The following is a 46,294-nucleotide window of genomic DNA, read 5'->3' as shown; positions in this document are numbered from 1 at the left end:
CTGTGGCTCCTCGGCATCGAGCTATCAACCTTGGAGGCCGATCTGGAGGCCGGTACGTTCTGACCTCAGATCAACCCCGGATGACGAAGAACCCAAATATGTCGAGGATCTTCCCTTCCCGCACGTCGGTGCAGACGAGCCTCGGATGGCCTAGAAGCCTTGTGTCGTCCAAACCTAGAACTTCAGGCAAATCAAACTGAAACCCTTCCAACATTGCCGCGCTGTACTCATGGAAAATGGTCCGCACCATTTTCTCATGGACACCGTAACGGGCTGCAACTTTTTGGAACGGGTCTTCAGTGGAGGCTATGGCCAGATCACGATGAAGCCGCCGCGTCATCTCGTGCTCCTCACGGATGTCGGGCATGGCTTCAGACCAGACCTTCCCGCAGGTGCGGCACCTGAAGCGTTGGCGGTCGATTAGAAGCGATGTCGGTGCGTTCGCTATACGCCTATCGCTTGCGGTGAAGTCTCCGTGCCCGTGGCGAATGATGTTCGGTTCGCCCTTAATGCAAAAGTGGTCCTCGAAGCCGGTGTCGGGGTCGATGCTCGCACAAGGAACTGTGACGCTCTTCACCGGCCAAGATGGCGGTATTCTGAAAAACTTGCGCTGGCGTTCTTGGATCCTCGTACACGCCGGCATCTCATATAGCCGGTCTATATCGTCCTCAATTATCGGGCGACCGGTCGCATAGAGATGTTCCAACCCCAGCCAGTCGTACATCGCTCAGCCAATCTGCGCCCGCATTAGGCGACGTGAGCGATGGTGCGATGGCACTCCTTGCGGGCTGGTTACAAAGCCGTGGTCTCAGCCACGAACCGGGGGTCTAGAAGGGGCCAACCACCAGATTTGTCGGTACGCCCAGTGGTTAAGCTAGAGCAGCTTTCCCTGCGGCTGAGGCGAGGGCACCGACGCACTGCCGGCCTCGCCCATCTCTGGGGTCCTGCGTTCGACCCGAACCTCGATACCCCTAGCCGCGAGAACGAGGTTCAGGCCTTCGACGATCAAGGCCGCCATGCTCGCGTTCTCGTCGACCCCCAGCTCATCCAGGACAGCCCAGCTCTTTCGGTCGATGTCAGCGTGGACGGTCTTCAGGTCCCATAGGATGGCCTTCTTCGGCTTCTTGATTTTCGACCGATCCACCTTGGGCTTGGGCATGGTGGCGCTCCTACCGCTGCGGGCAGGCAAACTGTCGGAGGAGCGCCCCTAACGTTGACTTAAGCGTGCCGCCCGGCCGACATGGGCGGTCACGGCCATGCTCGCCCCGGCGAGTCGTGAGCCGGCCATTCAGGAGAGCAATCGCCGCGAGATAGACCCTGAAAAGCCAACAGCCCCTTCCCGGCAAGGAAGAGGCTGCTGAAAACCCAAGGCGCTGTGAGGCGCGAGTCACTTCCCCTCACAAGCCATAGCTCCCCCCCGGGAGTCAAGACGGAACCTGTTTCCGTCAACGGGAAGGCTTTGCCCAGATCCTAGCCGCGGCCCATGAGGGTCCGTGAACGATGTTCCATGCCACCATGTCGGCCGCGATCGGCGGCGCGACGACGCTTGCCCAGATGGACGCCCTGTCCCGTCAGGTCTGGCAGGCGCATGCCTCCGGGATCGTCGGTGACGACGAAGCCCAAGGCTTAGCTGAGGCGCTGCATAGCCGCAGGAATGCGATTAGAGAGGCACTGGCGCCCGTTGGCATTCCGCTCGGCCGAGTGACGCTGTTTCCGCCGAAGCGTCTCCAGAGGGCTCCTGAGCGATCTGTGGCCATTGAGCGCCGCCGCCGGCTGGCCTGCTCCGGTCCGATGCCGCCCGCTTTGGCCTCAAGGTTCACGGCAGGGCAACTCGCCGTCCTTCGGATCGTGGGGGACGAGGTCGCCCGGCATGGAGCCTGCGGGCTGCCCGTGGACGCCATCGCGGCGCGGGCCGGTGTCTGCCGCCGGCTGGCTCAGGCTGCGATCCGGTTGGCCGAAGGCGATGGCCTGCTGACCATCCAGGAGCGGCGCCATCAGGGCAGGAAGAGCGACCCGAACGTGCTGCGGATCATCAGCCGGGAGTGGCTGCAATGGCTCCGCAGGGGAGGGCGATCCGCGGCCCCGGCGCTGTTGGGCAGCATAGGGTGCAAAAACCTGCACCCCACGGATAAGGGAGATCCACAAAGCCGGGTTGTGGATGCGGAACCGAAGAAGGGCTGCCGAGGGGCAGCGGTCGACTTCGGCCGAAGCGATCCTGTGAGAATTCTCGCGGGCGGTAGGACGGGCCGAGCCATGCGGTGAGGGTCTACGCGCGGTCGATATGCCGAACGAAACTCGTGAGGATTGACGGGTTCGGAGATGCAGCTTGCCCCTGCAACCGGCCGCGCTTATAGTAGTTTCACTATAGGAATGCGCCATGCCCGATCAGCCCGAGCCGTCGCGCCAAGTCATCTTCGTGGCCTCCGCGCGGCGGGATATCCAAGCGATGCCCGCCGAGGTCCGACGCGAATTCGGTCAGGCTCTCTTTGAGGCTGAGTGCGGCGGGAAGCATCCGCACGCCAAGCCGTTGAAGGGCATCGAAGCTGTTGAAGTCGTGACGGATTTTGATGGTGACACGTTCCGGGCGGTCTACACGGTGAAGCTGGAAGGCTTCATTTTCGTGCTGGATGCCTTCCAGAAGAAATCGACCGTCAAGCGGAAGACGGCCGTGGTGGACCTAGACCGGATCAGGAAGCGGCTCGCCGCCGCAAAGGAGATGCACAAAGCCCTGTTGAAACTTCGGGACGCCGGTTAGTCGGCCGGCGGCATTCGGCCCGCGTGGAGCCCCCTCCTCTCGCGAGGCTATGACCCTCATACTCACGGAACCGCCCCCATGCCCGCCTCCTTCGCCAGAACCGCAAAGCCCACAGGTCGTACTGTAGCCCCCCAAGCGCCTCTACGAGCGCCGGCTCGGGATACTCGCCCCGTCAAGGCGAAGCTTCCTAAAGAAGCCGAAGCCCCGTCCGTGCAGGTGGAAGATGAGCCGATCACATTCGAGGTCAGCAGCGGCAATGTCTTCGCGGACCTCGACGTGCCAGAGGCCGCAGACGAGGCGATCAAGGCGCGCCTCGTCATGCGCCTGCGCGCCGAGATGGATCGTAGAGGGCTCAGCCAAACCGAGTTCGCTAAGGTGCTCGGGGTGAAGCAGCCCGACGTGTCCAACTTGCTGCGCGGGCGCGTGCTCGGCTTCTCGCTTGAACGGATGTTCGAGTTCACGCGTGAACTCGGTGACGACGTGGAAATCACGCTCAGACCGTCGAAGGCCGAGCGGCGCGGGCGCATGTCTCTAAAGGTGGCCTGACGTAGAACCTGAGGCAGCCATCAGAGAACGATGAGCGGGCACCCCAAAGATGCGGTCGGCGACGACATCCCACCAACGCTGCTGGGATTGATGTGCTGTAGGAGGAAGAGCGATCTCAAGAAACTCGCTCAACGGACGGTAATCGCCCGAGACGAACCGGCTAATATCATTTTGGCGGCTCTCTCGGGCGGACTTCCGTGGCTTCATCAACGACACCATCGCAATTTCACGCCAGAACATCTGGAGTGGGGCGAAAAAGATTTTGCGGCAATAAGGGAGAGCAAGCCGGGCAAAGCCTCGCCTCCCGCGCAGAAGGCGATGAACAAGACTATGTCTATGTTCAACGAACGCCGTCTGCTGAACGGGCATTTGTTCTATACGCCAGATCTATCTAACTGGCATCTCATATATTTCGATCAGAGGGACTATTCAGACCGGGATAATCATTGGACGCAGGGAAGCCATCTGCACTTTATCAATTATCTTTGGCCGCAACGCGATGCCCAATCAACATGGGACGAGTTCCGCAGTGGTAATCCGATGATGCGCGGATCACTCCATGTCGCGTGGAGAAAGAATGAACCCCTGCGAGCCCAGCCCCAGCCGGCTTCGGTCGCTGAGCGGGAGAGCCCCTAATCCCACCTGCCGAGGAGCTTGAGCCGCTGCGCGACTATAGGCCCGTGGAGCCTCCGCACGAGTGGGTTGCCGACAGACCCAATCCTAGCGTCAGGTCCGGCCATGATCCGGTCCGAACTCGTCACCCGCATCGCGGCGCAGAACCCGCACCTCTACACGAGGAACGTCGAGGCAGTGGTGGACGCCATCCTTGACCGCATCGCCGGGGCGCTAGTGACTGGCGACCGCGTCGAGCTGCGCGATTTCGGCACGTTCTGCGTCCGGGACCGCGAGGCCCGCGCCGGCCGGAACCCACGCACTGGCAAGCGGGTGGTCGTCCCGGCCAGAGCGCACGTTCATTTCAAGCCGGGTAAGGGGATGCAGGCGCGGCTCAACCGCCGGCAGGCCGATCCTGAACCTGAGGGCGAGGTGCTGCGCCTGCTTCAAGCGTCCTAGGAGACCCTTTTCAGTCCCGGAGCAGCCTGTCCCAAGGTACGGTAACGGGTAGATCCCAATGCTGGCCCCACGCATTGGACATATCCAGAAGGAACGATGACAGCACAGCGCCGAAATCTGCCGGCCCGGCAACCTCAAGACGGGGCAGTATTACGGCTCCTGACTGATCATTCTGGCCAAAGGACGAGCTTTCACGGTCGCCATACAGGAATAAAAACGATCCATCAATGCTTCGAATTTCAAGCTCTAGGGCATACGAGATTACCTCTTGCCCTGCCCGTCTCCGCAGCCGGTCAATTTGACATAATACGCCAGTGACTAGCTGAGCGACCCAATCGAAATACACATGCGTGCCGAACAGAGCGCGCTGGCTATTGTACCTCGCATGAGTGAGAGAAAACTCTACTAAGCCGTCGCCCCGAAGGGTGCGGTAAAGACGCTGATTGGCATCATGGTCAGGCAGCATCTCGAAGGCCCGCAGGCGCGGCCGCGGGTAGCCATTGAACATCCGAGAAGGATAGTCTGAAGCCAGATCCTTGTTGCCAATGGTGGTGTGGAATGCTCCCCCGTTCCACCAAAGATCACGCCTCTTCGTGAGGTCAGGTATCTGTGTATGGACGGAGGGAATTGCGGTTACCCTTATCAGGAAGGGGCCTCGGTTCCCTTGAACGGATTGGCTTTCTGCTATCTGCCACCTGCCGTCGGCTAAGTGTTGCCTCTCGGCGAATGCGGCCTCCAGTTTGTCGCCAGTCCTGGCGAGGTCCAGCGTCAGATCCTTGATTTCCCGAACATCCATCTTTGCGGCCCGCTCGCCTCGCCGAATGTAGAACTCCCGAGTGCCCTGCAGGCGATGAGGACCGCGGATCGATTTGCCAACTCGCAGCACGATGAACCCGGATCCCTTGGCGTCCTCTGGGATAGCCTGGCCGGCTAAGCTGACCAAGCGGGGTTCAATCGTATCCTCTGCGGCATCGAGCAGGCGCTTCAGGAGGGCTTCGCAGCGAGGCAGTGCCTGAAGGCGGTCAGCCACACGAGGTTCGTCGTTGGTCCCCGCCTCATGCAGTCCCAAGACGAGGGTTCCACCGTCTGCATTCGCAAAGGCGATCAACTCGGCAAGGATCTCGTCTCGCGCCAGGTTGCCGACCCCGTCGCCCTTCTCAATCCAGCGATCCGCCTTCTCGGGCTGGTTCTTGATCGGCTTGAAGGGAAGGTCCCCCTTGAACTCCAGTTCGTTCGTCTCCCGGGCACGAGCGTCCACCAAAGCATCAAGGTCGGCTTTCGTGATCGTGCCTATGGACTTGCTGAGAATGGACACACAGCGCTCCAGAAATCCTGGGGTCGGCATGCTAACTGCCGTGCCAACAGCCGTCATTACCGCGCCGTCAGGCGCTCTCGATAGCGCAACAGGCGCTTGGGCGACCGCGCGCTGATGACCCGGGCTGTGTAGAGGTCCTCACCCTGCAGGCGGCAATTCCCGACCCAGAGGTTGTCATTCTCGTTCAGCCATGCCCGCATGAGCTGCATGTAGCGGCGGATAGCCGGACGCTTCGCACCTGGTGGCGGGAAGAGCTTGTTGTCTTCGACCCGCCAGCGCGACAGGACGGCAGACAGGAAGTCGGGAACACGAATGAGGTCATCCACGAGCGCGGCTAGGTTCGCATCGGTGCTGGCGTGGTTCTTCATGCCGATCTCCGGCATCAGCTGTCCGCGGCGGTTGGTCTGCCAAAGCCAATTGAAGTTCAGCGTCGTGAAGGCATAGAAAGCTCCATCGCAATAATTGGTCATGTCGTCATCGTCCGGAAACCAAGAAAATATCCGGATAGGTGTGTTAGCGGCGAGCTTCCACGTGACATATGCGTTAAATAGGCTTAGAATTAGGACGCGTTCGAGAAGGTAGATGCTAAAGTTCTTTTTGCGGGCTTCGTTGTAGAACTTACGCACGTGCCGGACGTATCGTTCCGGTGTGCCGGTTCCAGCTATGCTGGCAAGCGTCTTCTCAAATAGGTCCCACACCGCAATCAAGTCGGCTTGGCGGTCATCGCTGCGTAAGAAGTGGGAGTCCCGCGAGACCAGAAACACGAAGCAGAAGCACGTCTCGGTCTCAAAGAACCGTTTCTGCTCCGAGGTTAGCCGCCCCGTGTGCTTGAAATCGCGGGGGAAGCACTGGCTTAGGGCGGCCCGAACCGGGTCAAGCCCTTGGTGCGAAATCGGGTAGAGTGCGAAGGAGTAGACATCGTGCCCGGTTCCTCGCGTCGCGGTGTTGAAATCGCTGGCGATGATCCACCTGTCTGCCGTCAGGTGCCGACCTATGAAAGCGCGCAGAGCGTGCGCCCCGCCGTGCTGGAAACTGCTATCCAGGTTGTAGACGAAGCGGCCCAAATCAAAGGTCATGGATCGCCTCTAGGCGTCCGCATCCCCCTCGACAACCTGAGGGGGCAATGCCACCTGTGCAGTATGCGCTACGCCCTCGCCGCCGTTGCCTTCATTGCCGCCACAGGTCAGGGAATGGCCCAAGGCAGCGCTGATGCCAGCTTCGGGTTCCGCGAAATCCCCTGCCGGTACTACGCCAATCCAAAGTCCGATCCGACCGGCGACATCGTCGATCTGATGCCGCAGATCTGGGAGGGCGTGGCTACCTACGTGAAGGCGCGCGGGCCACTCACCAGCTACCCGTCAGAATGCGCCATCAACGCCTTGGTCGAGGCTGAGTGCCGCCTGACGCCGAAAGCCTCGCTCGGCACAGCCATCAACGATCTCTATGCCAAGGTGAAGGCTGGGCGCACGCTCCCAAGCCCTCATGCCTGTGGGGCCTAAGACCCGGCAAGGCTACGCTTTTCCATAGTCTGCCGCAGCGGCGAACGCCTTCCCGCCCTTCGAGGCCTGCTTCAGCTCGGCCATGATGGACGATTGCGTGCCGTTCGCGGGGTAGACGTTGACGTTGTGCAGGTGCGTCTCGTCGTACCGCCGGTTGTCCTGAGCGCTGCGATTGTCGTTGCTGGTACGGCTCACCACTGCAGCGTTGGCTGCGTTCGCCTGCGCCACCGATGCCGCAGCGCCAGCTCGGCGAGCCGCATCGAATGCGGCTTCGGGCTTAGGCGGGGCATCGGGCATGGGGGCCTGCTTTGCGGCCTTCGCCGCCGCGGCTGCTGCCACGAGCCGATCTTCCATGCCCTGCTGATGCGCCCGACGCACCCACTCAGGGGCGTTGGCCGTCGAGCCGCCGGCCCCCCAGGCGGCAGGAGAGCCGCCGCCGACGTGGATGCCGTGAGCACCCATGTAGTTCGGGGCAGCACCGACACCGTTGGCGCCAGCCTTCACGCTCTCGCGGATGAACTTCTCCATCACCACGCGGTCGGCCTCGTTGGTCATGTCGAGGTAGCGCTTCTGCCCATTCGGACCCGTCGTGTAGAGCTTCAGATCGGCAGCATTGCCGTGGTTGTGGCGAGTGCTGCCGTACTGATGCGCTGGGTCCTGGCCGCCCGAAAAGACCTCGGCGTTGACACCGGCCGCTGCGGCTGCCGCCGAGATCTGCCGACCCAGAACATCAGAGATCCCCTGCGTTCGATGCTGCGCGTTGCCCTGCCGCTGATCCACTCCACCAGCGCCATTGACCGCCGGGATATCCTTCCTGTCCTGAGAGGGAGTGTATCCGCTCTCACCCCAGCTAGGATCAGCATCGCGAGGGCCTTTGTAGCCGTACCACTGGCTGAGCACGCCGGGGCCACGCTTTTTGATCAATTCCGCAACCCATCGTGTTTGGGCTGGAATTGTTTTTGGGTCGTGTAGATCTAGCCCGGTTTCCTTCTCGAACTCTGCACCAAGACCGCCACGACGGTTCAACTGGAATGGACCGTAGCTGTCTTCTTTGGAGTCCGATTTCACATCATAAGAATTGCTGTGTAGGGACTCGCCCGCACGTATGCCGTGAAGGATGCGTGGGTCAATCCCGGCTCGCTTCGCCTCAGCCTCGTAGAGGGCTGTCAGGCTGCCGGCAGTCCCGGTAGCGGCGCCTGCCTCACTGCTTGCGCCCCCGCCGATACCGAGCTTCCGCTTCAGCCACCGGCCGCCGCGCCGGAAGACACCACCCATGCCCGCACCGCCCGCTGCGCCACTGGCCTCATCGTCCCAGTGGTTGCTGACGCCCGGCTTCGCGGCGTTCGGGACCGCCGCATCTGCGCCGATCGCCGTGCCCACGGCCGCGCCAACCGCCGCCGTGCCGCCGATGCCCAACGCCCCCAAGAGGGAACCGAAGATCCCTGGCGTGGCTGAACCCGTGATCGCGAGCCGGATGAGGCCTAGAACCCGCAGGAGGGCGAACAGCTTCGTGAACAGCCACGCGCCCAACAGGCCTTCGAATACGACCTTCCAGCCGCCGACCGCCTTGGCCGCATCGTTGGCCCCAGTCGCAAAATCCTTGATCGCCTGCCCGATGCCGTTCCAGTCGATGCTGCGCAGGTAGTCCGCGAGCTGCTTGACCTTCTCGGCGATCTGCGACCGCAGCCACTCGCCGTTGGCCTCGTACCACTTGATGACCTTCTCGATGATCTCGCTGATGGCGGGGGACAGGTTGGTCCAGATGGTCCGGCCGAGCCCTTCCGAGATCGTGCCGACATCGTGCATGGCGGTCGAGAACCGCTGCGCGTTCTCCGTGTCCGCCTTCGATAGCACCCCACCGAGGCGCTTCACCTTCTCCTGCGCCTCCCTCAGCTTGTCGCTGCCCTGGACCAGGAGCGCGATGGTACCGGGATCCAGCCCCGCCTGCTCCAGCAGGTTCGTCGTGAAGGAAACGCCCGCCTTCTCCGACATGGCTTTGGCGGCGTCGGCGATGTCGTAGAGCGTCCGCTGGGTATCCTTGCCGTAATGGATCACCTTGCCGGTGGCGCCCTGAAGCCGCGAGAGCATGTCGTAGGTCGCGCTGCGGCCCGTCAGCTTCATCTCGTTGTAGGAGTTGGCCAGCTTCGAGAAGGAGCCCGCAGCAGCGTCCGCGGAGCCCCCGGAGCGGGAGACGGCCCCCCCGAGAGCGGTAAGGGCTTCCGGGGTCGTCTCCAGCGATTTGGCGAGGCGTCCGACCGCGGCGTCCGAGGCCGTGATGTCGCTGATGAAGTCCTTCACCGCCCGGCCGGTGGTGAAGACGGCGAACAGCTTGAGGGCGTTGCGGATCAGCCGGTCGAAGCCCTCGCTGGCCCTGTCCAGGCTGCGCTCGATCTCCTTGGCCTCTTTCTCGGCGGCCTTGCGCGTCTTGAGGAGGGCAGCGGCCGCCTCCTTCTGACCCTTCGTGAATTCCTTAGGGTCGAGGCCGAGCGTCACCACCAACGCATCAATAACCGTTGCCATATCAGCCGCCCCTCACGTCATCCGCCTGAGTATTCACTGCTCAATCCCATCCCCGCCGGTCTGGATAAGCGTTTCCCATTTGCCGTTGACGACCTCGGCCTCAAGATCATGCTCAACGTAGACAACGGACCACTCGCCGCACGCGGGCGTGAGATCGGATTGGATCTTGATCCGGCCGCCAAATTGGACGTTCGGGTTGTACTGAGTGCTGACCTCGACAGCGACCTGGCGATAGCGGGGGTACCCGATCATTCCCGTCTGCGGGGAGATCAGCGGCACCGAGCCCTGCCGCGAGCCGCCCGGCTTCCAGATCGCCAAGGTGTCGTTGTGGATGTGCATGAGGCAGCGGGTTGCCTTCATGACCGCGACCGCCTGTCGGAAAGCAGAGCCCGGCAGGTACGGGTTGTCTAGGATCGCATCGACGCCGTTGTTCTCGAACTGCCAGCCACCCTTCTGGCATATCTGCTTCATCACCGTGTCGACCTTGGCCGACCCCTTCACGGATGTCGGGGCCGCATCCTTGATGTTGCCCAGGACACCGGCTTTCGCCGCGATCCGGAAGCAGGCCCCCGGAGCGGCGTGCATGTCGGCGTAGGCGTCGAAGATCGTGCCGGTGAAGACGAGGTTGGGGGTCTGCCCTTCCTCGTAGGCGTAGAGCTTGACCGAGTTCGCATCCCGCAGGGCGTACTGGCGCCCCATCGTGGTCATGCGGTTCATCATCTCCAGCGGCAGACCGTAGATGCCGAGCTGCAACTGGCCCATGTCCGGTGCGCCCGGCTGGATGATGTGTGCCGAGACCCGATGGCCCGTGAACCGCTGGCTGTTCTGGTTGCTGCCTGCGAACGTGCCGGACTTCAGCGTCAGCTCCACGTCGAGGCACTTTTTGGTGAAGCTCACGGGCTAGCTCCCCGGCGTCGGCGGGCCGCTCGTACCGTGAGCGTGGCCCTGGAGGTCGACCTGATCCGCGGTGCCCTGACCGGCCGTCATGTTGCCCGGAGACGTGATGTTGCCCTTGGTGTCGATCTTGACGCCGTTCAGGTTCCAGCCGTCCGACTTGTTCGAGGTGAGCGAGTTGCCGTTGCGGTCCTGGATGGTCATCCCACCGCCGCCGTCAGCATCATCGAAGCGGATGAACTGTTTGACCTGCTGAGCCTTCCGGGGAAGCACAGCCCCGAAGATAGCATCTGAGAGGGTTGAGCGTCGGAACGAGCCTGGATTACTCTCGGCCCAGTCGTTGTTCCGAGCCGCGGAATGGTCCCGGTCGAGAACCGAGAAGGTAGCGGTGTCCCCAACCTGCGGGTCATTGATGATGACGCTATCACCGGACTGGTTGCGCGGGACAGAGATCCCGTAGACCGTGCCGTGCGATGAAGTCTTTCCCAACCCGTCGACCTGTTTCACGGTCGGCTGAATATCGACCGTGCAAGGCTGAGTAAGGCTGTTCCGGTTGTGAACGGCCACGATCTTGGCGGTGAAGTGCGACCGCTTCTCCATGTCGATCTGATCAACGTGGAAGGCATGCCGGTTCACATCGGAGTTCGGGCCGGTCAGAGACTGCTGACCCGTGGTCTGATCGGTCTGCCCGCCCGCCGTGCCGCCGCTCATGACTTCGTTCTCGCCTGTTCCGCCATCCTGGCGTTGTGTCCATCAATCGTGATGACCTCCAGCATGTTGTAGAGGTCCCGCACGCCGTACACGGTCTGAAGCTGATAGAGTTCAGCCTTCCCGCTGCTGATCACTGTGGCGATGTTGCGGGGAATGTTCTGGTAATCACGCCAGCCGCGAGGGGGCCCGTCTCCGAAAGTTCCGACTTTGAGAGGCTTGCGAGCCGCGAAAAATTTACGTGAAGCTCTACGATCTCCTTCCGCAGCATGAGGCGCGTGGAGATTTCCTCAATGTCGTCAGGGACGAGGGCGCGGGCGAGTTGCAGGTTGCGCGGGTCCGGACAGATCTGCACGCACTCAAACATCTGCTGCCAGAGCGGTTTCACGTCGTCATACTTCAGGCTCTGCAACGCCTGGACACCCATGGCGGCGATGCCGGCCATCCCCGCGCCCTCGAAGTCGTCAGGGATCTCCGCGCCCGCAGCGGTTAGGGCCAGCAGGGCACGGATGCCCCAGTCCTCGGCCTGCTCTGCATCCATCTCCGTGAGGAGGAAGGTCTTGCCGGTGTCCCGGTTGTTGGGATCGTCGGAGGGGATGGTGATGCGCTTGGTCCTGCGGGCCATGGTGGTTCCTCTAGGAGATGCCTGGCACTGAGCCGACGTTGAGGCTGGAGAATTGGTCCGGTCCGGCAGGGGACAGGCCGCTGATGCTGGAGGAGGTCTGCGGCAGGGCAGACGAGCCAGGGACCCGCCCGACCTCTTGGCCGGTCGCAGGATCGGTAAAAACCGCCTCGCCCACGTCGGCCGTGTAGGCCGGCACGCTGTAGCCGCTGACGTTGTAGCCGCCAGAGAAGTCCTGCGTGGCGACCGAACTCATCTCGCTCGGGGTCGCGTCGCGGGGCTGGACCACGCCACCATCTACCGGGTTGGCGCCTGAGGGGGCTGTCGCGTCGCCGATGCCGCCGGTAGCGCTCGGAGTGCCGGTGCCCCCGGTGTTGGTGACGAGCTGACGAACCTCACGGCACCAGATGGCGACGGTCAGCAGGCCGACGCCGCGCTGCGCAGTACGGGCGAAGTCGTAGTGAACGATGTTGACGTTCTGAAAGACTTTCTCCGGCATTACAGCGTCGTAGAGCTGAAGGTTGCCTGCGATGGCTGCGACGGATGTGATGAGATCCGAACGGTTAGCTTCGCTTTCACCCGCACAATAGATGAGCCGCACATCGAACGGCAGCGCTACCTTGTCGTAGCTCTCGAACGCACCGCGCTCGACCGGGTAATCGGCGATCACCCATTCCCGCTTGTGGTCGAAGGCCGCAATACAATCGGCATTGATGACCGGGCCGCCATCTGGGCCGAATAGCCCCCATCGCCGAGCTATTGAGCCGGAGAAGAACGACAGGATGGCAGGGTCGTCGGCCGCCGCGAGGGCGATACCGACGCTGGCTCCCGTGGCGAACAAGACCGCCGGCACGCCGTCGACATCAGGAACGTTCACAAGCTCGGGCATCAGTCGACCAGCTCGCTCGGGTCGAGATAGACGAGCTGGAACCGGGAGCCGAGGCCGTCAGAGGTCGGATCCTCGGTCCCCATCGTGTCGGTGAACATGAGATCGCCGCTGAAGCCGAGATAGGCCGAGCGGACGAGGCGGTTACGGTCCTGGCAGATCACGCCGCCGACTAGCAGCGCTTCGTTGACGTAGAGATCCGCGAACAGCCCGTAGAGCTTCTGCTGGACGATGATCTTGCACGGCTGATTGCCGAGTTGCGCCTTAACCGACTGGTTCGGGACGGCCTGAAGCGGGATGATCTGCATGGCAGGCGCTGATGCTCCGCGCTGGGTCCGGGCAAAGCCATCCGCTAATCAGATGCCAATCACCGGGTTTCAGGGATTAAGCTACGGTCGAGCCCGCATAGGAAAAAGACCGACTTTTATATGGACCTGAGATAAGCTCCATATTTCTCTACATCGCATAGATTAGTAGCTGTTTTTGCTATGTAGATGCCAGCGCACATTGACCCTCGTCCTTCCAAGCGAGGCGCAGATGTCGCAGGAAATCGAAATCTTACCCGCGGAGGCTCCCGCCTTTGATCTGCCGCCCGGGGTCCGTGCTCCTGAGAACCTGCTGCTGTTCGAGAGCGAGGCCGCGCGCTTTCTCCGTGAGCCCGAAGCGCGGCTGCGCGCCCGCCGGTTCGCCGGCACCGGCCCCGTCTTCGTGAAGCCCGAGGATGAGCCGTGGGGCGTCCGATACTTTGTTTGGGATTTGATCCGGTGGGCCTGTCAGCACCGCCGGAATGAGATGCCGAGAGCCCCGCGTCGGGCCTCGCGCAAGGGCGCCTCTCAAGAGGCTGCCTGACCCGCCGCCTGGCGGGCCGATGCCCGCTGGCATCCCGAAGCTACCCCGACGCGCAAAAAAATCGGCCCCGACACGGGGTCACCGCGCGGGGCCGAAAAGGTCAGAATTGCTGTGACCGTACATAGTGGAAACCGAGCCCTTCGGCAATCGCCGCCTTTAGACCCTGACCGGACCTGCCTTGGGTTTTCGCCCGAGGCCGCCCGTGCTCGCAGGGTGATGAACCGTGTCTCCGTCAGCACCGAGCTTGCGGAGGTCATTGCTCAGCACGCCTTCGGCCGGGTCGAGAGCTGGAGGGCGCGCGCATGATTGCGACCGCTTCCCCCATCCATACCGCTAGCATCAACGGCGCCACGGTCCGCTTCTTCCGCGGGCCGGCTGACAGCCCTGACATGCCATGGCATGCCCATGAGGAATTGCTGGCGGCACTCGCGCTGCCACGCGACCTGCGTCGCGCCCTGAAGGCGGCTCTCCTGAAAAGTTGGAAGGAGGTCTGCCACACGGTCGAGGTCGACGGCGAGCCCGTGCTTATCGCGCCGCACTTCGTCGCTCAGGGCCTGATCGGCATGGCCCAGGAGATCGGGAAGGGCGTCACCACGACGCCTGACCTCGTTGACCGTGAATATGCCCGAGCCGGGGTCGCAGCGATGTCTGCGCTCACCGCGCACATCCCGGCGGCAACCGACCGGTTCACTTGGGCGATGCAGGCCTTCCATAATCAGGGAGGCGCAGCATGACGGCGCTTCCTCCCCCCATCGCCGAGAAGTGCGCAAAGGCCATCGGGCAACTCGCCAGCTCCCACGAAGGGCAGGTGGTGGCCGGCGCCCGCGGTCTCCTCAGGATCCTTGAAGGTGCCGGGCTCGGCATCACAGACCTGTCGGATCACATCACAGCGCAGCCCCGCGAGGTCGTGGTCTACCGCGAGCGTGCGGCCCAGCCCGAGCCTAGCCCCTTCGCTTACGGTTCGTGGCGGCAGACGTGGGCGGGGTGCGATCCACAGCGTCAGCACAAGGCGCGGGTCGACGTCCTACAGGCCGACCGCAGCGGGTTCCTGACCGATTGGGAATTTGCCTTCGTCCGGTCGCTGGGGCGGCAGCTCGCAGAGGGACGGCGCATCTCACCCAAGCAGGTGACGATCCTCAACGAACTGCACGCCCGGTACGTGGAGCGGTACGGATGACGGACCGCCTCCCGCCTCCGTCCGAGCGCGAGTTGTTCGCCTCGATGCTCGAATGCGCCCGCCAGGGTGCGGAGATCCGGCGCCGTGAGCGCCGGGTCACCCGGTGGCTCGGCCGCCGCAACCTTCGCCTTGAACGCGACCCCTCCGGCTACGCGATTTCCGACCGCTACAGCACCCTGTGCGAGGCGACCGGGCTGACGCTCGCCCAAGCCGAGATGTGGGCCGCCACCGTCCAATCACATGAGGGAGGCGCGGCTTGAGTACGTCCGCCAACATGCCCGAACGGTACGTGCCGACGAAGGCCGCGCAACAGGCGGTTGAGGGGCACGAGGTCTCCATCGTGCAGTCGCTCGGGATCCCGTGGACCGCAGGCCAGCGCACTCACATCAGGTGCCCCTATCCGGGCCATGGAGGGGCCGAGGATTGGCGCCTCAACAGCAAGGGGCGGGCGATCTGCACCTGCACCGGCAACAAGACGGACTCCGTTTTCAATATCGCTAGCAAGGTCCGCGGGGTCGATTTCGAAGAGGCCAAGGTCTGGTGTTGCGAGGCCATCGGCGCCACCGACCTCATCCGCGAGAAGTCGGCGGAAGGCGGGTTCCAGGCTACGGACGCCACGTCGCTGCTGAATGCCCCGCCCGAGCGTCGGGACGACAACCTGCCCCGGGCCTACCTAGCCCATCGGCTCGGACTGGAGCCGCAGGACGTGTTGATGCCGAGCACGGCGGCCGTGGGGATCCGGTCGCTGGGCTACTTCGATCCGCCCAAGGGTCGGGGGAAGCCGGCCAAGGTTGGGGACTATCCCTGCGCCGTGTTCGAACAGGTCGACGTTGCCGGCAACCGGCACGCCCATCGGATCTACCTTGCTCCTGGCGGAGCCGGGAAGGCCGACCTCGGGCGGGATGCGTCCGGCAAGGCTAGAGACCCGAAGAAGTCGGCGCGGCGGATCGGGGAGGAGAGCACCGCCGGCCGGAGCGTCATCTGGGGCGACCCGAATGCCCGGGCCTTCTGCATCTTGGCCGAAGGCGTCGAGACCGCTGCGGCCATCGCCGACGCCCTCCGGGAGGATATCGAGTACGAAGAGGTCTACGTGGTCGCCGCCATCAACGCGGGCGGCATCGAGGCCTTCACTCCAGGACCGAAAACCATTCGGGTCACGGTTGCTGCGGATCGGGACGAGGCGGCCAAGATCAGCCGCCCGGAGCCGACCCGCAGGGGCGAGCAGGCCGCTCGGAAGTTCGCGCTGCGCCACGGCCGTCGCCTCTCCGTCGACATTGCCTTGGCGGGTGAGCCCGGCACCAGCACAGACTGGCTCGACGTGTACCGCGCCCACGGCCCCGAAGCCGTGCGGGTGGGCCTGAAGCGCGCCGTCCCGTTCAAGGCGACGTCTGAGGAGATCGAGGACGAGGGCCGCCGGCAAGGCGACCAGGACGAGCTTGCCCGAGTAGAGCGCGATTACCCGTTGCCCACCCTCGACACGTTCAGCCTGACCTACCGCCGGACCGACGCCGGCCGGATCCGCGTGTGCAAGTTCGTGAAGGTGGAGGAGGAGCTGGTCACGCAACCGATCGCCTCCCCGTTCGGGGTGCTGGCTCGGTTGCGGTACCTCGACCAGGCCGACGCCTACGGGCTGCGTCTCGTGGTTGAGGACATGGGCGGGAAGCGCCGCGCCATCGACGTGGAGCGGGCCGCCTTCGCCAAGCAGGCGGCTTCCGAGACCCGGAGCATGCTGTTCGGCGCAGGCCTCCGGACGGAGGACGACGGCGAGAACATCGCGGTCAAGGTGCTCAAGGCCGCCGACCCGCAGAACGAGATCACGGTGGTCCGTCGTCCCGGCTGGCATAGCCTCGACGGCTCGGCCGAGCGGTTCTTCGTCTGCCCGGGCGGCGAGATCATCGGCGCGCCGGAAGGCCAGCCCTTGGAGTTGTCCTTGGGCTCGCGCATCAGCGAGGCGGTCGCGGCCGGCGGCACCCTGGAAGGCTGGCGCGCCGCCGTCGCGGCAGCGGCAGGGGTCACCCGGTGTCCGCACTGGACCCTCGGTGCCGTCGCGGGGTTCGCCGCCCCGCTGGTATCCCTCACCGGGCTCGACACCTGCGGCATCAACCTCAGCGGGACCACCTCGGGCGGCAAGACCACGACACAGCGCCTTGCGGTTTCGGCATGGTCTCGGGCGGCGCTCGACCAGCGCGATAGCCTACTGCAAAGCGCCCGTGCCACGGCGAACGGCGTTGAGGGCATGGCAGCCCGCGCCAACGGGACCATCCTTGCCTTGGACGAATTGGGCCACGTCACCGGCAAGGAGCTGGGCCGTACAATCTACTCGCTAGCCTCCGGCGTCGGCAAAAGCCGCATGACGGCGGACGCGCAGCTCCGGGCGTCCCATACGTGGTCGACCTTCGTCATCCTGTCGGCCGAGAAGTCGCTGGAGGAGAAGGTCCGCGGTGACGGTGGCGAGTGGTATGGCGGCATGGCCACCCGCATCCCGGACGTCGACATCACGGGCGTTGACCGCGCGGTGGATCAAGCCGTCATGGCCCAGATCCAGGCCGTGGATCAGCACTTCGGGCATGCCGGCCCGGCATTCGTCAGAGCGTTGATCGCGCACGGGATGCACCGGCAGGCGGATGAGATCCGGAAGGGGATCAACCTCGCCGCCGATCGCCTCGCGGGCCCTGGAGCAGATAGCGCTCTTCGCCGGGCCGCCCTGCCCTTCGCTATTCTGGCCACCGCCGGCCGCTTAGCTCGGAAGTTCGGGGTGCTTCCGGACGCGGTCGATGTCGAGAACGCGGTTCGGTGGGCCTGGGCCAAGTTCAACACCTCGACCGACGCCGCGGCCCTCGACCCTGAGACGCAGGCGGTGGCGAACCTGAGGGCTTGGGTGGCCGAGCGCTGGAACACGGAGGTGCAGCCCACCGAGCCTGAGGATGGCGTCCGTGCCGCCAACCGCAACGCTCTGGGCTGGTACGACGACGATGCCGTCTACATCCCGGCACACCGCATCGTGGAAGCCGCGGGCGGGACCCTGAAGGAAGTGGAGATCGGGCGGGCCCTCGACGCGCAGGGCCTCATCGCCAAGCGCAAGGCGGCCGACTGCTACTTCCTCGCCTACGTGCCCAAGATCGGGAAACTGAAGGCCTATGCGCTGCATCGGTCCGAGTTTCGGTCGACATCCCGGGAAGAGCCGCCCTTCGCTGTTCACGAGGGAGGGCGACGCTGATGGACCTCGCAGCCTTCTTCGCCGAGACGGCCGAGGCGGTTCAGCCTCAGCCCAAGCAGCCCGCAAGAGGTGCCGGATTTCCCGGATTTCCCGTTTCCAGGGGTGCTTCCGGGAACGGTCAAACCATTGAAGATAAAGACATTTCCCGGATTTCCCGTATTTCCCGTAGCCAAAACAAGGATCAGGTATCCGATCCATCTCAAACTGCCCAGGCGCGTGCGGGCGCGTGCGCGAGTGAGCGCGCGCGAGACATATGTGCGAACCCACGGGAAATGCGGGAACAGCGGGAAAAGCTAGAAAAGTCAAACACTTACATTTCCCGTTCCCTCTCTAGAAAACGGGAAAAAGAAGAAGAAACGGGAAATCTGGTGCCTCTGCCGGTCGGTGATAGCGTCACTCAGTGGCGCGCCGGCCTCGACCGCCTCGACCGTGAGCGGCCGCCCTGCCCCGGATACCGTTCGGGTGAGTGGGAAGCGGTGCTGGCCCGGGCCTACGCCTTCCTCGACCAGTTCGGCCCCCAGGCCGAGGCGCTGGGCTGGACCTCAGCGAGGTTGTTCGGGGCCCATCGTGAGGCTGGCATCGTCAGGGTCGACGCCTGCGGGGCTTTGGTGCTGCCAATCAGCGGACCGGTCCGCGCTATCACGGCCACAGAAGTCCGGTTCGGGCACCTCACCCACCGCGAGAAGCCCGGTCAGCTTGCCGGTGTCCCTTGGTGGGAGTGGGGCCGATGATCGCCCCGCAGAACGCCTTCGGCCCTTGGCGGCCGGACATTGACCCCGCCGAGCGGCTGGCTCGCCTGAGGTCCATGAGGGCGATTGCCCGGCTCACCCTCGGGCCCCGGGGCGAGATCTTCGCCGAGACGCTGCGCCAGGCGGAGACCAACCCTGACCAGCTTGAAGCCGCCCTGCACCAGCTCGAAGCGCTCGCTGCCCTCGACCGCAGGACGGTGCTCGCGTCCTTCGCTGCCCTTCATCGCCCCGCAGCCTGAGGAGATCCAAGGCATGAGCGCTACCCAGATCGATCGCATGTGGTTTCAGGCTCACCCCCGCCGGGAATATCGCCTGCGCCGGCAGACGCCCGCAGAGGTCGCCGCGTGGCCTGTCCAGCCCGGTCCCGACTTTGATCCCTGGTGCATCATCCGCCGCCGAGACGGCGTGATGGAGGTGTTCGCCATCAAGGCCGGCAGCCCGACTGATGACCACGACTTCGAGCTTGGCATCTTTTTTGACCACCTGCGAGAGGAGGCCGCATGACGCCCCGCGAGCGAGCCGCCTTCAATCAGGGCGTCGAGGCGATGCGCCAGATGGCGATGACCGCCGCCGTCACCATCGAGATCCGAGACGACGCCCGCGCGGTTCGGCAGCAGGCCGCAGCCGCTGCGCTCCATGGCCTCGCCGAGGGGGCCAAGGTGCTGCTGCTCGGGACCGATGCGGACCGGACAGCCGGCATACCTGCAACGCGGGATGCCGCGAATGCGTAAATGCGGTTTCGCGGGTTTGATGATATGAGGACTGAGAATAGGTAGCGCTATGAGAGACTTGAACGCCCGTCTCCGGAGGCTGGAGACCGCTATTCGCCCTCCGCGGCACCGCACGGTGCGCCGGTTCGCGATCGAGGGCCCGAAGAACTTGCCGGAGGGTGCCGCTGAAGCCTTCCTCCGGGAGTGCGGCCACGACCTGAAGGACGAAGACCTCAACATCATCCGGGTCGTGATCGCGCCCGGGCCGGACCTGGCGCTGAGGGATGTCACGGCAGAGGTCTGCCGATGAGCCCGCGCCCTGTTTTTTTCCTGTTGTTTACAGGCCACACCGCGGGATCGGGGGGCTGCTGATGGCGAACGAAGCCACTCAGTTCGAGCCCGGCCGGAGCGGCAACCCTGGCGGCCGTCCGAAGGGGTCCCGCAACCGCTCGACCAAGGCCCTGGAAGCTATCTTCGAGGGCGAGGCCGAGGCCCTGACCCGCAAGGCGATCGAGATGGCCTTGGAGGGCGACACCGTCGCGCTGCGGATGTGCATGGACCGTCTGATGCCCGTCCGGAAGGACAGGCCGATCACCTTCACGCTGCCGGAGATCGAGACCGCGGCCGATCTGACCAAGGCGACCCGCGCGCTGATGCAGGGCGTGGCGGACGGCGAGATCACCCCGTCAGAAGCGGCCGAACTGTCCAAGCTGGTCGACGCCCATGTGAAGGCCGTCGAGGTCCGAGACGTCGCGGCCCGGCTTGCCGCTCTGGAACAGGCCGCAGAGCAGACATCAACAGGAGGAAAGCGCCAATGGCAGGCCTGATGGACAGGATAGCGAGGCTGGAGGCCGCGGCCACCCGACCCACGACCGGCAAGCACCTCATCTTTCGGGTCGAGGCCCCGCGCGGCACACCGGGAGAGAAGATCATCACCATCCTGCGGGAGCGCGGGCACGCCATCCACGAGGGTGACGACGTGTTCCTGATGAACGTTGGCGGCTATGCGATGGCCGAAGGCGAACCGCCACGGGACCTATCCCCTACCCTGTTGACCGAGGAGGAGCGCGCTGCGGCTCCGGCGGCCGGGTGCTGGCCGAAGGGGCGCAAGTGGTTCACGTTCAAGCTCGAAAGCCCGGGGCTGAACGCATGAGCCAGCGTCTCGCCGAGCGGATCGCCCGGCTTGAGGCGGCCCGCAGGACGGTGCCTGTCCGGCTGACGCCCGAGCAAACCGCCGATGCCGCCCGCCGGTATGAGGCGACGCTGTACGAGCCGGGTGCGTCCGATCCCCGTGCCATGGCCTACTGGGCGACTGCGACCCTGCCCGAACTCGCCGATGACTACGCCGCTATGTGCCGCGGTGCCCCGGCCCCGTGGGAATGAGGTGGTGACCGTGGCTGACCTATCCCCTCAGCGGCGCACCCTAGGCCGCCGTCATCGTCACGGAGCCATCGTCGGGGTCAATGGCCTCGACCCGTGGCCCCGGCATGCTCATGGTCGCAAGCCTGTCCAAGAACCGGTTGCAGGCGGCAGCGAGGACGTCGCTGTCATCGGTCGGCATCACGCCCAGCAACTCGCGCATCAGCCCGGCTAGGGCCATATCCCGGCCCGAGCCGATGAAGCCGCCCGCCCCCTCGCGCTCGCGTTCGAAGGCCGAGATGACATTCTCGGCGATGATCCTGGCTGCGGTTTCAGTGTCAGGTCCCTGCATTTGTAGGCCCTCCGCATCGAGTCTGCGCTATCGTGCCTGATGGGAAATTTGGACGGCCGCGCTACATGATGTAACCAGCATGATCCATCGCGCCCCATGCGGCGCTCAGCGTGGACGACATGGCCATTCGGTTTCAGACGAACCCTCGCAAGGCCCTTGAGGTCATTGTGTGGTTCGCCAACAAGCAGCCGGGCATCGATTTTCACTCGATCCTCAAGCTGCTCTTTTTCGCAGACAAGGACCACCTCAACGAATGGGGCCGCCCCATCGTGGGTGATCGCTATTTCGCGCTTCCCTATGGGCCGGTCGCGCAGATGACCTACGACATCCTCAAGCGCGAGCCGCTGGCTCTTGAGGAGTTGAAGACGGCTAGCACGGACCTCCCGTTCGAGGTTCAGAATAGCTACTGCGTCTATCCTCACCGCGCGCCCGATCTGGACCGGCTCTCCGAGACGGATGTCGACGCTCTTGAGGCTGCTTGGGAGCGCTATGCGCATCTCGACTTCAGGGGACGCACGGACGAGTCGCATCGCCATCCGGCCTATCGGAATGCGGAAGTGGCTGGTCGACAGACCATGAGCTACGCCGACTTCCTTGAGGGGGAAATGGCGAGCCCTGAGATGATCGCCGACTTGGAAGAAACCGGACCGCGCCTGCGCCTCTGATGCCGGTTCCGCTCAACGTCGGCGATGTCATCCGCATCTATGACGGCACCACCGACCCGCAGAAGATGAAACGGTTCCTATGCGTGCTGGTCGCAGAGGGATGGTTCCTGCGCATCAACACCAACGCATTTTGGAAGCCGCACTTCCCTCTGCCGCATACCGGCAATGAGCACTGCCTGGACCACGACAGCTTCCTAGAGCTGCGAGGCGTCATCGAGTACGACGACTATTCGATTGAGAGCGCTCTGGACGAGCCAGGCAACCATCTTGGGCAGCTCAGCCGGGACGTGATCGCGCAGCTTGTCGAGCATCTGCCGAACGTGCGCACCATCGCGAAGGTCGAACGCGACCGGATCATCGAAAGCCTTTCAGCGCTCCTCTGAGCCTGCCGCATTTAGCGCATCTCGACCGACCAGAGGTGTTTATGGATTTCCTCCTTCACCTCCGTCATCAAGGCGCCCCCCTTCTGGCGAAGCTCCAAAGCCTTCTCGTGCTTTGATCCGGAGCCAATGCCTTGCAGCCCCATCTCCATCTCTATCATGGCGGTATTAATCAGGTCGTCTAGCGCCTCTAGTTTTTGTTCAAGAGGTTTGTTGATAAAAATCCCATATTTTTTTAGTCTTATCCGGAACTCATATACCTTATCGTTGGCAATGCCGAAGTGTTTCGCGTCAGTGATCCTCCTATAAACATCGAGCTTGTTGTGGCTGCTGATCACATCTTCGACTTCGTGCGGCTGGAAATTCTGGCGCTCAAGCAAGGACTTGAGCCGGTCATCCGATATGCGAGAGATGTCAACGTACTGCCGAAGCCCACTAGTTAGGTCTCTTGCATGGTAGAAAGCCTCTACCAGTTGGCGCCAAGTCTCAGGTAGCGTCTCATACTCGTACTGTCGAATTTTTGAGGATCGATCAAAGAGCGAGTTCATTTCGTATTTGACGCGCTCAAGCTCTTTGTTCTGAGCGTGTTTGTAGGCTTCGAGCCTTTCTGAGAATTTACTTTCGAGCCATCGAGACCCTAAAAATCGAAATAGGAGGAAGGAGCATCCAGCTGTCAAAAGAACTAGTATGCCAATGACGCCGAATACCTTGAACACTGCGCCTGCAAAATCGAAAGCGTAGTCCATGCGCCAGTCGATCCTCTAGGGTCTTGAGTGCCGTGCGATCCGTGTCGGCTATTTATAGGTCTAATCCCAGCCGTTCCTTCGCGACGTGCTTCAGGTATGCGGTCCCGAGATCCTTCAGCAGACCGAAGGTCCAGCCGCCCATCTTGGACGCGCCCTCCTTGGTTCGCTTCCACACTTCCGGGTCCCGGACGGTATCGAGGAATTCGTGACCCTCCCAAGTCAGGGAACGGTAGGTGATACCGTTCCCTGCAGGCTGGGCTCCGGGGCTGTTGAGGAAGCCGGCATCCCGCAGCATGGTCATGTGGTACTCGACCTCTTCGGGCGTGTGCCCATCGACGGCCATCTCTTCATCGTAACCGCTGATCACGACCATGGAGCCCGGACGCATCGGCAGCGCCTCCAGCTTCATGAGCACTTCTCGAACAAGCTCCATGTCCCGCTTCATAGGAAGCCGCTCCCGCTGTGGTCCTTGAAGAGGTTCGCCCGCCGGATGTAGCTCACGACCGTCTTCGGGTCCCTGTGCCGGGACTGGTCCATGATGCGGGTGAGGTCGGCGCCGCGCTCGGCCGCGGTGGTGATGTAGCCGGCCCGTAAGGAGTGTGCCCCGAAGGTCGAGGCATCGAGGCCGGCGGCCGTGCAGTAGCTCTGCAGGATGTTGGCGACGGATCGGTCAGTGAGGCGCACGCTCTCACCCTGCCGGACGTTCCCCGAACGAGACACTGGGCGGAACACCGGACCGGTCGCGATACCCGCGGCATCGAGCCAGTCCCACACCAGCGCCACCGGCCGGACGTAGCGCCCATGTGGGATCGCGATTTCGGCGCCCCTACCCTCTTGATCCGTCTTGGCCTTCCGTATCCGCACCCGCAGGCCTTCGGGCGCCTGAACCAGGTCCTCGACGTCGAGCGCCACCAGTTCCGATCGCCGAAGCGCGCCCGCGAAGCCGAGAGCCAACAGGGCCTTGTCGCGCTTGCCGGCGAGGGTCTGCGGCGTCTGGGCCAGAAGCATCTGAAGGATGTCGACGGTGGCCGCGGCCTTCTGGTTCGGAGCGACACCGACCTTGCGGCGGGCGCCCTTCAAGACCGCCCTCACCGCTTCGTCGTCGGTGGGATCCGGCGCCTTTGCCAGCTTGTGCGCATACTTGATGGCGGCGAGTCGGCGGCTGATGGTCGAGGCCGCCCGCCCGGCCTCAGCCTCGGCCACGATGAAGGCGGCCACGGTCTCAGGCCTCGCAGGTATGGCCGCGGCCCCGTGCCGGTCGCACCAGGCCTGAAAAACCTTGGCGTCGGTGGTGTAAGCGCGCACCGTCGAGCTGGCCTTGCTCGCCCGCTGGTAGGACTGGACGAGAGCCATGGCTTCGGCCGGCAACCCGCTGGTGTAGTCGGGCAGCACGGCCGGCAGGGTGTTGGGCGTGTCGTCGGTCATTTCAGCGGCGGCGGGTGAGGCAGTCCCCATTTATCCGCTTCCTTCCCCATGATCGCGTTGATTGCTTCCTTCGGGTAGCCCTCGGCCACTAGCTCGGAGCGGACCTTGAGCATCCGGGCATAGGCTTCCTGCGGGTACGTCTTGGCGTACCACTGCAAGCCGGGCTGCAGGGCGTTGGGCACGATGGCGGGCGGGCGGGGACGCTTAGCCATGGGCTGGCTCCTCCGTCTCCGGCGCGGCGAAGTCCTCGCTATCGCAGCCGCGGCCCACGGCCAGCATCTCCGCGAACATGGTTCCGAGGATCAGGTCGGCTTCGGCATCCGGAGGCAGGAACATGAACCGGGTCGGGCTCACCACCATCCCGCAGCGGAACCGATCGTCCTGATGATCGAACAGGAGCGCCGGGCAGGGCCCGACGTCCTCGGCCCCAAGGTACTCCTGCGCGATGGCGCAGGGCTGGAGCGCGCAGCAGTAGCCGCACCCATTGCACGGTTCGCCGAACCGCGGCTTTTCGGGGCCGCGTCCTACACCGGCCATCGTCAGGCCCCTGCCCTGCGGGTCGCAAGCCGGAGCTGCCGCACCGCCTGCTGGACCTCGGCCTCCACCTGATCTTCGCTCAGGCGGTCGAACACGCCCGCCGCACTCAGCGGCGCGAGCGCATCCCGGATCCGGCGCGAGACCGCGATGACGTCCGTGGCGCTGCCGCGGCCGAACTGCTCCTTAAGCAGCCCCTCCACGTGGGCATCCCGCTCGGCCCGGGACTGATATACCTTCGTCTTCATTTCTTCACCGCCCTTTCAACTCGGCCGGCTCGAAACTTCCGAGAATACCATTTATCGGAAGCTACATGCTCCGCGGTATCGAGGCAAGCAGGGAAGCCGCTTTCCAGATATACCGCGATGCAGGCATGCCGGCATTGGTATCAATCTGGGTCCTTGATATCAGATCGGCAAATGATATCATTCCGCTCTGTTAATATCAGGAGCGCTCACCGATGGCCGAGACCTCTGCCTTCGCCCTACGCATGCCCCCCGAGATCAAGGCGGCCGCCAAGGCTCTGACCAAAGTCGGGTTCGACGAGCCGTCCGATGCGGGCGAAGGCCTGATCAACAACATCTGGTGCCACAGCATCAACGACGCCCTGTGCTACCTGCTGCGGACCGGTCTGAAGGGGACGCTAACCCACATCGACACGGCCATCGCCGACTTCACCAAGAAAGTCGCGATCAGCGGGGAGATGATGGCGTGGTTCCTCCAGAACCCGGCCGCCTCGAACATCCTCCCGCACAACCTGCCCGAGGCCTCGCCCGCCCGAGCCGAGCTGCAGGAGATCATGTTCCCGGATGGCGTCGAGGATGAGCAGTGGACCGGCGGCATGAGCCGGCGCGAGGTGACCCAGAGTTATGCCGGGGAGCAGCAGCGCCTCTACGACTTGGTCGAGGCCAAGGGCGTCATCCAGAAAGCGCTGGCCGCTCGGGGGTAAGACCCTGATCTAAAAGCAACAAGACTGGCTACAGCGGAAGATTGCCGGCGCCAGAGATCCACCGGTCAATCACCCATTCCTCAGCCACCATTCTGCCTGGCACTATGCTAGTGTCGTACTCGCCAGGACGCTTCCGCCGCATATGAAACTCGTCGCCGGTTGAAACGATTTTCACCTCGACCCCGGTAGGATGTACGGCGGTGACAGTCCCCTTCAAACGGAAGGGGCCGTTTGGGCGCCCAAATTCGATCTCATCGCCGACGCGAAAAGGGCGGGGCTTATGCCCGTCGCCCTGCGGCTCCTCCATGATGCTTAGTCGTGTCCCGACCGTCAGAGTTGCGTTGTTCGTCCTGGCTCGGATTGGCATCCCAACTCCCAAGGCGCGGTTGAGTGTTTATGTCGGCGGCAAAGCAGGGTCCCACGAGATGCGGGCGGCGACTGAAACGGTCAAGTTGGCCTGCTGAGAACGGCGGTGACCGCCAAGCGGAAAACCTGCAACCCTGCATGCCGGTGTTGCGGGTAGCCTCTTCCCCGCTTCGCCGCAAAGCCTTAACCGCGGAATGAAAGGATGCCGGCAGTTCGGGTTGCCGGTGATCGGGAAAGCCGCGATGCATGTGATCCTGGTGGCGACCCAGAAGGGCGGCAGCGGCAAATCCACCCTCTGCGCCCATTTCGGGGCGCTTGCCCAGCGCGAGGGGCAAACCCTGCTGGTCGATGCCGATCCGCAGGGATCCCTGTCCTTCTGGTATAAGCGCCGCGAGGCCGACACGCCCCTGTTGGCGAAGGCAGACGGCAACACCTTTCCTGGGATCCTAGAGGCCGCCAAGGAAGACGGCGTTCAATGGGTGGTGGTCGACAGCCCGCCCCACAACGCCGCCCTGATCTCGTCCCTGATGTCGCGCGCGACCGTCACAGTGGTCCCGGTCCGCCCGGGACCCTTCGACCTCGATGCGGTGGCCGCGACCCTGGCGATGGCCAAGAGCCTCAAGGCCCCGATCGCTTGCGTCATCAACGCCGCGCCGCCGCCGACTCGGGATGCCGAGATCTCCATCGTCGCCGAGGCGCGCGCCATGCTGTCCGACATGGGCGCCCCAGTCCTGCCCGGTCAGGTATCGCAACGTGCCGGCCTTAGCCACGCTCTGATCTCCGGCCAGTCCGTGAACGAGTACGATCCGCAGGGCAGGGCGGCTGCCGAAATCGCCGGCATGTGGACGCAGGTGGTCGCTTTGGCTCACGAGTTCCGCCGCAAGCAGTAGACGCGGCATCGCGGTAACCCGCACATCCTGCATTCCTTCAATCCGCAATCGAGGCACCAACGATGGCAGGTCCGGTCCGTCCGAAACTCAACCAGTTCGTGGAGCAGAAGGCCCCGCCACCTGCGGCCCCCTCGACCGAGCCGGATGATGCCGAGACCACGCGCGAGGTCGAGCCGCCGGCCGCCGCGCCCTCCGACCTCAAGACGATGCAGGTGCGGGTGAACCGTGCGGGCTGGGTCGAGATGTCCCGGCTGGCACAGGACCTCGACATCCCGCTTGAGCGCCTGATGGTCGACGCATTCAACGACGTGCTGGTGAAGCACCGCAAGCCGCCCGTGGTCGAGCGCCGGTTGCCGGTGAAGAAGTGACAGTTGGTAGCATTCTCACGGTGATCGCGGGCCTTGCCGCTGCCGGAGCCGCTGGAACAGGCTTCCGAGCCGCGCAACTGTGGCTGCGCGCAAGTGCCGTTCAGCCGGATCCGGACTGGACGTTTGAGCGTCCCGAACCCGTGATCCCCGAGCTAAGTCAAATGGGCTGGACCGTCGCGATATTGAACGCCGGTCGAGACAGCGGGGCTTTGAACGCCCGTGCAGCCCGCTGGACAGCAGCGGCCGTCATCCTTGCGGCAGTCCAGTCCGCTGCGGGCTTCCTTGCATCCGCGTTCGCGTGACCCCGCTCCCGGCACTGTCTAGCGCAATGGGATCCCGGCTGGCTCACTCATAGCCACGTGGCCTTCTCGATGGGGATGTTCTGGAAGTTGCCTTCGCGGAATTCCCGGCCGACCTTCAGCCGAGCGAGCTTCACAGCTTTTTCGACGCTCATGCCCTCGAAACAGTGCACCAGAGCCTCGCCGATCACGTCCTCCCGCATGGTCCCGGTGAAGTTGGCGGGGAGGTGCCTCTTGATCTCGGCATAAAGGGCTTTGGGATCAGCCAACATCGCCGGGGCCGTTGGCGCCTCGAAGGCTCCGCGTTCCGCGACTAGCTGGGCATGGCGCGCTGCGTGCGCCTTAGACATTCGACGTCGGTTATAGGCAAGGTAAGCCTCGCCCTTAGCCGCCCGCCAGCGGCGATGATAGGCGGCATATTCCTCGCGGTGGGCCTGTCTCCAGCGCTTGTTCCAAGCCGCCCGGTACGCCTTGCCTCGGGCTATCGCCTCCGGGCTGTGCTTCGTGTTGGTGAGGTAGCGCTTCCGCATCTCTGGCGTGATTTCACGGCGGGTGCGCTTGCCGTCTGGCGTCCGCTCTGCCTTCGTCCGCGGTTTAACCCCTGCGGCCCGGCGCTTTGCCTCCCGGGTAACGCGCGCCCTGGCGTTCGCCTCCTCGCGGTTCTTTTCGCGCCACCGACGCTGCGTCTCTAGTCTTCGCTGCTGACGCTCTTCGTCGGTCAAAACTGATCGGCGTGGCATCGGACCTCCCGCTGAGCGTTTCGAGGTCGGACAATCTGTTGAATGGCAAATGGAGACAGTAAGAACAGGGACCGGACAAGTTTATCGATGCCGCCGAAAGCGGTGAGAACCTCCCTCAGTCGGGAATGGCAGTCCGTAATGGCAGTCCGTCCTAGCGGGGATTGGACGGACTGAGGGGTCAGCCCGCGACCTTCGCGCGGCGCTCAGGGATGTGCCCTGCCCGGATCTGATCAAGCGTCGGTGGCCAATGGTCCATCCACGCCCCAAAGGTGCATTGTCGGCCTCCATAGGCCTTCCGGCATAGGGACGCGACGCGTTCTCCGGGGATCGAGCCGCGAAGCAACAGCGTGTCCGCGACAGCCTTGATGGCTGCGGATCCCTGGGGCGAGCGCACGAGCGCGGCAGCCCGGTTCTCAGCAGCTCGGCTCACCGTCCAGCACTCTTTGTCACCCAAATCCCAAGCGTGGAGCAATTTGCTGAAGTCGCTCATGTCACCGCCACCGCCAGCCAGCGCACAGGCACCGAGCGGACGCCGCGTGTAGGCTGCTTCAGCGTAGACGCCTGCGAGGCAGTTGATCAGGTCGATGTCGCGGCTGATGGCCCGGACCCGGTCACACTCGGCCTGGTCCTCAGGAGTACCGGTGACCTTCAAGCGGCCAAACGGATAGCCGCATATGTCGTACCCGATCACCATGCCTTCGCAGGACACGAGACGGCCACGGCTATCCCGGATCCGCCGGCCGGCAAGGACCGCCTCGACTGTCTGCACCACGACCCGATCCGTGTGGTAGCCGAAGAACCAGCGCACCAGAGCGTGCCCAGCCTCATGATGGCAGGCGAGGGGGCGTCGACCCTTGGCCCGAACCACCGTCAGCCTTCCTTCTTGAGGAGAGGGGTCGAGTTGGGCAGCGCCTGCAGTGGCGCTCGGCCGTGCCGGACCTCTGGCGGGATCAGCGTCGTGTTGCCGTTCTCGTCCCGGATGGCGACGCCGTGCAGTGCTTGGCGGACCGCCCAACCCATATCAAGGGGATCGCTGCGGAGGCCGACGCAGTAGGCAGCTCGCTCAATGACTAACACGGTGTCATCATAGTTGTCGGCTTTGAATAACCGTTGATAATACTGGAATTGATCCGACTTTTTGGCCAACTGCGCGTGGTACATGGTGTTTACCTGCGCGTCATCGCCCGTCATCCGTTCGGAAAGAACCTCATTCCCGCGCATCCAACCGATGATATCGACCCGAGTGACGTCGCGACCTGGGTTGATCGTCTCCAGCCGATCGATGCAGGCGGCGAGGATGGCGTTGATGTGGTTGTCTATCGAGTAGGACGGTCGGCCGAGCTTCTTCGCCCCTGAAAAGAAGGTGTCCAGGGACGTGCGGTTGTCGTGGACGACGTCCTGCAGCAACCGATAGGCTTCGTGGGCCAACCGCAGACGGGGATGATCCTCTGCGAGGAAAGGCGGCCGCTCGTTCCGGATCACCTCGCGGGTAAGCGTCAGCAGGAAGGTTAGGGTGCAGGCCAGCCGTCCCGGTTCGGTGCTCATTCGGTCACCGATCACGGCGGGATCGAGGTTCCACGCTCCCTGTAGGAGGGCGATGGTTTCCTTCTTGAATGCCTTCTCCCGGCTGTCAGCGATGTCGGCCTCGACAGCCTTGGCGTGGCGCCGATCCTTGGCCCTCGCCTTCTCCGTAGCCCTCGGCATTGTCTCGGATCCCTTCCAAATCGGTAAGGTTTCGGTGGCGCACAAGTGCGGTTGCTAAAATGTTCCAGCCATAAGTTCGAGCGATAGGCTCGGGATAGCTCTGAATTTAGTGTTCTTCGCGGGTGCCGTCTTTGCGCATGCGGAAGCGAATACCTTGGCCTCCTCCATTCTCAGGAATGAACTCTAAGCCGCCTCGCTCGAAGGCTTCGACAAGTGCTTTGTTGTTCATCGTAGTGAGTCGGCGTGCGGGCTTCCCATCGACACTGCGAACCGTCTCAAAGGCACGGATCGTCGGCAGGGGGACGCCGGAGGCTTCCGATAGCTCTTTCTGATCGAGCCGCAGCAGCGAACGCGCTGCGCGGCACAGTTCCGGTGTCAGGTCCATCAAGCCTCTCCGCTGGTGTCTCTAAAAATATAACCTAGTGGCCTGATTGACAAGGGGTGGTTGTGTCTCCATAACGATCAAGTTATCACTTTGGAGACAAGACCGATGCCCTACCGCACCGTCTCCTGGACCCGGATCGACCGCGCTGGCCGCGACAGCCGCCCCACGATCCTCGCTGGCCTGCTCTCGGCCACAGCCCGTATCGGTATGACGGTGCGCACCACTCGCCGCCCGCTCTACGCCGCCGGTAAGTTCGACCGCGCCGCCATCATGTCTGCTGCCGTCAAGGCCGCCCAAGCCCATCAGGAGCGCTTCGGCGGCACCTGGGCCGAGGCGATGTCCGTCTGCCTCACCGCCGCGTGGCGATCCGCCAAGCTCGCCCGCCACATGGCTGCTCACTAAGCCTGCATTCCTGCATGCCTGTATTCCGCTATGCCTACATACCGCGATTGAGGATCTCATGCTGATCACCCGTACCTCGATGCTCTCACACGAGACCAACACCCTCGACTTGCCAGTGACCGAGGACCAGCTCGCCGCCTACGCGGCCGGCGGCTTCCTGCAGGACGTGTTCCGGCACCTGCCGCCACCCCTGCGCGAGTTCATCAAGACCGGCATCACCCCGGAGGAATGGCAGGCCCGGTTCGCGGCGCAGGACGAGGAGGACGAGGCGTGAGCGTCACCCTTTCCCGCCGTTCGGCGATCGGGGGCTTGTTGGCCATGACGCCGATGCCGGCGATTGCCAGCCGATCCGCTGATCCGTTCCCGGGCACCATTCTCCGGGCCGAGGCCGCCGATGCGGCCTACCGAGAGAGCGGGCGCCTCGCCCAAGAGATCCAAGCTGCGGGGCAGGGGCTTCCGCCGACCTGGCGCGCATATCGGGCAATCCTGCTCCGGGACCGGACCGTTGCCCGCACAGAGCTGCATGCCCTCACGCCTACGACCTTGAAGGCTGCGGCTGCGCTCGTCTCCTACTACCGGACCCGTGCCGAGACGTCCGGCGATCCTAGGGCCCTGCACGCGGCACGGCGCCGCCTGCGGAAGGTCTTCCGGCGCCCGGGCGCTATCGGCTGCCCCATCGACCTTGATGGAGATCTCGCATGATCCGCGATCTCCCCCGCCGCAACCTGCTTGGCGCCGCCCTATCCACGATGGTGGCTGGCACCGTCTCCGCGCTCTCGGCCGAGCCTGACCCGATCCTCGCTGCCATCCAGGCCGTGCGCGAGACCTCCGCAGCCCTGACTTCCGCCCTCGACGGGCTGAACGAAGACGACCCGGTCCAGATGCGCCGGGCGGATGAAGCCGCGGACCGTGATGCGGACGCCCGCAACGCTCTGGGGAAGGTGCGCCCGACAACGCCCGCCGGCTTTCGCGCCCTGGTCAAGTTCCACGCCGAGGACGTGACGTGGATGGAGCCGGACACCTTCGGGGCGCTGGCCCTTCGGGATCTCGCGTCCGCCCTGGAGGACTTCGCCGAGACGATCACCCCACGCGGGCCCGTCGTCTCCCTGCGCCAGATACCTGCAAGCCGCCATGACGCGTTGCAGGGAAGCCGCTAACCCTCATAGAAGGATTGCCGCACATGCTGACGATTGAGCACGCCGCGACGCCCGACCCCATTCACGCGGTGATCGAGCGCCACCGTGCCGCCTGGGAGGCCTACCAGACCGCGCCGGAGGACATTCAGCACCCCGAGACGGTCGAGGCAGATCAGGAGACGTTCGACGCTCTGACGGCGCTCCTGAGCACCCCGTGCGCCAGCCGGTTCGGCGCCCTCGCTTTGCAGGGACACCTTCAGTGGTGGCTGAAGGAAGAAGAGCCAAACGCTGGCGCCTACGGCGACGATTGGCACGTGGCCCGTGCCCGGGTGGGCGACCTAGCGCTGTTCCTTGGACAGCCCATGACAGCCGTAGCCCTGAACCCCGAGCCGCTGCCTGTGCCGCTCGGTGCGCTAGCCGCCGGCATCGTCGCCCGGATGGCCCTGAATGATCGCCGTGTCGGTCGCCTCCCTGGCCACTGAGCCGGCATTGCGGACTAACCCTAGGGGCAGGATCCGTTTACCTTCGGGTATGTCTCCAAAAATATAAGATGCTATGCGCGTTGACACGGCCGGGAACCGTCTCCATAACACTCAAGTTGTTATTTCAGAGACAAGGCAGGGCGGCACTGATGCCCTTCTTCGACCAACCTTTCTGACGTGACCCCACCGGCAGCTAGCCGGCCTCCATCCTCGCAGTCGACATCTCAAGCCCCGGAGCACCGGTTATGGCTACGACCTCGCGCGCCCTGATCACGACCGCAGCCTGCTCCAGCCTCACGTTGACCAGGCGCTCGAAGGCTGCCCGCCGGCTGCCGGTTGATAGTCGCTTCCTCAACCTACCGAACGAGCCGATCCCCGGTGAAGTCGAGCCCTGGGAGGCTGTTGAGCCGATCCGGCCGGACACGGCGCACAGCCGGTCCCTGCGCTTCCTTGACGTCGCTGGCGAGCTGTTCGCCGCCATCGCCATCATCGGCGGGGGCATGGTGCTCACCGGTCTCGCCTCCCTGCTCTGATCTTCTGGACCTGCAATCCGGCATACCTTCAACCCTGCAAAGCGGAGTGCCTGCAATGCGCAACTTGCTGAAGTTCCGTCGCATCACCGAACGCCCGTCGCTGAAGGAGCGTGCCGCAGGCTTGAAGGCTAGCCTCAGCCAAGTCGTTGCCCAGCCCCGCCCTATGCCGGCGCCGGGTAGCGAAGAGGCGAAGGCCGCATTCAAGGACGCCTGCCACCAGCACACCATCCGCACGCAGTTCGCGAACGGCTACCCCGAGCTGAAGCGCACTGAGATTGAGTGGTGGACCGCCGACAGCATCGGCAAGGCGCTGGAGACGGGTGAGTTGACCCCGGCCGAGTGTGCCCGCCTCTACCCGCTGGCCACCGAGCGCGAACTGCGCATGGCCGAGATTGAGCACGAACTGAACCTCGGTGGCCTGTTCGCCTTGGCCTTCGCAGAGAGCTACCCCGTCACTGCCGACGAGCAAGATACGTCCGAGGACGATCTCAGCCTTGATGCCGAACTATTGCACCTCGGCCAGCAGTTCGAGGCCGCCCGGGAGCGTGAGACCGCGGCCTGCGAAGCCTGCAACGCGGCCCAGCGTGAGGCGGACCGGCATATGCCCGAGCGCCCGGCCTGCCTAACCCTGCGCGTCTCAGACCATCCGCTGAACGTCTATCCGCACCGGATGCACCCTGACGCTTTGGAAGGCATCCAACTCGGTACCGCAGACATCGAGTGGCTGCGGCGCAAGATGCCGATGATGCACGAGGTGCTGCGACCGATCCGCGAAGGCGAGCGCGCCCATGTCGACCACCCGGGCCGCAAGTTCGATATCGTGCCTCATCCCGAGGCCCAGGCTCGGGCAGAGGAGATCGTGGCTGCCTCGGATGCTTGGCACGCCGAGCGCGTTCGCATCCACGGCGAGTACGTCACTCAAGCTCTTGATGATGCCGCCAACGACGCGGGCAACGCCGCGGTCGCCTTAGCGGAGCGTATCGCGGCTCTGCCCGCCCGCACCGCGGAGGGCTTCCGGGTAAAGCTGCGCGCCCTCTCGCACTACCGCCGCAACACGCTGCTGTCCGAGATCACGGACGAGCCCGATCCTGATCAGCTCCTGTCGCATTCGCTCTGGCGCGACGTGCAGGGCGAGGGCGTAGCGAGCGACGACGGTCACGCTGCCACGGTGGAGGAGGCCGCCAGCCTCGACTTCACCGCCTACGCATTCGACATACCGATCCGCGATCCGAATGGCTGGATGGAGGAATTTTCTCACCACGCCATCGGCATGCACATCTCTGACCGAACCTTGCGCATGAGCAAGCCCGAGTTGGTCGCCTTCATTCAGAAGGGGGGCGAGCGGGATGCGGATGTGCCCGGAACCATGCTAGCGGCGCTCGATAGCGCACAGAAGACGTTCGAAGGCTGGGGCAAGCTGCTGGATGTGGCGCGCACCCGGTATCTTGTCGCGGCATCATCCGCAGTTCTGACGCACGAAGGCACACCGCCCGAAAATGCGGCCCCAGAGCCCCAGCAGGAGGAACGGCCGGCCCCCGTGCCGCTGCCTGCCTCTAGCGTCGCAGGCATGTTGGATCTCGCGTCCGCCACAATGGACGAACTGCAGGCGGTCCATGACGTGGCAGAGCGTATCGGCAGCGTGGCCTATGCCCATGCATGGGGCGCTCGCTGTCGGAGTGGCGAGAACAAGCACGGCGCCCCCTACTTCAATGTCGCTGGCGACCTCGTGCAGTGGATCGGGGATGCTCTGACTGCGGTGGAGACTGCGGTCCACGAGGAAGCCCGGCGGCGCGTGCCGGACGGCGCATTTGAGCGCGAAGTTCGGCTGCAGATACTCGCCGCTCCAGTGACCCAGAACGGCGACGACGACGAGGTCGAGGCATTCGCCCGCGAACTGCTGGCTCACTCCGTAGCTCTGCGCGAGGGCCGCTGACAACGGCCCTCCCCAGCCCAGTAGCCGTGCGTACCGCCCCGGCCGGATCCCGCCGGCGGACTGCCAGTCCCACACAGCACCCGAGACCCTGACATGAGCACCGTGGTTCGCTTTCCCGGCGGCAAGACAGCCGCGGCCGCCCCGATCCCTCGGGAGGAATTCGAAAAGCTGGCCGAGCTGGCGCTCGACATCGTTGACCGGATCGTTGCCCTTCTCGATGCCGATGACGGCGATCCCGACACCGAGGACGGCGGGGATGCGGAACCCAGCCTCGGCGCTCCCGAGAACCATCACGGCTCGCAGGTTGTATGGCTGCGGGGCACCGACCGGGACCTTGAGGTTGACGCTCTGGGACCGGACGAGTGCGCCTGATCCTCGCGCCGCTGGCTTGGTGGAACATGCGGCGGGTCCGACGTGCCACCAGGGATATGCGCCGCGCGAACTTCTACGCGACGCGATCTCTCCGGACCTTGATAGCGGTCGGCCTGGCGCCGCTGGAGGTCACGCCTAGCGGAGTTCCTGCAGTTCCCCCGATGCCGGACACAGGGCGTTGGGGCTGAGATCTGGGTCTAGGAACGGCTCGGATGATCGAAGGACTCCACAGTAGGCTCTCCTTCTGGCCAAGGGCCCGCCATGACCTCCTGTTCCAGTCTGAGCATCCGCCGCTCGCGCCTGCTCAGCGCGCTGCGGGGCTTGCGTGCCCAGCGCTCATGCTCTGGCAGATTATCCAGCGATATGCCCCGGCCTCGACCGTGCCCGCGGCCGCGGCCCCTGAAGTGGGTCGCAGGAGCGTAGGCCGGGTCTATGCGCCTGCGTTCATCGTGGACAGACAGGTTTCTCAGCGGCGGCAGCGGATATGAGACGGTGCAATCCCGGATGCCGTTGGGGCGGTAGGGGCTGGCGTACCACTGCTCCATCTCCGGTGACGGCTTAGGTCGGCCTGGGCATGCGTCCCAAGCCGCATCGATTTCATCCTGTTCGGCTTCCTCTAAAGCCTCACGATTTCTGCCGTCAGGCAGAACAACTGGGCGTACCGACAAATCTGGTGGTTGGCCCTCAAACATCCCCGCCCGAAGGCTGCGCGCTAGGGTGTCTGCGCTGAACCCTTTCCATATCCGGGCATCAAGGGTTTCATCGAGTTCCTGCGCCGTCAGCCCCATAGGCAGCCGGTGCTCATAGATCTCGCTGCTGGTATGATAATGGCCATATCGGAGGATGGCCTTCGCCCTCAAAGTCTCGAAATCAAGGCCCTTCGCGTAGCGATTTATGCGCTTTAAATTCGCGTTCATGCTTTCCGTGAACGCGGATGTAAATCGGCCATGCGTCCAGTAATTAAATATCTCTGTTCTCCAATCCTTTCCTACGGTGTTGCGAACCGATAGAAAGTGTTCGTTTACCTTGCTGTATTTCGTGTTTTCAAGAAAGTTGCACCATTCGTCAAAGGCATGTTCCGCCTCGATGCGGTTTGCATAAGAATAAATGCGCTCGAATTTTTCTTTGAGGCGGTGTGCCCGTGCGAGTTGTGGGCTAGCTGCTTTTATATCTTTGAGTAGCTGCTTCTGTTTCGCTGTTAGCTTGAAGCGATTTTTGTTGAAGATCCTAGCTTGCTGACGCAGTTCCGCGGCTAGGGGTTGAGGCAAGTCATCGGTGAAGGCGATGCGCGCCTGATCCATCGCATTCGTGACCAACTGAATGACATGGAATTTGTCGACGACGATATCCGCCCATTCGAAAACGTCCTTCACAGCGGATCTATAAAGCGTGCTCATGTCCATGACGACGATGCGCACATTGAAGTGATATGCGTGTTTGCGGAGGCTTTCTCTCACGCTTTCGCGGCTGTTGCCGTCAAATATGGGTCATTCGTCATTCGGGGTTGATGGCTGAGAAGCGGGCTTGATGCCCGCTTCGTCGTTTGGGGTTGATCAGGCGTCGCCCCAACTCTGTCGGGCGCGTCTCTCGGGAGTCAGCTTCCCCTTCCGGAAAGCTTCCAGATCATCTTCGTACAGGCTGTAGGCGTAGAGCCACGTCGGCTCGTTGCGTGGGTGATACCGGTCTGGGTTCGAGAGGCGGCCGCGATTGAGGTAGCCATCGGCGGCGCCCTGCGCGAGCACGCGGCTTACGCGGGCACGAGCACGCTCGCAGTTCGGGTCATGCGTCCGGCCGGGGAACGCCTTAGCGAAGTCGTACACGAACGCTTCGTCCTGATCGTAGAGCGTCGTCGCCGAGACGCTGATGCCGCAGCCGCCGACCGAGTGCTCAAACAGCCAGCGCAGGACAAAGGCGAGCCGCTGGCCCTTGGGGCCAAGGGGCGCCTCAACCTTGGGATCGAGGGAGGCGGCCATCAGGCCGCCTCCGCCAGAACGTTGAGTTCGGCCACGTCGTAGCAGTCCTGAGCGGCGCGGTAGGCGGTGTTCGGGCACATGCCGAAGTCGCAGAGCTTGCCGGTCAGAACGCGCATCGCGGCGCGGGTGCGCTTGCCCTGACGCAGGAGCTTCTCGAAGTGGGCGACGGCGGCGGTCTCGATCTGGTGGCGGGTCATGTGGGCTCTCCGTCTCTGATGTAGACAGAGTAACCGTCCCCGCTTATGGTGTCAATAAGCGTCCCCTCTTATTTTGGTGCCTTGATGCATTTTCCGTCCCCGGTTAGAGCCCGCCGTATGGGCCGCCCCGCGTTGAACCTCGAAGAGACCAAGGTCCGCCTGAACGCGGGTCAGAAGGATCGCATCATCGCGCTCGTCGGCGAGCAGCGGATGTCGGCCTACATCCGGGAGACGCTGGAAGCCCGCCTTCAGAAGGACGAGGCCGCGGCAAAGCGGAAGCCGAGCAAAGGGGCTGCCGAGGGGACCGAGTGACGGACCTGTTGCGCCTCTCCAAACTCTTCGTTGCGAGCCAGTACGAAGAGGACGGTACTCTCATCATTGAGACGAAGAGCAAGAACCCGCGCTCTCCGAAGCGGTGCTGCCTGCTCCACTCGCTCGACAAGAACGGCACGAAGCGCCAGCGCTTCCGCGATCACCCCGTGCAGGGCCAGCCGACGATGCTGGAGGTCGTGCGGCAGCGCTTCAAGTGCTCGTTCTGCGGCGCGACTCACTACGAGGAACTTCCAGACGTAGACGGCGATCGACGCATCACCGTGCGCTTCCGGACCTACCTTGAGGACCAAGCGATCCGCCTGCCCTTCACGCAGGTGGCGGCGCTCAATGGAGTGCACGAGACGCTGATCCGCCGCCTGTTCGAAGAGCGGGCCGCGCGGGATCTCGCCGACTACAAGCCGTCGCTACCGCGCGTCCTCGGCATGGATGAGATCTACCTGCATAAGCGGGCGCGGTTCGTGATCGGCGACGTGGCGAACAAGACGATGCTCGACATGCAGCCGGGGCGGAGGGACGTGGACCTGCGGGCCTACTTTGAGCCCCTGTCTGGCCGAGACCGGGTTGAGGTGGTCTGTCAGGACATGTGGAAGGGCTACCACACCCTGACCAAGGCCATGTTCCCAAACGCCGTGACGGTGATCGACAAGTACCACGTCCAGCGCACCGCGAACTACGGCATGGAGGTCGTGCGGAAGGCGCTCTACCACAACCTGTCGAACAAGGACCGGATCGCGCTGAAGCGGCAGCGAGCCGTCTTTCTCGCCCGCTGGGAGACCTGCAAGCCGGAGACGAGGACTCGGCTGGATAGGCTCTTCGGCCTCTACCCTGCGCTCGCGACGGCCTACGATCTCAAGGAACGCTTCTACGACATCTACGAGGCCGAGAGCCGCGCTGCTGCTGAGGAGGCCACGACCCGTTGGCTCGCCAGCGTGCCATCCGAGTTCGAGCGCCCATTCAAGACGAGCATCGACGCCATCAACAACTGGCGGCCGCACATCCTTCGCTACTTCGAGCACCGCTACACGAGCGGCTACGTGGAGCGACTGAACGGCCTTATCCGTGCCATGAACCGCAGCGGCACCGGCTACAGCTTCGAGGTGCTGCGGGCAAAGGCGCTGCTGAAACACGGCCGGATCATTGGCCCAGCCGACCGGCTCTACTCGCTGAGGATTGGCGAAGAAGGGGCAGCGGAGGCTCCTGAGATACCTTCGCTGTGGCTCCTCGGCATCGAGCTATCAACCTTGGAGGCCGATCTGGAGGCCGGTACGTTCTGACCTCAGATCAACCCCGGATGACGAAGAACCCAATCTTCTCGCTGCCCAACCGCCCGGCACCCGCCGCGGCGGTTAATTTTTGGCAAAATCGCCCCATAAAATCCGAGCCGCGCCGAAATAAGCGGCCGAAGCTTCCTCGGCTGTGTTAAATGTCCCGATGTAAAGCTTCTGGCTGTCTTTCTGGATGCTTGCCGAAAATCGACCACTCTTTTCTGTCGAAACACCTTTGATGCCGAGCTTATTCCGTCTGCTTACGACCATATTCGCATTATTCTCGGCCGACGTGGCTAGGCGGATGTTTCCTCGCCGGTTGTTGAGGCCATCCCCATCTCTGTGGTCAACCTTTGCGCCCTGCGGCGCATCCAGGATCGCTCTGTGCATCAAGACGACCGACCCCGGTCTGTCGCCGCATCTCGCCGCATAGGCGTGCCCAAGTCTGAGCATCATGACGCGCCAGCCGTAATTTTCGACAACTGGAACGTCAGAGACGTCGATGATTGCCTCAAAGCCTCGCGTCAAAGCGACGTAGGCCACGTCGCCTTCTATTCGAATTTCAGAGGGCTTGCGCTTCCACATCTCAGCGGCCCTCCGCTTTGGCGATGGCGGCATAAGCCGACCTGAAGGCCGCGAGCAGTTCCGTGGCACCGTCCGCCATACCAAGTCGCTGGGCCCAGTCGGCAGCGCCATCCTCGTCCATATCGCCAAAGTCGAAAATGGCATCAAGCTCGCGCAGGGCCGCCGACATGTCGTCGTAGCTGTTCGCAGCCTGGACGATGTGCGGCATCAGGTCGATTGCACCTTCGCCTTTCAGCTCCAACTCGCGCTCAATGCCGCAGTCGTCGCTGTAGGCGATGGCCGTGTCATCGACCGGGCGGCCAGAGCCGTCGGTGACAAAGCCAATCTCGAAGCGGGGGATGTCACGGATCACTGGCTTGCTCCTCAAATCAACATCGCGTAGATAATCTACGTCGCGTCGATTTCAGATGCAACGGAAATCTACGTCATGTTGACTATTTGCGGGGCTGATGGCCGTGCGCTACGGCGCCGCCCCATGGACAACGAACCTTGGCAGCGCCGGGCGAAAGAAGCGGGCCTCACGCAGGTCACGCTTGCGCGTCTGCTCGGGCGCCCGGTCAACACGATCTCCCGCCAGATCCGCGGCGAGCACGGGGAGGTGCCGCAGCACCTCGTCGCCGTTATCGTGGCTTGGGAGATGATGACGCCGGAACAGCGGGAGGAGTGGATCTCAACTACCCGCCGGGCTTGCGGTCTATCTTAGGCCTTCATGCCGGCGAGCGCATCGGTGAGCGCCCGAGCAATCACCTTGGCCGTCTCAACTCCCTCTTCGGGCGATAGCCTTCCGGTCTGCAGGCGGCGTTCCGGATTGTCTGAAACATAGCAATACGCCGCAGCCTTCCCGTTGGCGTCGACCACCTTGATCGCTTCCTCCAGGCGTTCGATCTGGAGGGGGAGGACGAGGCCGAGGTCGGTCATTGCAGGCGATCCGAGGGCGGCTCCATCAAGCCGTTGCGGATTGCCAGAGCGAGCAAGTCGCTATCGTTGAGCGTCTTGCCATTGACGAACCAGAAGGCGTGATCGTCGCCCCACGGCTTCACGTCGTACCCCGCTGCGATCAGGGCGTCTGCGGCTTCGGTGATCGCGTCGTGGTCGTCGCTCATGGCTATGGCTGATAGAACTCGGTTCGCGACGGGAACGGGATCGGCTTTGTCGGCCCCTCGGTCGGCACCATAGACGGCCGCACCCCAAGCGGTCGGGTTGCCTCAAGGTAGGCGACGCGCTCTAAGGCCTGCACGAGGGCCGCCAACGTTTCCTGATGCGTCAGCTCGTTGAGAGCCTTGCCACGGAACCGCACGTGGCGTTTCGGATCGAAGTCCATCATCGTCTCTGGCCCTCGCTCATGGGTTGAGGCTACCGCGGGCGGATCGTGCGGGGAAGGGAGGATGCCCCTCCCGGATTAGAACTGGTAGCTCGCGCGCCAGTCGGCATAGAACGCCCGCTGATGCGCCAGCATGCTCTCGAACGGGTCCAATTCGCTGATCACGGGCGTCGTCCAAGCCATCGTTAAACCCTGCCCTTCCGCCCTCAGTACGGGTATGGCTTCGGTATCGACGCCCCCTTCGGCAGCGGTTCGCCCTCTGCATCGGTAAAGTCCTCTGGGTCAGTTCCCGCGCAATCCGCGTGCATGAACCCGCTGTTGTTCACATCGCCATATCCCAGGTCGCCGGGCCTAATCGTCTTGCCGCAAGCAACGCATTCGGTCGTATCGTGTTCGTGATTTTCCATCGTCACTCTCCTGTGTGTCAGACGGAGTGCCCGTCATCCCCTTCTCTCAACCCGCTGCCAGACGGTGATCCTGAGCGGGGTCTGGCGCATCGCCTTCGGCGACCGGGCTGTCGTCTCCGACCGAGGCTTCGCCTCGGCCCTTACGGGCTTCCATCCCTTGCGCGGGCGGGGTGTTTATGGGGAACCAACGAGAAGGTCCTGGGCCGGGGGTCCACCGACCCTCCATGCACCAATGATCGTCGTACATGCTGCCGCGATAGGGCTTCCCCCAGCGCATCGGCGCGATAATGCGGGGGTACCCGCGAGTGAAGTTGTTACCGACAATCTCAGGCCATTCACCCCAGACCCAAGAGCCGTCCTTGGGCGCCGTCGCGATCGGCTGCCATCCGCGCGAGGGATCGCAGGCCGAATGGCCCGAAACCGAAGGGTTCGGCCCGTCAGGGCAAGAGCCCGGTTCGCTGTGCGAACGCGCCATGGTCTTCATTCCCTCAGCCCTCCTCGGTGGGAGCAGGGGAGGAGAGGGCGAACGGCACCATCGGGATCAGCATGAACCCGCGAGCCTCAATCCTCCGGATCAGTTCGTCTGCCTCGGCTTGGTAGCCCTCGAAGTGCCCCGTGCAGCCTTCGTCGGTCAGTCCGACATCCTCGTCGCGCTCGCGCCGGTACTCATCCAGCTTGCCGTCGATCGACGCCCAGGCTTCGGCTACGGCATCAATGGCTTTCGGGCTTGGCATCCTCTCCTCCTCATGCGTCCTTGGTCGCGAGACGGCCGGCTTCGGGCTTCGGAACATTCATCATCTTCCCGCAGTCGCAGCAGTAGGTGACGCCGAGCCCATCGGTGGCCTTCATCGTGTGCGGGCAGCGCCGGTCGACGCGACCGCTCCGAAGCTTCTTCTCGGCCATCACTGGTCTCCTTGGGACGGGGCTTCGGAAAGGGCAGAACGAGCCCGGCTGTTGCCCTCAAACCAACTTGAGTTCGGATCCAGCGGCGCGTTCATCCGGTAGTTCTGCTCGTCGGCGTAGAACGCCAGCGCCTTCTCCAGCCCTTCCACGCGGGCGAGGGCGGCGTCTCTGGCGACTTTGGCTTGTTTAATTTGGATGAGGAGCACATCGTTGGCGTCAGCGAACTTGCTGACCAGGGCGTAGTTCTCTGCGAGCGTCATGCCGTTAGGGGCTAGAACTTCCTCTCGCCCGGCTTCTGCTTCTCTCAGCCGGGAGAGGATCGCGGCGGTGAGGGATGAACGCGACGACTGCACGGACAGGTCGCGGCACTCGCCGTACTCCTCCGACCAGCGCACCTCGCGTTCGAACGCATCAATCGCCCTATCGATCTCCTCCGGGAGTTCCATGCTAGCGGGGGATGCGGGAGACGGGGAGGGGGCGTTAGTCATCGGTCTCTCCGATTTTAAGAGCCTCGTCCTCCATGCCGTCAGCGGCGTCACGCACGAGCTTGGCGAGCCGCAGCATGGCGTGCTTCGGTTGCTCGTTGCAGTCGATCTCGCTGGACCGCAGATCGGTCAGCCGAGCAACCGTTCGGCCGTCAGGCGTGCGAACCACGTCGACAGAGCAAATCCACCGATCGGATGCCGGCAGCTTGATCACGTTGTCGCTCATCCCCGCTTCTTTCCTCTCGGCCATGGCGTTTCGCTCCTGGGGTTAGGCGGGGTCAGCCACGCCGGCGCAGATCCGCACAAGCTCGGCCAGCTTCTCCGTCGAGACCGGGGCGCCGTCCAAGCTGCGAGCCCAGTCGGCAAGCGGCCCCATGAATTTGCGATGGGTGTCCTGTGTGTCCTCGCTACAGGGCACATAGTAGGCGCCTTCGTAGGACAGGCGCGCCCAGCTATCCCCTTCGACATGCCGCAAGAGGCGCGAGCCCGGGTTCATCAGTGCGCAATCCAACGCGTCGGCTAGCCTGTTGAAGTTTCGCCCGATCATGGCGCCCGGCAGCCGAGAATGGAGCCTGACGTGCCACTGGTCAGGGCGAGGATCCTCGTCGTCAGTCTCCAAGGTGATCATCATTCTCTCCTTGTGTGCGGGGAGGGGTTAGGCGGGGTCAGAAGCTGCCTCGCGGAACTGCTCAGCGCGGAACCGGCATTCGTCTGCGATCTCGCGCCGCTGCGTGCCGGGCAGGCTGAAGAACCGCAGGCGATGACCCATCGTTGAGAACACGTTGGACGCGTCCATCAGATGCTTGCGCAGGCAGGCGTTCTCGGCCTCAAGTTCTCGGATATGAGCGTCTGCCTCCCAGCAAATTTGCGCGTTCGGCTTGTCGCCGCGATCGTCCATTTCTGCGGCTAGGATCTCGCAGCTCTCGGCGACGCTGCGGTATGGTTCTCGTTGAGCACGCTCGGCTTGGAGCTTCTTGAACTGCCAGCATTTGGCCGCTTGCTCTCGGGTATCGCAGCCCCTTACGCCAGACAGCCCGCGCGTATCCTCAAAGCAGTAGTCGCATTCAATGTGGTGATTACCCATGTTGTCCTCGGTGGTAGTCAGCGTCTGCCCGGTCCTGCTCTTTCAGCAACCAGTTCAGGTGCTCGTCGCTGCGCTTACAGCCGGGGATCTTGCAGTGCCGCTCAACCTTGAAGCCGTGCCCATCCTCATGATTGAGGTAGACGAGCTGTGTGTAGCGCTCGCCGGCCAAAATGCCGCCGTGGCAGCAGCTATCGCAGCAGTGATCCTTGCGGGCCGTGTGCTCACTGACGCGGATCGGCTTCGGGTAGCAGTCCGCTTCGTCGTCCCGGTCTTGGTTGAGGATTTCGCGCTCGCCGCATGAAAGGGATCGCATCTGGCCTCCGATAGCTGGTGGCTTTTATCGTGCGTAGATGCTACCATTTATCCGCGCTGATAGCTAGTTGATGCCACCATCTTTTCGAGGCTGAATTGACCGCCGGGCTCGCTTCGGACACACCGCGCCGCATGGGGCGGAAGCAGATCAACGATCCGGACGAAGCCATGACCGCGCGGTTTGCCGCCGGCACGCTGGCGCGCATCAAGGCCGTGCTGATGCCGAAGGAGCCCTTGGCCGCCTTCCTGCGGTCGGCTGTTGAGCGCGAGCTGAAGCGTCGCGAGCGCATCAAGCCCAAGCCGGACTGAGGCGGATCCTACTGAAGGATCGCGCCATCCTCAGGCTTGGCCTCAACCAACCCGAGCGCAATGAGCCGCTGCTGGGCGCGATGCTCGCAGTAGGCGGTAACCGCCGAGGCCATCGCGACGCGGACGATGCCCCTGCCAGTGCGCCGGCCGCTATCCACGAACTTCAGATCACCGACGGCAATTGCCTCATCAATGGCGGCAGCCGGCAGGCCGCACCTGAGCGCGATTGTTCGTGCCTGAGAGACCGAAACAGTCGTGAGGTCCGGCGCTTTGACGACCGGAGCCGGCGGCGTCGGGGCAACGGCCTGAGCAGCCGGCGGCACCGCTCGGTTGTCAGGTGGCGTGTAGGCAGAGATCAGCGCCTTCTCGACATCGCCGATGAACTCCTGCCGGAGCGGCATCACGGTCGCGAAGTCGAAGACCCGGCCGTTGGCTCGGTGCTTGGCGATCCGGCGGTGGCAATCGTGGCTCTTGCCGACGTAGGCCAGAGCGCCGTCGCGGAACAGGAAGTAGATGCCCGACACAATCGGACTGGACGGGTCGCGGGCCATTAGATCTGCCTCTGGAACGGTTTGGGAACCGGCCGAAAAGCCTTTTCTTTCCGTTGCCCGGATGCCCGGGGTTGGGACCGATAAGCCATTGCCGGTATGCCCATGTGGAAGAACGGGCGAGGCCTCCATCCTTCCCAGACAGATTGTGCCGGCCGTGACGGGCCGGTGCGCGCCCGTCAGGCGCCGTGGACCTCCACCATGAAGGTCTCGATCGCCCGCTGCAGGCTGTGGGTCCCGGTATTGACCCGGGCGGCGCTGCCGCGCACCTGCCCGGCCTGCGCCTCGTTGGACGCGGCCGCGGCCTGAACGCCCGCCACGCTCTCGGAGACCTGCCGGGCCTCCGCGGCCGCGCCGAAGATCGCCCGCGCGATCTCCTGGCTGGCCTGCCCCTGCTGGTCGGTGGCGTCCGCGACCTCGGAGGCGATCAGGCTCATCCGGGCGATGGTCTCGCCGATCGTGCCGATGGCGCCGACCGTGCGCCCGGCGGCCCCCTGGATCGCCCCGACCTGCCCGGTGATGCGGTCGGTGGCGAGCGCCGTCTGGCCGGCCAGCGCCTTCACCTCCGCGGCGACCACCGCGAAGCCCCGCCCCGCGGCGCCCGCGCGGGCCGCCTCGATCGTGGCGTTGAGCGCGAGGAGGTTCGTCTGCTCGGCCACCTCGCGGATCAGCGTGACCACGGCGCCGATCTCCTCGGCCGCCTGCGAGAGGCTCATCACCGTCTCCTTGAGCCCCTGCGTGTCGGAGAGGGCCGAGGTGGCGATCGCGCTGGTGTGACGGACCCGCGCCTCGATCTCTCGCGCCGAGGCCGAGAGCTCCTCGGCCGCGCTGGCGATGCTGTCGACGAGGCCCGCGCTCTGCTCCGACGCTCCGGCGACGACGGCCGACTCGGCCGCCATCGCGCCCGCGTTGCCCGAGAGCGTGTCGGCCGCCGCCTGCATCGCCTCGGCCGAGTCGGCGAGATCGGTGACGGCGCGGTGCGTTTCGGCCTCGAAGGTGCGGGTGGCCGCGGCCAGGGCCTCCGCCCGGCTGCG

75 protein-coding genes (1 of these 75 running past the window's edge) are annotated in these 46,294 nt (G+C 63.9%); 36 read left to right on the top strand and 39 right to left on the bottom strand.

Annotation, left to right across the window (positions count from 1 at the left end; genetic code table 11):
- Positions 1-70 precede the first annotated feature (70 nt).
- Together ACQKQD_RS18550 and ACQKQD_RS18545 are read right to left on the bottom strand one after the other, a co-directional pair.
- Positions 71-724 (bottom strand): helix-turn-helix domain-containing protein, encoded by a 654-nt coding sequence (locus ACQKQD_RS18550; RefSeq protein WP_427509157.1) that lies wholly within the window; start codon positions 722-724, stop codon positions 71-73.
- Positions 725-874: 150 nt separating this feature from the next.
- Positions 875-1,159 (bottom strand): hypothetical protein, encoded by a 285-nt coding sequence (locus ACQKQD_RS18545; protein WP_427509156.1) that lies wholly within the window; start codon positions 1,157-1,159, stop codon positions 875-877.
- Positions 1,160-1,500: 341 nt separating this feature from the next.
- On the opposite strand from ACQKQD_RS18545, the gene ACQKQD_RS18540 reads away from it, so the two are divergent.
- The 5 genes from ACQKQD_RS18540 to ACQKQD_RS18520 all read left to right on the top strand — a co-directional run bounded on the left by ACQKQD_RS18540 (position 1,501) and on the right by ACQKQD_RS18520 (position 4,372).
- Positions 1,501-2,262 carry a hypothetical protein gene (locus ACQKQD_RS18540; RefSeq protein WP_427509155.1) on the top strand — a complete coding sequence of 254 codons (762 nt, stop codon included), beginning with the start codon at positions 1,501-1,503 and terminating at the stop codon, positions 2,260-2,262.
- Between the two features lie 115 nt (positions 2,263-2,377).
- Positions 2,378-2,755, top strand: coding sequence for a type II toxin-antitoxin system RelE/ParE family toxin (locus ACQKQD_RS18535; protein WP_091722696.1), 378 nt, complete (start codon positions 2,378-2,380; stop codon positions 2,753-2,755).
- Positions 2,756-2,965: 210 nt separating this feature from the next.
- Positions 2,966-3,301: a helix-turn-helix domain-containing protein gene (locus ACQKQD_RS18530; RefSeq protein ID WP_427509154.1), complete on the top strand. Its 336-nt coding sequence runs from the start codon at positions 2,966-2,968 to the stop codon at positions 3,299-3,301.
- A gap of 30 nt (positions 3,302-3,331) precedes the next feature.
- The gene (locus ACQKQD_RS18525) at positions 3,332-3,937 is read left to right on the top strand and encodes a hypothetical protein (RefSeq protein WP_427509153.1); all 606 of its coding nucleotides are present in this window, start codon (positions 3,332-3,334) and stop codon (positions 3,935-3,937) included.
- 102 nt (positions 3,938-4,039) lie between these two features.
- Complete coding sequence (locus ACQKQD_RS18520; protein WP_427509152.1) at positions 4,040-4,372, top strand: HU family DNA-binding protein; 333 nt, start codon at positions 4,040-4,042, stop codon at positions 4,370-4,372.
- 10 nt (positions 4,373-4,382) lie between these two features.
- Here the strand turns inward: ACQKQD_RS18520 and ACQKQD_RS18515 are convergent, their stop codons facing one another.
- On the bottom strand, positions 4,383-5,687 hold the full coding sequence (locus ACQKQD_RS18515) for an AlbA family DNA-binding domain-containing protein (protein WP_427509151.1): 1,305 nt from the start codon (positions 5,685-5,687) through the stop codon (positions 4,383-4,385).
- 56 nt (positions 5,688-5,743) lie between these two features.
- Positions 5,744-6,763, bottom strand: a complete 1,020-nt coding sequence (locus tag ACQKQD_RS18510) for a hypothetical protein (protein ID WP_427509150.1) — start codon at positions 6,761-6,763, stop codon at positions 5,744-5,746.
- A 63-nt stretch (positions 6,764-6,826) separates the two neighbouring features.
- On the opposite strand from ACQKQD_RS18510, the gene ACQKQD_RS18505 reads away from it, so the two are divergent.
- On the top strand, positions 6,827-7,186 hold the full coding sequence (locus ACQKQD_RS18505) for a hypothetical protein (RefSeq protein WP_427509149.1): 360 nt from the start codon (positions 6,827-6,829) through the stop codon (positions 7,184-7,186).
- Positions 7,187-7,198: 12 nt separating this feature from the next.
- Here the strand turns inward: ACQKQD_RS18505 and ACQKQD_RS18500 are convergent, their stop codons facing one another.
- The 6 genes from ACQKQD_RS18500 to ACQKQD_RS18475 all read right to left on the bottom strand — a co-directional run bounded on the left by ACQKQD_RS18500 (position 7,199) and on the right by ACQKQD_RS18475 (position 13,124).
- A complete protein-coding gene (locus tag ACQKQD_RS18500; RefSeq protein WP_427509148.1) occupies positions 7,199-9,706 on the bottom strand; it encodes a hypothetical protein in 2,508 nt (835 codons plus the stop codon).
- A 33-nt stretch (positions 9,707-9,739) separates the two neighbouring features.
- Entirely contained in the window at positions 9,740-10,603 is an 864-nt protein-coding gene (locus ACQKQD_RS18495) for a baseplate hub protein (protein ID WP_427509147.1), read from the bottom strand.
- A gap of 3 nt (positions 10,604-10,606) precedes the next feature.
- Positions 10,607-11,311, bottom strand: coding sequence for a hypothetical protein (locus tag ACQKQD_RS18490; protein ID WP_427509146.1), 705 nt, complete (start codon positions 11,309-11,311; stop codon positions 10,607-10,609).
- Positions 11,312-11,441: 130 nt separating this feature from the next.
- Positions 11,442-11,933 (bottom strand): hypothetical protein, encoded by a 492-nt coding sequence (locus ACQKQD_RS18485; protein ID WP_427509145.1) that lies wholly within the window; start codon positions 11,931-11,933, stop codon positions 11,442-11,444.
- A gap of 10 nt (positions 11,934-11,943) precedes the next feature.
- Positions 11,944-12,819, bottom strand: a complete 876-nt coding sequence (locus ACQKQD_RS18480; RefSeq protein ID WP_427509144.1) for a hypothetical protein — start codon at positions 12,817-12,819, stop codon at positions 11,944-11,946.
- Positions 12,819-13,124, bottom strand: coding sequence for a phage baseplate plug family protein (locus tag ACQKQD_RS18475; RefSeq protein WP_427509143.1), 306 nt, complete (start codon positions 13,122-13,124; stop codon positions 12,819-12,821). The genes ACQKQD_RS18480 and ACQKQD_RS18475 overlap by 1 nt, the downstream gene beginning before the upstream one ends.
- Before the next feature lie 229 nt (positions 13,125-13,353).
- On the opposite strand from ACQKQD_RS18475, the gene ACQKQD_RS18470 reads away from it, so the two are divergent.
- The 13 genes from ACQKQD_RS18470 (at position 13,354) to ACQKQD_RS18410 (ending at position 20,901) form a co-directional block, all read left to right on the top strand.
- The gene (locus ACQKQD_RS18470; protein ID WP_427509142.1) at positions 13,354-13,665 is read left to right on the top strand and encodes a hypothetical protein; all 312 of its coding nucleotides are present in this window, start codon (positions 13,354-13,356) and stop codon (positions 13,663-13,665) included.
- Between the two features lie 302 nt (positions 13,666-13,967).
- On the top strand, positions 13,968-14,399 hold the full coding sequence (locus ACQKQD_RS18465; protein WP_427509141.1) for a hypothetical protein: 432 nt from the start codon (positions 13,968-13,970) through the stop codon (positions 14,397-14,399).
- Complete coding sequence (locus ACQKQD_RS18460; protein WP_427509140.1) at positions 14,396-14,842, top strand: hypothetical protein; 447 nt, start codon at positions 14,396-14,398, stop codon at positions 14,840-14,842. The genes ACQKQD_RS18465 and ACQKQD_RS18460 overlap by 4 nt, the downstream gene beginning before the upstream one ends.
- On the top strand, positions 14,839-15,102 hold the full coding sequence (locus tag ACQKQD_RS18455; RefSeq protein ID WP_427509139.1) for a hypothetical protein: 264 nt from the start codon (positions 14,839-14,841) through the stop codon (positions 15,100-15,102). Before ACQKQD_RS18460 ends, ACQKQD_RS18455 begins: the two co-directional genes overlap by 4 nt.
- Positions 15,099-18,059: a DUF927 domain-containing protein gene (locus tag ACQKQD_RS18450; RefSeq protein ID WP_427509138.1), complete on the top strand. Its 2,961-nt coding sequence runs from the start codon at positions 15,099-15,101 to the stop codon at positions 18,057-18,059. The genes ACQKQD_RS18455 and ACQKQD_RS18450 overlap by 4 nt, the downstream gene beginning before the upstream one ends.
- Complete coding sequence (locus ACQKQD_RS18445; RefSeq protein WP_427509137.1) at positions 18,059-18,790, top strand: hypothetical protein; 732 nt, start codon at positions 18,059-18,061, stop codon at positions 18,788-18,790. Before ACQKQD_RS18450 ends, ACQKQD_RS18445 begins: the two co-directional genes overlap by 1 nt.
- Positions 18,787-19,047 carry a hypothetical protein gene (locus ACQKQD_RS18440; protein WP_427509136.1) on the top strand — a complete coding sequence of 87 codons (261 nt, stop codon included), beginning with the start codon at positions 18,787-18,789 and terminating at the stop codon, positions 19,045-19,047. The genes ACQKQD_RS18445 and ACQKQD_RS18440 overlap by 4 nt, the downstream gene beginning before the upstream one ends.
- Before the next feature lie 13 nt (positions 19,048-19,060).
- Positions 19,061-19,312 (top strand): hypothetical protein, encoded by a 252-nt coding sequence (locus ACQKQD_RS18435; RefSeq protein ID WP_427509135.1) that lies wholly within the window; start codon positions 19,061-19,063, stop codon positions 19,310-19,312.
- Positions 19,309-19,539 (top strand): hypothetical protein, encoded by a 231-nt coding sequence (locus ACQKQD_RS18430; protein ID WP_427509134.1) that lies wholly within the window; start codon positions 19,309-19,311, stop codon positions 19,537-19,539. Before ACQKQD_RS18435 ends, ACQKQD_RS18430 begins: the two co-directional genes overlap by 4 nt.
- Positions 19,540-19,597: 58 nt before the next feature.
- Positions 19,598-19,828 carry a hypothetical protein gene (locus ACQKQD_RS18425; protein WP_427509133.1) on the top strand — a complete coding sequence of 77 codons (231 nt, stop codon included), beginning with the start codon at positions 19,598-19,600 and terminating at the stop codon, positions 19,826-19,828.
- A 61-nt stretch (positions 19,829-19,889) separates the two neighbouring features.
- Positions 19,890-20,345: a DUF5681 domain-containing protein gene (locus ACQKQD_RS18420; RefSeq protein ID WP_427509132.1), complete on the top strand. Its 456-nt coding sequence runs from the start codon at positions 19,890-19,892 to the stop codon at positions 20,343-20,345.
- A complete protein-coding gene (locus ACQKQD_RS18415) occupies positions 20,333-20,671 on the top strand; it encodes a hypothetical protein (RefSeq protein ID WP_427509131.1) in 339 nt (112 codons plus the stop codon). Before ACQKQD_RS18420 ends, ACQKQD_RS18415 begins: the two co-directional genes overlap by 13 nt.
- Entirely contained in the window at positions 20,668-20,901 is a 234-nt protein-coding gene (locus ACQKQD_RS18410) for a hypothetical protein (protein ID WP_427509130.1), read from the top strand. Before ACQKQD_RS18415 ends, ACQKQD_RS18410 begins: the two co-directional genes overlap by 4 nt.
- 40 nt (positions 20,902-20,941) lie before the next feature.
- On the opposite strand, the gene ACQKQD_RS18405 is transcribed toward ACQKQD_RS18410, so the two are convergent.
- Positions 20,942-21,229: a hypothetical protein gene (locus ACQKQD_RS18405; protein ID WP_427509129.1), complete on the bottom strand. Its 288-nt coding sequence runs from the start codon at positions 21,227-21,229 to the stop codon at positions 20,942-20,944.
- Positions 21,230-21,348: 119 nt separating this feature from the next.
- Here ACQKQD_RS18405 and ACQKQD_RS18400 point away from each other — a divergent pair, with 119 nt between their 5' ends.
- Positions 21,349-21,894 carry a Panacea domain-containing protein gene (locus ACQKQD_RS18400; protein ID WP_427509294.1) on the top strand — a complete coding sequence of 182 codons (546 nt, stop codon included), beginning with the start codon at positions 21,349-21,351 and terminating at the stop codon, positions 21,892-21,894.
- Positions 21,894-22,277 carry a hypothetical protein gene (locus tag ACQKQD_RS18395; RefSeq protein ID WP_427509128.1) on the top strand — a complete coding sequence of 128 codons (384 nt, stop codon included), beginning with the start codon at positions 21,894-21,896 and terminating at the stop codon, positions 22,275-22,277. Before ACQKQD_RS18400 ends, ACQKQD_RS18395 begins: the two co-directional genes overlap by 1 nt.
- 11 nt (positions 22,278-22,288) lie before the next feature.
- Here the strand turns inward: ACQKQD_RS18395 and ACQKQD_RS18390 are convergent, their stop codons facing one another.
- From ACQKQD_RS18390 to ACQKQD_RS18365, 6 genes are read right to left on the bottom strand one after another with little or no spacing between them, the layout of a single operon-like run.
- Positions 22,289-23,020, bottom strand: a complete 732-nt coding sequence (locus ACQKQD_RS18390) for a hypothetical protein (protein ID WP_427509127.1) — start codon at positions 23,018-23,020, stop codon at positions 22,289-22,291.
- 52 nt (positions 23,021-23,072) lie between these two features.
- Positions 23,073-23,465 (bottom strand): DUF2513 domain-containing protein, encoded by a 393-nt coding sequence (locus ACQKQD_RS18385; RefSeq protein ID WP_427509126.1) that lies wholly within the window; start codon positions 23,463-23,465, stop codon positions 23,073-23,075.
- Positions 23,462-24,445, bottom strand: coding sequence for a site-specific integrase (locus ACQKQD_RS18380; RefSeq protein WP_427509125.1), 984 nt, complete (start codon positions 24,443-24,445; stop codon positions 23,462-23,464). Before ACQKQD_RS18380 ends, ACQKQD_RS18385 begins: the two co-directional genes overlap by 4 nt.
- Positions 24,442-24,657, bottom strand: a complete 216-nt coding sequence (locus ACQKQD_RS18375; RefSeq protein WP_427509124.1) for a hypothetical protein — start codon at positions 24,655-24,657, stop codon at positions 24,442-24,444. The genes ACQKQD_RS18380 and ACQKQD_RS18375 overlap by 4 nt, the downstream gene beginning before the upstream one ends.
- Positions 24,650-24,982, bottom strand: a complete 333-nt coding sequence (locus ACQKQD_RS18370) for a hypothetical protein (RefSeq protein WP_427509123.1) — start codon at positions 24,980-24,982, stop codon at positions 24,650-24,652. Before ACQKQD_RS18370 ends, ACQKQD_RS18375 begins: the two co-directional genes overlap by 8 nt.
- 2 nt (positions 24,983-24,984) lie before the next feature.
- Entirely contained in the window at positions 24,985-25,227 is a 243-nt protein-coding gene (locus ACQKQD_RS18365) for a hypothetical protein (protein ID WP_427509122.1), read from the bottom strand.
- Positions 25,228-25,439: 212 nt separating this feature from the next.
- Between ACQKQD_RS18365 and ACQKQD_RS18360 the strand changes: the two genes are divergently transcribed.
- From ACQKQD_RS18360 to ACQKQD_RS18350, 3 genes are all read left to right on the top strand, one after another.
- Entirely contained in the window at positions 25,440-25,928 is a 489-nt protein-coding gene (locus ACQKQD_RS18360; RefSeq protein WP_427509121.1) for a hypothetical protein, read from the top strand.
- Positions 25,929-26,536: 608 nt separating this feature from the next.
- Positions 26,537-27,184: an AAA family ATPase gene (locus tag ACQKQD_RS18355; RefSeq protein WP_427509120.1), complete on the top strand. Its 648-nt coding sequence runs from the start codon at positions 26,537-26,539 to the stop codon at positions 27,182-27,184.
- Positions 27,185-27,246: 62 nt separating this feature from the next.
- A complete protein-coding gene (locus ACQKQD_RS18350; RefSeq protein ID WP_427509119.1) occupies positions 27,247-27,552 on the top strand; it encodes a hypothetical protein in 306 nt (101 codons plus the stop codon).
- 349 nt (positions 27,553-27,901) lie between these two features.
- Here ACQKQD_RS18350 and ACQKQD_RS18345 read toward each other — a convergent pair whose 3' ends face one another.
- The 4 genes from ACQKQD_RS18345 to ACQKQD_RS18330 form a co-directional block, all read right to left on the bottom strand.
- Positions 27,902-28,573: a hypothetical protein gene (locus ACQKQD_RS18345; protein WP_427509118.1), complete on the bottom strand. Its 672-nt coding sequence runs from the start codon at positions 28,571-28,573 to the stop codon at positions 27,902-27,904.
- A 196-nt stretch (positions 28,574-28,769) separates the two neighbouring features.
- Complete coding sequence (locus tag ACQKQD_RS18340) at positions 28,770-29,363, bottom strand: hypothetical protein (protein WP_427509117.1); 594 nt, start codon at positions 29,361-29,363, stop codon at positions 28,770-28,772.
- Positions 29,364-29,461: 98 nt separating this feature from the next.
- Positions 29,462-30,295 carry a hypothetical protein gene (locus ACQKQD_RS18335; RefSeq protein WP_427509116.1) on the bottom strand — a complete coding sequence of 278 codons (834 nt, stop codon included), beginning with the start codon at positions 30,293-30,295 and terminating at the stop codon, positions 29,462-29,464.
- Between the two features lie 106 nt (positions 30,296-30,401).
- Positions 30,402-30,680 carry a helix-turn-helix domain-containing protein gene (locus ACQKQD_RS18330; protein WP_427509115.1) on the bottom strand — a complete coding sequence of 93 codons (279 nt, stop codon included), beginning with the start codon at positions 30,678-30,680 and terminating at the stop codon, positions 30,402-30,404.
- A 105-nt stretch (positions 30,681-30,785) separates the two neighbouring features.
- On the opposite strand from ACQKQD_RS18330, the gene ACQKQD_RS18325 reads away from it, so the two are divergent.
- From ACQKQD_RS18325 to ACQKQD_RS18290, 8 genes are all read left to right on the top strand, one after another.
- Positions 30,786-31,082, top strand: a complete 297-nt coding sequence (locus ACQKQD_RS18325) for a hypothetical protein (protein ID WP_427509114.1) — start codon at positions 30,786-30,788, stop codon at positions 31,080-31,082.
- Between the two features lie 58 nt (positions 31,083-31,140).
- Positions 31,141-31,356: a hypothetical protein gene (locus tag ACQKQD_RS18320; RefSeq protein ID WP_427509113.1), complete on the top strand. Its 216-nt coding sequence runs from the start codon at positions 31,141-31,143 to the stop codon at positions 31,354-31,356.
- The gene (locus ACQKQD_RS18315; protein WP_427509112.1) at positions 31,353-31,784 is read left to right on the top strand and encodes a penicillin-binding protein; all 432 of its coding nucleotides are present in this window, start codon (positions 31,353-31,355) and stop codon (positions 31,782-31,784) included. The genes ACQKQD_RS18320 and ACQKQD_RS18315 overlap by 4 nt, the downstream gene beginning before the upstream one ends.
- On the top strand, positions 31,781-32,239 hold the full coding sequence (locus tag ACQKQD_RS18310; RefSeq protein WP_427509111.1) for a hypothetical protein: 459 nt from the start codon (positions 31,781-31,783) through the stop codon (positions 32,237-32,239). Before ACQKQD_RS18315 ends, ACQKQD_RS18310 begins: the two co-directional genes overlap by 4 nt.
- A 23-nt stretch (positions 32,240-32,262) precedes the next feature.
- Positions 32,263-32,700, top strand: coding sequence for a hypothetical protein (locus ACQKQD_RS18305; RefSeq protein ID WP_427509110.1), 438 nt, complete (start codon positions 32,263-32,265; stop codon positions 32,698-32,700).
- Between the two features lie 245 nt (positions 32,701-32,945).
- Positions 32,946-33,233 (top strand): hypothetical protein, encoded by a 288-nt coding sequence (locus tag ACQKQD_RS18300; protein ID WP_427509109.1) that lies wholly within the window; start codon positions 32,946-32,948, stop codon positions 33,231-33,233.
- A gap of 55 nt (positions 33,234-33,288) precedes the next feature.
- Positions 33,289-35,166 (top strand): hypothetical protein, encoded by a 1,878-nt coding sequence (locus ACQKQD_RS18295; protein ID WP_427509108.1) that lies wholly within the window; start codon positions 33,289-33,291, stop codon positions 35,164-35,166.
- A gap of 93 nt (positions 35,167-35,259) precedes the next feature.
- The gene (locus tag ACQKQD_RS18290) at positions 35,260-35,538 is read left to right on the top strand and encodes a hypothetical protein (protein ID WP_427509107.1); all 279 of its coding nucleotides are present in this window, start codon (positions 35,260-35,262) and stop codon (positions 35,536-35,538) included.
- A 197-nt stretch (positions 35,539-35,735) separates the two neighbouring features.
- Here ACQKQD_RS18290 and ACQKQD_RS18285 read toward each other — a convergent pair whose 3' ends face one another.
- From ACQKQD_RS18285 to ACQKQD_RS18275, 3 genes are all read right to left on the bottom strand, one after another.
- A complete protein-coding gene (locus ACQKQD_RS18285; protein WP_427509293.1) occupies positions 35,736-37,022 on the bottom strand; it encodes an ISL3 family transposase in 1,287 nt (428 codons plus the stop codon).
- Positions 37,023-37,091: 69 nt separating this feature from the next.
- Positions 37,092-37,511, bottom strand: a complete 420-nt coding sequence (locus tag ACQKQD_RS18280) for a hypothetical protein (protein ID WP_427509106.1) — start codon at positions 37,509-37,511, stop codon at positions 37,092-37,094.
- Entirely contained in the window at positions 37,511-37,708 is a 198-nt protein-coding gene (locus ACQKQD_RS18275) for a hypothetical protein (RefSeq protein WP_427509105.1), read from the bottom strand. The genes ACQKQD_RS18280 and ACQKQD_RS18275 overlap by 1 nt, the downstream gene beginning before the upstream one ends.
- 117 nt (positions 37,709-37,825) lie before the next feature.
- Between ACQKQD_RS18275 and ACQKQD_RS18270 the strand changes: the two genes are divergently transcribed.
- Positions 37,826-38,020, top strand: a complete 195-nt coding sequence (locus ACQKQD_RS18270; protein ID WP_427509104.1) for a hypothetical protein — start codon at positions 37,826-37,828, stop codon at positions 38,018-38,020.
- Positions 38,017-39,315 carry an ISL3 family transposase gene (locus tag ACQKQD_RS18265; protein WP_427509103.1) on the top strand — a complete coding sequence of 433 codons (1,299 nt, stop codon included), beginning with the start codon at positions 38,017-38,019 and terminating at the stop codon, positions 39,313-39,315. The genes ACQKQD_RS18270 and ACQKQD_RS18265 overlap by 4 nt, the downstream gene beginning before the upstream one ends.
- Before the next feature lie 72 nt (positions 39,316-39,387).
- Here ACQKQD_RS18265 and ACQKQD_RS18260 read toward each other — a convergent pair whose 3' ends face one another.
- Positions 39,388-39,891: an HNH endonuclease gene (locus ACQKQD_RS18260; RefSeq protein WP_427509102.1), complete on the bottom strand. Its 504-nt coding sequence runs from the start codon at positions 39,889-39,891 to the stop codon at positions 39,388-39,390.
- A 1-nt stretch (position 39,892) separates the two neighbouring features.
- The gene (locus ACQKQD_RS18255) at positions 39,893-40,243 is read right to left on the bottom strand and encodes a hypothetical protein (RefSeq protein WP_427509101.1); all 351 of its coding nucleotides are present in this window, start codon (positions 40,241-40,243) and stop codon (positions 39,893-39,895) included.
- Positions 40,244-40,366: 123 nt separating this feature from the next.
- On the opposite strand from ACQKQD_RS18255, the gene ACQKQD_RS18250 reads away from it, so the two are divergent.
- On the top strand, positions 40,367-40,594 hold the full coding sequence (locus tag ACQKQD_RS18250) for a hypothetical protein (protein WP_427509100.1): 228 nt from the start codon (positions 40,367-40,369) through the stop codon (positions 40,592-40,594).
- On the opposite strand, the gene ACQKQD_RS18245 is transcribed toward ACQKQD_RS18250, so the two are convergent.
- From ACQKQD_RS18245 to ACQKQD_RS18195, 11 genes are all read right to left on the bottom strand, one after another.
- A complete protein-coding gene (locus ACQKQD_RS18245; RefSeq protein WP_427509099.1) occupies positions 40,591-40,809 on the bottom strand; it encodes a hypothetical protein in 219 nt (72 codons plus the stop codon). The two genes, ACQKQD_RS18250 and ACQKQD_RS18245, sit on opposite strands and share 4 nt — an antisense overlap.
- Complete coding sequence (locus ACQKQD_RS18240) at positions 40,806-40,994, bottom strand: hypothetical protein (protein WP_427509098.1); 189 nt, start codon at positions 40,992-40,994, stop codon at positions 40,806-40,808. Before ACQKQD_RS18240 ends, ACQKQD_RS18245 begins: the two co-directional genes overlap by 4 nt.
- 2 nt (positions 40,995-40,996) lie before the next feature.
- Positions 40,997-41,215 carry a hypothetical protein gene (locus ACQKQD_RS18235; protein WP_427509097.1) on the bottom strand — a complete coding sequence of 73 codons (219 nt, stop codon included), beginning with the start codon at positions 41,213-41,215 and terminating at the stop codon, positions 40,997-40,999.
- A gap of 203 nt (positions 41,216-41,418) precedes the next feature.
- Entirely contained in the window at positions 41,419-41,619 is a 201-nt protein-coding gene (locus ACQKQD_RS18230; RefSeq protein ID WP_427509096.1) for a hypothetical protein, read from the bottom strand.
- A gap of 488 nt (positions 41,620-42,107) precedes the next feature.
- On the bottom strand, positions 42,108-42,353 hold the full coding sequence (locus ACQKQD_RS18225) for a hypothetical protein (RefSeq protein ID WP_427509095.1): 246 nt from the start codon (positions 42,351-42,353) through the stop codon (positions 42,108-42,110).
- A 10-nt stretch (positions 42,354-42,363) separates the two neighbouring features.
- Positions 42,364-42,522 (bottom strand): hypothetical protein, encoded by a 159-nt coding sequence (locus ACQKQD_RS18220; protein WP_427509094.1) that lies wholly within the window; start codon positions 42,520-42,522, stop codon positions 42,364-42,366.
- Positions 42,522-42,968 (bottom strand): hypothetical protein, encoded by a 447-nt coding sequence (locus ACQKQD_RS18215; RefSeq protein ID WP_427509093.1) that lies wholly within the window; start codon positions 42,966-42,968, stop codon positions 42,522-42,524. The genes ACQKQD_RS18220 and ACQKQD_RS18215 overlap by 1 nt, the downstream gene beginning before the upstream one ends.
- 34 nt (positions 42,969-43,002) lie before the next feature.
- Positions 43,003-43,257, bottom strand: a complete 255-nt coding sequence (locus tag ACQKQD_RS18210; RefSeq protein WP_427509092.1) for a hypothetical protein — start codon at positions 43,255-43,257, stop codon at positions 43,003-43,005.
- A gap of 18 nt (positions 43,258-43,275) precedes the next feature.
- Positions 43,276-43,638 (bottom strand): hypothetical protein, encoded by a 363-nt coding sequence (locus ACQKQD_RS18205; protein WP_427509091.1) that lies wholly within the window; start codon positions 43,636-43,638, stop codon positions 43,276-43,278.
- A 24-nt stretch (positions 43,639-43,662) separates the two neighbouring features.
- Positions 43,663-44,091 (bottom strand): hypothetical protein, encoded by a 429-nt coding sequence (locus tag ACQKQD_RS18200; protein ID WP_427509090.1) that lies wholly within the window; start codon positions 44,089-44,091, stop codon positions 43,663-43,665.
- On the bottom strand, positions 44,084-44,404 hold the full coding sequence (locus ACQKQD_RS18195) for a hypothetical protein (RefSeq protein WP_427509089.1): 321 nt from the start codon (positions 44,402-44,404) through the stop codon (positions 44,084-44,086). Before ACQKQD_RS18195 ends, ACQKQD_RS18200 begins: the two co-directional genes overlap by 8 nt.
- Before the next feature lie 95 nt (positions 44,405-44,499).
- Between ACQKQD_RS18195 and ACQKQD_RS18190 the strand changes: the two genes are divergently transcribed.
- Positions 44,500-44,712 (top strand): hypothetical protein, encoded by a 213-nt coding sequence (locus ACQKQD_RS18190; protein WP_427509088.1) that lies wholly within the window; start codon positions 44,500-44,502, stop codon positions 44,710-44,712.
- Positions 44,713-44,720: 8 nt separating this feature from the next.
- Here the strand turns inward: ACQKQD_RS18190 and ACQKQD_RS18185 are convergent, their stop codons facing one another.
- On the bottom strand, positions 44,721-45,263 hold the full coding sequence (locus ACQKQD_RS18185) for a GIY-YIG nuclease family protein (protein ID WP_427509087.1): 543 nt from the start codon (positions 45,261-45,263) through the stop codon (positions 44,721-44,723).
- Between the two features lie 176 nt (positions 45,264-45,439).
- Positions 45,440-46,294, bottom strand: the 3' portion of a protein-coding gene (locus ACQKQD_RS18180; RefSeq protein ID WP_427509086.1) for a methyl-accepting chemotaxis protein. Its footprint extends 825 nt past the window's final position; 855 of the gene's 1,680 nt are visible here — the last part of the coding sequence; its start codon lies off the right edge, out of view — the gene reads right to left on this strand; the stop codon is at positions 45,440-45,442.

Source organism: Methylobacterium sp. NPDC080182, from assembly GCF_050281105.1.
GTDB lineage: Bacteria > Pseudomonadota > Alphaproteobacteria > Rhizobiales > Beijerinckiaceae > Methylobacterium.
The sequence above is the reverse complement of the archived record's forward strand: the minus strand, read 5'-3'. Positions and strand labels throughout refer to the sequence as shown.

Bases quoted from the DNA above. Each gene is read 5' to 3' on its own strand.
- ACQKQD_RS18550 (WP_427509157.1), bottom strand. From the start codon at position 724: ATGTACGACTGGCTGGGGTTGGAACATCTCTATGCGACCGGTCGCCCG.
- ACQKQD_RS18545 (WP_427509156.1), bottom strand. From the start codon at position 1,159: ATGCCCAAGCCCAAGGTGGATCGGTCGAAAATCAAGAAGCCGAAGAAG.
- ACQKQD_RS18540 (WP_427509155.1), top strand. From the start codon at position 1,501: ATGTTCCATGCCACCATGTCGGCCGCGATCGGCGGCGCGACGACGCTT.
- ACQKQD_RS18535 (WP_091722696.1), top strand. From the start codon at position 2,378: ATGCCCGATCAGCCCGAGCCGTCGCGCCAAGTCATCTTCGTGGCCTCC.
- ACQKQD_RS18525 (WP_427509153.1), top strand. From the start codon at position 3,332: ATGAGCGGGCACCCCAAAGATGCGGTCGGCGACGACATCCCACCAACG.
- ACQKQD_RS18520 (WP_427509152.1), top strand. From the start codon at position 4,040: ATGATCCGGTCCGAACTCGTCACCCGCATCGCGGCGCAGAACCCGCAC.
- ACQKQD_RS18510 (WP_427509150.1), bottom strand. From the start codon at position 6,763: ATGACCTTTGATTTGGGCCGCTTCGTCTACAACCTGGATAGCAGTTTC.
- ACQKQD_RS18505 (WP_427509149.1), top strand. From the start codon at position 6,827: ATGCGCTACGCCCTCGCCGCCGTTGCCTTCATTGCCGCCACAGGTCAG.
- ACQKQD_RS18500 (WP_427509148.1), bottom strand. From the start codon at position 9,706: ATGGCAACGGTTATTGATGCGTTGGTGGTGACGCTCGGCCTCGACCCT.
- ACQKQD_RS18490 (WP_427509146.1), bottom strand. From the start codon at position 11,311: ATGAGCGGCGGCACGGCGGGCGGGCAGACCGATCAGACCACGGGTCAG.
- ACQKQD_RS18485 (WP_427509145.1), bottom strand. From the start codon at position 11,933: ATGGCCCGCAGGACCAAGCGCATCACCATCCCCTCCGACGATCCCAAC.
- ACQKQD_RS18480 (WP_427509144.1), bottom strand. From the start codon at position 12,819: ATGCCCGAGCTTGTGAACGTTCCTGATGTCGACGGCGTGCCGGCGGTC.
- ACQKQD_RS18475 (WP_427509143.1), bottom strand. From the start codon at position 13,124: ATGCAGATCATCCCGCTTCAGGCCGTCCCGAACCAGTCGGTTAAGGCG.
- ACQKQD_RS18470 (WP_427509142.1), top strand. From the start codon at position 13,354: ATGTCGCAGGAAATCGAAATCTTACCCGCGGAGGCTCCCGCCTTTGAT.
- ACQKQD_RS18465 (WP_427509141.1), top strand. From the start codon at position 13,968: ATGATTGCGACCGCTTCCCCCATCCATACCGCTAGCATCAACGGCGCC.
- ACQKQD_RS18460 (WP_427509140.1), top strand. From the start codon at position 14,396: ATGACGGCGCTTCCTCCCCCCATCGCCGAGAAGTGCGCAAAGGCCATC.
- ACQKQD_RS18455 (WP_427509139.1), top strand. From the start codon at position 14,839: ATGACGGACCGCCTCCCGCCTCCGTCCGAGCGCGAGTTGTTCGCCTCG.
- ACQKQD_RS18445 (WP_427509137.1), top strand. From the start codon at position 18,059: ATGGACCTCGCAGCCTTCTTCGCCGAGACGGCCGAGGCGGTTCAGCCT.
- ACQKQD_RS18440 (WP_427509136.1), top strand. From the start codon at position 18,787: ATGATCGCCCCGCAGAACGCCTTCGGCCCTTGGCGGCCGGACATTGAC.
- ACQKQD_RS18435 (WP_427509135.1), top strand. From the start codon at position 19,061: ATGAGCGCTACCCAGATCGATCGCATGTGGTTTCAGGCTCACCCCCGC.
- ACQKQD_RS18430 (WP_427509134.1), top strand. From the start codon at position 19,309: ATGACGCCCCGCGAGCGAGCCGCCTTCAATCAGGGCGTCGAGGCGATG.
- ACQKQD_RS18420 (WP_427509132.1), top strand. From the start codon at position 19,890: ATGGCGAACGAAGCCACTCAGTTCGAGCCCGGCCGGAGCGGCAACCCT.
- ACQKQD_RS18415 (WP_427509131.1), top strand. From the start codon at position 20,333: ATGGCAGGCCTGATGGACAGGATAGCGAGGCTGGAGGCCGCGGCCACC.
- ACQKQD_RS18410 (WP_427509130.1), top strand. From the start codon at position 20,668: ATGAGCCAGCGTCTCGCCGAGCGGATCGCCCGGCTTGAGGCGGCCCGC.
- ACQKQD_RS18405 (WP_427509129.1), bottom strand. From the start codon at position 21,229: ATGCAGGGACCTGACACTGAAACCGCAGCCAGGATCATCGCCGAGAAT.
- ACQKQD_RS18400 (WP_427509294.1), top strand. From the start codon at position 21,349: ATGGCCATTCGGTTTCAGACGAACCCTCGCAAGGCCCTTGAGGTCATT.
- ACQKQD_RS18395 (WP_427509128.1), top strand. From the start codon at position 21,894: ATGCCGGTTCCGCTCAACGTCGGCGATGTCATCCGCATCTATGACGGC.
- ACQKQD_RS18390 (WP_427509127.1), bottom strand. From the start codon at position 23,020: ATGGACTACGCTTTCGATTTTGCAGGCGCAGTGTTCAAGGTATTCGGC.
- ACQKQD_RS18385 (WP_427509126.1), bottom strand. From the start codon at position 23,465: ATGAAGCGGGACATGGAGCTTGTTCGAGAAGTGCTCATGAAGCTGGAG.
- ACQKQD_RS18380 (WP_427509125.1), bottom strand. From the start codon at position 24,445: ATGACCGACGACACGCCCAACACCCTGCCGGCCGTGCTGCCCGACTAC.
- ACQKQD_RS18375 (WP_427509124.1), bottom strand. From the start codon at position 24,657: ATGGCTAAGCGTCCCCGCCCGCCCGCCATCGTGCCCAACGCCCTGCAG.
- ACQKQD_RS18370 (WP_427509123.1), bottom strand. From the start codon at position 24,982: ATGGCCGGTGTAGGACGCGGCCCCGAAAAGCCGCGGTTCGGCGAACCG.
- ACQKQD_RS18365 (WP_427509122.1), bottom strand. From the start codon at position 25,227: ATGAAGACGAAGGTATATCAGTCCCGGGCCGAGCGGGATGCCCACGTG.
- ACQKQD_RS18360 (WP_427509121.1), top strand. From the start codon at position 25,440: ATGGCCGAGACCTCTGCCTTCGCCCTACGCATGCCCCCCGAGATCAAG.
- ACQKQD_RS18355 (WP_427509120.1), top strand. From the start codon at position 26,537: ATGCATGTGATCCTGGTGGCGACCCAGAAGGGCGGCAGCGGCAAATCC.
- ACQKQD_RS18350 (WP_427509119.1), top strand. From the start codon at position 27,247: ATGGCAGGTCCGGTCCGTCCGAAACTCAACCAGTTCGTGGAGCAGAAG.
- ACQKQD_RS18335 (WP_427509116.1), bottom strand. From the start codon at position 30,295: ATGCCGAGGGCTACGGAGAAGGCGAGGGCCAAGGATCGGCGCCACGCC.
- ACQKQD_RS18330 (WP_427509115.1), bottom strand. From the start codon at position 30,680: ATGGACCTGACACCGGAACTGTGCCGCGCAGCGCGTTCGCTGCTGCGG.
- ACQKQD_RS18325 (WP_427509114.1), top strand. From the start codon at position 30,786: ATGCCCTACCGCACCGTCTCCTGGACCCGGATCGACCGCGCTGGCCGC.
- ACQKQD_RS18320 (WP_427509113.1), top strand. From the start codon at position 31,141: ATGCTGATCACCCGTACCTCGATGCTCTCACACGAGACCAACACCCTC.
- ACQKQD_RS18310 (WP_427509111.1), top strand. From the start codon at position 31,781: ATGATCCGCGATCTCCCCCGCCGCAACCTGCTTGGCGCCGCCCTATCC.
- ACQKQD_RS18305 (WP_427509110.1), top strand. From the start codon at position 32,263: ATGCTGACGATTGAGCACGCCGCGACGCCCGACCCCATTCACGCGGTG.
- ACQKQD_RS18300 (WP_427509109.1), top strand. From the start codon at position 32,946: ATGGCTACGACCTCGCGCGCCCTGATCACGACCGCAGCCTGCTCCAGC.
- ACQKQD_RS18295 (WP_427509108.1), top strand. From the start codon at position 33,289: ATGCGCAACTTGCTGAAGTTCCGTCGCATCACCGAACGCCCGTCGCTG.
- ACQKQD_RS18290 (WP_427509107.1), top strand. From the start codon at position 35,260: ATGAGCACCGTGGTTCGCTTTCCCGGCGGCAAGACAGCCGCGGCCGCC.
- ACQKQD_RS18280 (WP_427509106.1), bottom strand. From the start codon at position 37,511: ATGGCCGCCTCCCTCGATCCCAAGGTTGAGGCGCCCCTTGGCCCCAAG.
- ACQKQD_RS18275 (WP_427509105.1), bottom strand. From the start codon at position 37,708: ATGACCCGCCACCAGATCGAGACCGCCGCCGTCGCCCACTTCGAGAAG.
- ACQKQD_RS18270 (WP_427509104.1), top strand. From the start codon at position 37,826: ATGGGCCGCCCCGCGTTGAACCTCGAAGAGACCAAGGTCCGCCTGAAC.
- ACQKQD_RS18260 (WP_427509102.1), bottom strand. From the start codon at position 39,891: ATGTGGAAGCGCAAGCCCTCTGAAATTCGAATAGAAGGCGACGTGGCC.
- ACQKQD_RS18250 (WP_427509100.1), top strand. From the start codon at position 40,367: ATGGACAACGAACCTTGGCAGCGCCGGGCGAAAGAAGCGGGCCTCACG.
- ACQKQD_RS18245 (WP_427509099.1), bottom strand. From the start codon at position 40,809: ATGACCGACCTCGGCCTCGTCCTCCCCCTCCAGATCGAACGCCTGGAG.
- ACQKQD_RS18240 (WP_427509098.1), bottom strand. From the start codon at position 40,994: ATGAGCGACGACCACGACGCGATCACCGAAGCCGCAGACGCCCTGATC.
- ACQKQD_RS18235 (WP_427509097.1), bottom strand. From the start codon at position 41,215: ATGATGGACTTCGATCCGAAACGCCACGTGCGGTTCCGTGGCAAGGCT.
- ACQKQD_RS18230 (WP_427509096.1), bottom strand. From the start codon at position 41,619: ATGGAAAATCACGAACACGATACGACCGAATGCGTTGCTTGCGGCAAG.
- ACQKQD_RS18225 (WP_427509095.1), bottom strand. From the start codon at position 42,353: ATGCCAAGCCCGAAAGCCATTGATGCCGTAGCCGAAGCCTGGGCGTCG.
- ACQKQD_RS18220 (WP_427509094.1), bottom strand. From the start codon at position 42,522: ATGGCCGAGAAGAAGCTTCGGAGCGGTCGCGTCGACCGGCGCTGCCCG.
- ACQKQD_RS18215 (WP_427509093.1), bottom strand. From the start codon at position 42,968: ATGGAACTCCCGGAGGAGATCGATAGGGCGATTGATGCGTTCGAACGC.
- ACQKQD_RS18210 (WP_427509092.1), bottom strand. From the start codon at position 43,257: ATGGCCGAGAGGAAAGAAGCGGGGATGAGCGACAACGTGATCAAGCTG.
- ACQKQD_RS18205 (WP_427509091.1), bottom strand. From the start codon at position 43,638: ATGATGATCACCTTGGAGACTGACGACGAGGATCCTCGCCCTGACCAG.
- ACQKQD_RS18200 (WP_427509090.1), bottom strand. From the start codon at position 44,091: ATGGGTAATCACCACATTGAATGCGACTACTGCTTTGAGGATACGCGC.
- ACQKQD_RS18195 (WP_427509089.1), bottom strand. From the start codon at position 44,404: ATGCGATCCCTTTCATGCGGCGAGCGCGAAATCCTCAACCAAGACCGG.
- ACQKQD_RS18185 (WP_427509087.1), bottom strand. From the start codon at position 45,263: ATGGCCCGCGACCCGTCCAGTCCGATTGTGTCGGGCATCTACTTCCTG.